This is a genomic window from Streptantibioticus silvisoli (assembly GCF_027947535.2).
GTDB classification, from domain to species: Bacteria; Actinomycetota; Actinomycetes; order Streptomycetales; family Streptomycetaceae; genus Streptantibioticus_C; species Streptantibioticus_C silvisoli.
On record NZ_JAAGKO020000051.1, the window covers coordinates 1 to 57,671 of the forward strand.

Sequence of the window (57,671 nt, forward strand, 5' to 3'; positions counted from 1 at the left end):
GGCGGGACGTGGGCAGGCAGCCGGGGCAAGGGGTAGCGGGCGGGCAGCGGGCGGGGTGGGGGAACGGACGGTGCGGGGCAACGGGCGGGCAGCGGGCCCGGTCGCGGATCGGACGGTGCAGGGGGCAACCGGCGGGCGGCGGGCCCAGTCGCCCACCCGAGAACGGGAAGGGCTCGGACCGGAGGGCGAAGGGGCAGGCGGGGCAGGCGTTACGTACGACGTGGACCCTGCGGCCGAACACACACGCGGGTTAGGCTCGCCTTCGTGAGTACGACTGCGCCGGCCTGTGCCGCCATCTCATGGGAACTGGCCGAATCGCCGGCCGCCACCGCGTCGACCGCCCGCACCTGGCTGCTGCTGGAACAGCCGGGCCCGTGGGGCGCGAAGGCCTTCACCAGCAGCCACCTCGACCCCGCGGTGGGCCGGGCCCTGGAGCAGGCGACCAAGGGCACCGGCATACGGGCGGCCCTCATCCGGCGCCCCGGCCGGCACGCCGACAGCCATGACACCGCCCGGCCGCGCCGCGTCTTCCTCGCCCACACCGTCCCCGGCGCCGGCTGGCTGCGCACCGCCACGGTCGACGACCCCGCGCACCTGCTCGACCTGGACTTCTCCCGGATCGGCGACGGCCACCACGACGGCTTCGGCACCGACCACACCGGCGACCCGCTGGCGCTGGTGTGCACCAACGGCCGCCGCGACCGCTGCTGCGCCCTGCTCGGCCGCCCGCTGGCCGCCGAACTGGCCGAGGCCGGCCACGGCGACGTCTGGGAGACCACCCACCTCGGCGGCCACCGCTTCGCCCCGACCATGCTCGTCCTCCCGCACGGCTACGCCTACGCCCGGCAGGACACCGCCAGCGCCAAGTCGATCCTCCTCGCGGCCGCCGACGGCCGGGTGATCACCCACGACTGCCGCGGCCGCTCCGCCTGGCCCCCCGCCGGCCAGGCCGCCGAACTCGCGGTACGCGCCCTCACCGCCGAGGACCACGCCGACGCCCTCACCGTGCTGTCCGACGACGCCGTGCTCCAAGGCGCCGGCACCGTGCTCTCCGAGGGCCTCGCCGTCCAGGGCGCCCGCACCGTCCGGGTCGCCCACCAGGACGGCCGCCGCTGGACGGTCACCGTCGCCCCGCAATCCCCCGGCGCCGCCCCCGCCCGCCCGCAGAGCTGCGGCGCCACCCCGGTCGAACCGTCCACCCCGCACGTGCTGTCGGTCACGGAGGACGGCGTCGACGGGGGAGGTCCTCAGGGGCGATGACGGGGAGTCGGGCGGGGCGGGTGTCTGGTGTGGGTGAGGCTGCTGGCGTGGGGTGAGGCTGCTGGCGGACGGATGGCGTCCGGCGGGGCGGCGGCGGAAGTCGGGCATATGGCGGAGGTTGAGCGGGGTTGACGGCGAAGGCCTGACCACGGGCGAACGTTGGGTGGAGCCGGCGTCGAAGCCGGGTCCGCGGTGAGTCACCGCCGGGGCCGCAATCGCGCCGCGTGCCCTCACACCGCTCCCGCGCCGGTCAGCGAACGCACCTCCAGCTCCGCGTGACGGCCCGGGTCGGCGGGCTCGCGGGACAGCACCGTGCCCAGCCAGCCGGCCAGGAACCCCAGCGGTATGGAGACGATCCCGGGGTTCTGCAACGGGAACCAGTGGAAGTCCATCCCGGGCAGCAGCGCGTCGGGACTGCCGGAGACCACCGGTGAGAAGGCCACCAGCACCACCGCCGGCAACAGCCCGCCGTAGATCGCCCACACCGTGCCCCTGGTGGTGAACCGGCGCCAGAACAGCGTGTACAGCAACGCCGGTACGTTCGCCGACGCCGCCACCGCGAACGCCACCCCCACCACGACCGCCGTGTTCAACTCCTGGGCCAGCAAGGTCAGCCCGATCGCCACCGCGCCGATCCCCACCGCCGCGAACCGCGCCACCCGCACCTCCCCGGTGTCCTCCCGCGCCGTGCGCCGTTCCGTCGACCGGCGCCGCAGACTCCCGTACAGGTCGTGCGCCACACTCGCCGACGACGACAGCGTCAGCCCCGCCACCACCGCCAGGATCGTGGCGAACGCGATCGATCCGACCACCGCGAACAGCACCGTCCCGCCGGTCGACCCCGCTCCCCCGCCCAGGCGCAGCGCCAGCAACGGCACCGCCGTGTTGCCCGCCGCGTTCGACGCCCGCACCGCCCCCGAACCCACCAGCGCCGCGGCCCCCAGTCCCAGCACCATCGTCATCAGGTAGAACGTCCCGATCAGCCCGACCGCCCACACCGCCGACCGCCGCGCGGCCCGCGCCGTCGGCACGGTGTAGAACCGCGACACGATGTGCGGCAGCCCCGCCGTCCCCAGCACCAGCGCCAGTCCCAGACTGACGAAGTCCAGCCGCGCCGTCCACGAGCCCCCGTACTTCAACCCCGGCCGGAGATACGCCGCCCCGTGCCCGCTGCCGTGCGCCGCCGACCTCAGCAGGTCGTTCACATTGCCGTGGAACCGCGCCAGCACCATCACCGTCAGCGCGACCGTACCGCCCAGCAGCAGCACCGACTTGACGATCTGCACCCACGTCGTCGCCCGCATCCCGCCGAACGCGACGTACACCACCATCAACGCCCCCACCCCCACGACCGCCCACGTCCGCGCGTGCGCACTCGTCCCGCCGGCCAGCAACGACACCAGGCTGCCCGCGCCCACCATCTGCGCCACCAGATACAGCACCGCCACCGTGATCGACGACGTCCCCGCCGCGATCCGCACCGGCCGCTCCCGCATCCTCGCCGACAGTACGTCCGCCAGCGTGAACCGCCCGCAGTTGCGCACCAGTTCGGCCACCAGCAGCAACACCCCCAGCCACGCCACCAGGAACCCGACCAGGTACAGCACGCCGTCGTACCCGTACAGCGCGATCAGCCCCGACACCCCCAGGAACGACCCCGCCGACAGGTAGTCCCCCGAGATCGCCAGCCCGTTCTCCAGCGGGGAGAACAACCGCCCACCGGAGAAGAACTCCTCCGACGACCGCCTCCTGCGCCCGGCCCACACGGTGATCGCCAGCGTCACCGCCACGAACGCCGTGAACAGGCCCAGCGCCAGCCCCCGGTGCTCCGTCGCCGCGACCGCGACCCCGGCCCCCGCGAGCTGCCATGCTCCCGCCATCGCGCCACTCATCGCGTCCGCTCCTGCGTCTCCCAGCGGACATCCAACGCCGCCTGGTCCCGCCGCAACCGCGCGTGCCGGGCATACGCCCAGGTCAGCCCGAACGTCGTCACGAACTGCGCCAGCCCCGCCACCATCGCCACGTTCACCTCCCCCAGCACGGGCCGCCCCATCAGCCCCGGCGCCGTGGTCGCGGCCACCACATACGCCAGGTACCACACGAAGAACACCGCGGACGCCGGGAACGCGAACCGCCGGTACCTGCGCCGCACCGCGCGGAACTCCTCGCCGGCCTGCACCTCCCGGTACACCGCCGCCCGGTCACCGCCCGCTGCGACAGCCCACCCGTCCGACACCGCATGTGGTTCCTCCCACGGACCCACGGCCGGCGCGCCGGTCCAGGGATCCTCCACCCGGAGCTGCCCCACCCGTCCACCGTCGTGATCGTCCACTGTGAATCTCCCTGAGCCGCCCGCCGATTGGCCGTGCGTTCAAGAATGGTCAGAGCCGAATGGTCCGATCCCGAACAATCCGTCACGTTCACTCCATCAGGTGACGTACTCCGGAACTCCCTCACCACATCGACCGAAGTGGACTCACCCCCGCCATCCCGCCCATGCCCGCACGCTCGACTCCGGTTCCCGCCGCCCTGCTTCACCTCACCTCACGATCCGTTCCGCTCCTTGCCGATCCCGCGCCGGTAGGCGTACCGGGCCGCCTGCACCCGATCCCGGACGCCGATCTTCGCGAACAGGTTGTTGATGTGCGTCTTCACCGTGGCCGGGCTGACGTACAGCTCCGCCGCGATCTCACCGTTCGACATGCCTTCCGCCACCAGGGCCAACACCTCCGCCTCACGCGTCGTCAGCCCGTCCGGCGCCTCCGCCTCGCCGGCGTCGACCGACGCTCCGCCCGCCACATTGCCCAAGCGGCCGCCCGACGCACCGTCCGACGTGCCGGCGCCACCCAGCGCCGGCCACCTGCCGCCCGCCCGGTCCCGCGTTCGCGGCGCGGCGGAACGCCGTTCACCCTCCGGGTCTCCCACCGCCGACTCCGCCAGTCTCTCCAGCAACCGCCGCTGCACCTTCGGCGACAGCCCCGCCTCCCCCCGCATCACGTCCTCGACCGCCCGCAGGATCTCCTCGCTGCCGGCATCCTTCGTCAGATATCCCCGCGCCCCGGCCCGCAGCGCCGCGAACAGGGAATCGTCGTCGGCGAACGTCGTCAGGATCACCACCTGTGTGCCCGGGTGGTCCCGCCGGATGATCCGGGTGGCCTCCACCCCATTGCATCTCGGCATCCGCAGGTCCATCAGCACCACGTCCGGCGCCTTGTCCGCCACCAGCCGCACCGCCTCCTCACCGTCCGCCGCCGCACCCACCACGTCCAGCCCCGGCAACAGCCCCAGCAGCATCGCGATCCCCTCACGGACCACGGTCTGATCGTCGGCCACCACCACCCGGACCGCCCGCCCGGCCATCACGCCGGCACCCGCAGTCGCACCACGAACCCCTCCTCCACCGGTCCAGCCTCCAGCGTGCCGCCGAGCAACTCGGCCCGTTCACGCATCCCGAGCAGACCGTAACCCGATCCGGACACCCCCAGCTCGTTGTCCACAGGCTCGCTCCCCGAGTTATCCACAGGGCGACCGCCGAAGTCCCGCACTTCCAATTCCACCTCCTTTGTGTGGTATTGGAGCCGCACCGCGACCTTCGCCCCCCGGGCGTGCTTGCGCACGTTGGTCATCGCCTCCTGCGCGACCCGCCGCACCGCCTGCCCGGCCTCCGCCGGCAGGTGCCGCTGGTCGCCCTCCACCTGCAACCCCGCCCCCTCCGACTCCACCAGTTCGCGCAGGAACTCCTCCGCCGAGGTCATCTCCCCCCGCAGCGCCGACAGTGCCTGCCGGGTCTCCGCGAGCCCCTGTCGCGCCATCCGCCGGGCCGCCACGACCCGTTCGAGGACGTCGTCCCGCTCCCCGCCGCGCTCGATCAGCAACCGCGCGGCCTCCAGGTGCACCAGCTGCGCGGACAGGCTGTGCGCGAGCACGTCGTGGATCTCCCGGGCGATCCGGCCACGTTCGCGCAACGCCGCCGTCTCCGCCTCCGCCACCCGTGCGGCCCGCTCCTGGCGCAGCAACCGCTGCATGCTGCCACGGCTCTCCGCGTCCAGCCGCAGGACGTAGCCGACCAGCCCCAGGCCCAGCGTGGCGAGCAACGTGGCCCAGCCGCCGTGCCGGGTGCCGAACGCCGCGTAGGCGCCCAGGGCGATCCCGTTCAGTGGCACGGCCACGCCCAGCGGGAGCCGTTGCATCCCGATGACGGCGGAACCGCACCACAGCACGGTGGCCGCGAAGTCCATCTGGACCGACCGGGCCGCGAACGCACCGCCCAGGAGCAACAACAGGATCGCCACCGAGTACGCCACGCGGTTCAGCAGTGTGCACCGGACGAGCACCACCACGGATCCGGCCGCCAGCAGACCGCTCGCGATCACCGCCACCGGGTGGCGGGTGGCGAAACCTCCCTGAGCGAAGGTCCCGCCGAACAGGGCGGCCAGGATCAGCAGGCGCATCACCAGGCTCATCCAGCGGTGGGTGCTGCGCCGGTAGCTGCGGGAGAGCGCCTCCTGGGAGGGCCAGGCCGTCCAGAACTCCCGCTCCAGCACGACTCCTTCCGCCGCCGAGGTCATCGCACGGCGCCCGCCCGCAGGGCTCCCGGCGAACCGTTGACCCGCCAGGCGACGACGCCCTTGCGTATGAGCAGGGTGACCGCCAGGGCCAGCATGAGGGCGCCGCGGCCCTCGTGCACCCCCATGACGGACCCCAGCCAGGCGAGAGCGATCCGCAGGGCGATTCCGCCGGCCCAGGCCAGCGCGGTGGTCTTCGTGCCCTTCATCCAGGCGGTGCCTGCCTCGTCACGCCAGATCCGGGTGGTGAGGGCCCACAGCACACCCATGCCGGCGCCTATCACCATCTCCGCCGCGAGCAGCCCCGCCGAGGCCGCCTCGTGATGGGAGTCGAGGACACCGCCCTGCTCGAGTCCGAGGTAGACCAGGACCGCCGGCAGGATCCACCAGCTCCTGCCTTCGGCGACCCGGCGGGCCCGGAGTTGGCGCACGAGGACCAGCGCGACGACGGCGACCGCGATGAGGATGTCGGTGGGGCCGGACAGGGAACCGGACATGGAAAACGCCTCCGAACTGCGACACATGACCGCTTGGTCGATGTCTTCGAAGGTACGGCGGCGCGGACTCGGGGGGATCGGAGCACGGGTGGAGATCAGGGTGGAGATCGGTTCTCCACCCGTGGGTGGAGAACCGATCGGGCCGACGCGGAGGCCGGGCGGGCCGGGGCGTTGGGCCGGCCCGCCAGCCGCGGTCCGCAGCCAGCCAGCCCGCCAGCCCGGGTCGGCAGACCGGAGTCCGCAGTCCGGGGGGCCGGGCTCCGCGGGTCGAGGCCCGCGGATCAACCGGATCAGGGTCCGTCGGAGCGGGTGCGCCGACGTCCGAGGGGCCGGGCGGACCGCCTCGGACGTGCCGCAGGCAAGCGGGTCGGCTCAGACGTCGATCCGCGCCCGGTCCAGCGTGGAGGCAGAGTTGGTGATGAACTCCTTGCGCGGCGCGACCTCGTTGCCCATCAGCAGGTCGAAGGCGCGCTCGGCGGCCTCGAGGTCGCTGATGTTGATCCGGCGCAGGGTCCGGTGGCGGGGGTCCATGGTGGTCTCCGCGAGCTGGTCGGCATCCATTTCGCCGAGGCCCTTGTAGCGCTGGATGCCGTCCTTGTAGCGGACGTTGCGCCGCTGGAGGTCCAGCAGGGTCTGGCGCAGCTCATTGTCGGAATAGGTGTAGATGTACTTGTCCTGCCCCTTCTTGGGGCTGGACAGCTCGATGCGGTGCAGCGGCGGCACGGCGGAGAAGACCCGGCCCTGCTCGACCATGGGGCGCATGTAGCGCTGGAAGAGCGTGAGCAGCAGGCAGCGGATATGGGCGCCGTCGACGTCCGCGTCCGCGAGGAAGATGACCTTGCCGTAGCGCGCCTGGTCGATGTCGAAGGTCCGGCCGGACCCCGCTCCTATGACCTGGATGATGGCTCCGCACTCGGCGTTCTTGAGCATGTCCGAGACCGAGGACTTCTGCACGTTGAGGATCTTGCCGCGGATCGGCAGGAGGGCCTGGAACTCGGAGGTGCGCGCGACCTTGGCGGTGCCGAGCGCGGAGTCGCCCTCGACGATGAACAGTTCGGTGCGGTCGACGTCGTCGCTGCGGCAGTCGGCGAGCTTGGCCGGCAGCGAGGAGGTCTCCAGCGCGGTCTTGCGGCGCTGCGCCTCCTTGTGCTGACGGGCGGCGATGCGGGTGCGGGCCGCGGCGACGATCTTCTCCATCACCGCGCGGGCCTGCTGCTTGTCGTCACGCTTGGTGGAGGTCAGGAACGCCTTCAGTTCCTTGGCGACCACGTTGGCGACGATACGCGATGCCGCGGAGGTGCCGAGGACTTCCTTGGTCTGGCCCTCGAACTGCGGTTCGGCGAGCCGGACGGTGACCACGGCGGTGAGGCCCTCGGTCGCGTCGTCCTTGGTGACGTCGTCCTCGGCGACCCGCAGCAGCTTCGCCGAGCGGAGTACCTCGTTGACCGTCTTGGCGAGCGAGCGTTCGAAACCGGCGACGTGGGTGCCCCCCTTGGGGGTGGCGATGATGTTGACGAAGGAGCGCAGCATGGTGTCGTACCCGGCACCCCAGCGCAGCGCGATGTCGACGCCGAGCTCACGGGTGACCTCGGTGGGGGTCATGTGACCGCGCTCGTCGAGGACGGGCACCGTCTCCTTGAATGTGCCCTCCCCGCACAGCCGCAACACATCGCAGATCGGCTTGTCCGGCGCGAGGTAGTCACAGAACTCGCCGACGCCGCCGTCGTAGTGGAAGGTCTCGTCGCTCGGCGCGCCGTCCTGGCCGTCCTGGCGCCGGTCGCGGACGACGATGGTCAGTCCGGGGACGAGGAACGCGGTCTGGCGGGCCCGCTGGTAGAGCGTGTCCAGGGAGAGCTTGGCGTCCTTGAGGAAGATCTGACGGTCCGACCAGTAGCGAACGCGGGTGCCGGTACGGGCCTTGGGAACCTTCTTGGTCTTGCGCAGCCCGTTGGCGGGATCGAACGGCGCGTCGGGGCCGGATTCGGTGAAGATTCCGGGCACGCCGCGGCGGAAGCTGATGGCGTGGGTGCTGCCGCCGCGGTCGACCTCCACGTCGAGTCGGGCGGAGAGGGCGTTGACCACCGAGGCGCCGACGCCGTGCAGGCCGCCGGAGGCCGCGTAGGAGCCGCCGCCGAACTTGCCGCCGGCGTGCAGCTTGGTCATGACGACCTCGACGCCGGACAGGCCGGTCTTGGGTTCGACGTCGACCGGGATGCCACGGCCGTTGTCGCGCACCTCCACGGAGCCGTCGTCGTGCAGCAGGACGTCGATGTGGTCGCAGTACCCGCCGAGCGCCTCGTCGACGGAGTTGTCGATGATCTCCCAGAGGCAGTGCAGCAGGCCACGGCTGTCGGTTGACCCGATGTACATACCGGGACGCTTGCGGACCGCTTCGAGGCCCTCCAGGACGAGGAGGTGCCGTGCGGTGTAGTTGGAGGCGTCGCGATCCGGGCCGCTCAGCAGGGCGGTGGACGGTGCTGATGTGTCGGCGGTCACGCGGGCAGCTCCTCGCAAATTCTTGCCACCGGTTCCTGGATGGGCAGTTGTCGGATTCGGCGGGTGGCGGGTCGTTCGCCGATGAGAGGGTACCGATGCCGGGGGCGGTGCCCGCGCCGCGACCCGGTTTCGGGCCCCATGCTAGCCCCGCTTCGAGCGTACGTTCGATCCTTCTTTCGAGTGATAGGCACATCACGTTCCCAAAGAGGCATGAACCATTTAGGCTCCGGGCACGTCCTTTGCAACACCGGCGCACTGCCGGGGGACGAAAAACTACATAGTGACCACACGATCACAGAGGACGCATCAAGGCCCATTCGCCGCCAACCGGCAGCATCCGGCCGCCTCGGGCTCGACTTTCGAGAAAAAGCCACGAGCGGGAACGTTTTCGGCCTGGTTGGATGTTGACCCTGGTACGACAGCTCGTCGAGCTAGAGAAGAGGCGACGTGACTACTGTTCTGACCCCCGCAAGCCCGCTGACCGCCGCTGACCGGTGCGACCGCTGCGGCGCGCAGGCATACCTGCGCGTCGTTCTCATCAGCGGTGGCGAGCTTCTCTTCTGCGCTCATCACGGGCGCAAGTTCGAACCGGAACTGAAGAAGATCGCCGCGGAAATACAGGACGAGACCGGTCGACTCACCGCCGCGCCCGCGGCTGTGGCCGAGGACTGAACTCCCACATCGCGCACGACGACGAGCTCGGACCGGCCCGCTGGGTCGGCACGAAGACGGCCACCCCGCTCCATGGGGTGGCCGTTTTCCTTACCAAGCGTCAACATCCGAGCCGAAATTCATCACTCCGAGTGGTAAACGCGTCATGTTCGCGAGGAGTGAACAGATCGACCCTTCGTGATCCATCAATCACTCTCGGCGACTTCGCCGACGCTGTTCTCGCAGAGCGAACAAGGTTTTTGATCATGTAACTGACGGCGCTTCGGCGCGGCGTCCCGCAGCACGATTCACTGGAACCGGGCGATGTCGTCCGCGACCGCCGAGACGCGGGTGTAGACGCCGGGGTGTCCGGCGTCCCCGCAACCGGTCCCCCACGACACCAGGCCGATGAGCCGCCCCTGGGCCACGAGCGGGCCGCCGCTGTCCCCCTGGCAGGCGTCGTGGCCTCCGGCGGAAGTACCGGCGCAGAGCATGGAGGGCGCCAGGTAGGTGCCGGCCACGCTGCCGGGATAGGCGTGGGCGCAGCTTTCGTCCGGCATCACCGTCACCTGGGCGGAACGCAGTTGGGACGAGTAGCTGCCGCGCCCGCTGGTGTCCCCCCAGCCGTAGACCGTCGCGGACGTGCCTTCCTGGAAGGCGGCGGTGTCGCTGGGACCCGCGACCGGGATGGCGGGATGCCCGGGAAGGTCCTGGTCCAATTGGATGACGGCCAGGTCGTTGGCGTTGGTACGCGCGTCGTAGGCGGGGTCGACCCAGACGTCCTTGATGCCGACCTCCTGCCCGGCGTCGGTTCCCAGGTCGGTGCGGCCCGCGACGACCTTCAGGTCGTCCAGCTCGCGCCAGGTGCCGCCGAGGACGTCGTGGCTGAAGCAGTGCGCGGCGGTGACCACGGCACCGGGCGCGACGACCGCGCCGCCGCAGAACTGTCCGGAGCGGTCGGCGCCGAATCGTTCCTTGCTGGCCAGCGCCACGACGAAGGGGTGTACGGCGGACAGGGTGGGGCTGCCGCCCACCACGCTCTCCCCCGCGCTGTCACCCGGTCGTGCCGGGTGCGCGACAGCGGGCGCCGGGGAGGTGGCGAGCGGCAGGGCTATCGAGAGCAGGGCAAGCCCGCCCCACAGGGCGGTCGTCCGACGGCGGGGGCTGGTGCGCATGCCTTCTCCTGACCTTCCGGATCGGGTAGAACACCCAGCGTCATCCACGCCGATCGGCGTCGCATCCGGAAAAACGCCCGGGCTCGGGACCTCCAGAAGAGGTACCCGGGCCCGGGCGTGTCGTTCCCGCGGGGATCAGTCGAGGTAGTCGCGCAGCACCTGCGAGCGCGAGGGGTGACGCAGCTTGGACATGGTCTTCGACTCGATCTGGCGGATCCGCTCGCGGGTGACGCCGTAGACCTTGCCGATCTCGTCCAGGGTCTTGGGCTGGCCGTCGGTGAGGCCGAAGCGCATGGACACCACGCCGGCCTCCCGCTCCGAGAGGGTGTCGAGCACCGAGTGCAGCTGCTCCTGCAACAGGGTGAAGCTGACCGCGTCGGCCGGCACGACCGCCTCGGAGTCCTCGATGAGGTCACCGAACTCGCTGTCGCCGTCCTCGCCCAGCGGCGTGTGCAGCGAGATCGGCTCGCGGCCGTACTTCTGGACCTCGATGACCTTTTCCGGGGTCATGTCGAGTTCCTTGGCCAGCTCCTCCGGGGTGGGCTCGCGGCCCAGGTCCTGGAGCATCTGGCGCTGGACGCGGGCCAGCTTGTTGATGACCTCGACCATGTGCACCGGGATACGGATGGTGCGGGCCTGGTCGGCCATCGCGCGGGTGATCGCCTGCCGGATCCACCAGGTGGCGTACGTGGAGAACTTGTAGCCCTTGGTGTAGTCGAACTTCTCGACCGCGCGGATCAGACCGAGGTTGCCCTCCTGGATCAGGTCCAGGAAGAGCATGCCGCGGCCGGTGTAGCGCTTGGCCAGCGAGACCACGAGGCGGAGGTTGGCCTCCAGCAGGTGGTTCTTGGCCCGGCGCCCGTCCTCGGCGATGATCTCCAGTTCGCGCTGGAGCTTCGGGGCGAGCTTGTCGGCGGCCGAGAGCTTGTCCTCGGCGAACAGGCCGGCCTCGATGCGCTTGGCGAGTTCCACCTCCTGCTCGGCGTTGAGCAGCGGGACCTTGCCGATCTGCTTGAGGTAGTCCTTGACGGGGTCGGCGGTGGCACCGGCCGCGGCGACCTGCTGGGCCGGGGCGTCGTCCTCGTCGTCGTCGGAGAGCACGAAGCCCTCGGACTCCGGCTGGTCGGGTCCGGCCTCACCGGGCTTGCCGGGCGTCGCCGACTCGTCCGTCAGCTCCTCGCCGTCGCCGAGGTCCTCGTCCGACTTCTTCGCCGCGGTCTTCTTGGCGGTGGTCTTCTTGACCGCCGTCTTCTTGGCCGCGGTCTTCTTGGCGGTGGTCTTCTTGGCGGCCGAGCGGCCGAGCGCGGTCTCCTCGGCCCCGTCGGCGTCGAGGGAGATCTCGGCGGTGGCGGAGGGCGCGGAGACGGTCTTGGCGGCCGCGGTCTTCTTGACCGTGGTCGTCGTGACGGTCTTGGCGGTGACGGACTTCGCGACCGGCGCGCGCTTGACCGGGGACTTGGTGGCGACGCTCTTGCGGGTGCGCTTGGGGGCCTCGGCGGCGCTGACCATCAACGTCACGCCCTCTTCGTCGAGGACCTGGTTGAGGCTGCGCAGAACGTTCTTCCACTGGGTTGCCGGAATCTGGTCCGCCTCGAAGGCGCGACGGACGTCGTCGCCTGCGATCTGGCCCTGTGCCTTACCCCGCTCGATGAGCGCCATCAGAGACTCGGATTCGGTGATCTCCGGCGGGAGCGTACGGGATGTGCTGGCCGACACGAACAACCTCTCGGAACGATGGGAACGACTTCCGACCACGCCTGCACGCGGCAGGGCCGTCGGACGCCGGCGGGGATGGTCCGGCGATCGAGGCGGTTCCGGTCAGCAACACGGCGACTGTGATGTCCTCCGTGTTCCAGTCTCGGCACCACCTCTTAGGTCATCGCGCCTCCCCTGAGAGCGTTACGCGGTACTTACGTGGCCCACATCACACCCTTGTCCCCAGCGTAATCCAGACGTGCGACCGCCTCCCCCGTTCCGGCGGCCGCCGCGAGCCCCCGAACGGCGACCGCCGGGCCCGGAGACAGCGGGCCCGGCGGTGGAGAATCCGTCGGCTGGCGGGGTGACAGGGCGGCGCGTGACAGCGTCCTCAGTGCTCACGCGGGGCGGGGACGACGCGATCCACTTCGGGGAGGACCGCCAGCAGCTGACGCATGGCGCTCTCCGCCGCTGCGGCGTCGCCCGCCCCCAGTGCCTCCACGATCGAGGTGTGCAGCCCGGCGGACGTCTCGGTCGGCCGGTCGCAGCCGGTCACCGGGCCACCGGAGACCTGCAGGGCCGAACAGACGATGCCGGACAGGTGCTCCAGCATGCGGTTGCCGGTGACCTGGAGGAGCAGCGCGTGGAACTCGGCGTCGGCGCGCGAGAACGTCAGCGTGTCACCCTGAGCCACGGCGTGGCCCATGATCTCCGCCATGTCGGCGAGGCGCTGCTGCACGTCCTCCCGGCCGTGGCCGGCGGCGAGCCGGGCCGCCAGGGGTTCGATGGTCCAGCGCAGTTCGCTCAGTTCGCGGCGCTGCTCCTCACGCTGGGGGCCGAAGGCGCGCCATTCGATGATGTCGGGATCGAGCAGGTTCCAGTCGCTGACCGGGCGGACCCGGGTACCGACGTTGGGGCGGGCGCTGACGAGGCCCTTGGCCTCCAGCACGCGCAGGGACTCGCGGACGACGGTGCGGGAGACCTCGAACCGCTGGCCGATCTCCTCGGGGACCAGCGGGCGGTCGGCGCCCAGGTCTCCGGAGACGATCATCTGGCCGAGCTGCTGGACGAGCTGGCCGTGCAGGCCGCGGCCGCGACTGCCGCCGGAGCGGCGCCCGACCCGGTTCATCTCACTGTCCACGCCGTCCCAGTTGGGGGTGGCACGTTCGGTTCCGCGGGGGTCCGCGTAGGGGTAGCGGTCGAGTTCGCCGGGCCCGGCCATTCCGCTGTCGGCAGAGCGGGCCGCGGTCATCATGGTGTGCGCAAGGGTACTCACGCATCATTTGTCGGCGATGCCGTCGGCCACCTTGAGGACTTTGCTGAAAAGCACACGAAAGGGTGATCGCCCCCTCCCGCACAATTGACGCTTTATCGTAAAGAAACGTGCGATCCCTGGTTAGTTGCGGACATCCGACGGCACACCGCAGTACGTCGTTCAGACAAACGGCCTGGCCACCGCACCGCTTGTTGCTGACGGGAGGTCAAACGTCTTGCTTGCACACGGACTTGGCCCGGCGAGCGGTACCGGTGGCCCCCGTTCCGGCGGTCAGACCTCCGGGCGCAGCATCGGCGGGTTCAGCAACGTGGCCCCGCCGGCCCGGAACAACTGCGCGGGCCGGCCGCCCTGCCGCGTCGTCGTCCCGCCGGCCGGCACCAGGAACCCGGGCGTGCCGGTGACCTTGCGGTGGAAGTTGCGCGGGTCCAACGCCACGCCCCACACCGCCTCGTAGACCCGGCGCAGTTCCCCGACGGTGAACTCCGGCGGGCAGAAGGCGGTCGCCAGCGACGAGTACTCGATCTTCGACCGGGCCCGCTCCACCCCGTCGGCCAGGATGCGCCCGTGGTCGAAGGCGAGCGGCTCCGGATTGCGGGCGTCCAGCAACTCCCCCACCGGCGCCCAGCGGGCCCCCCGCGCGTCGCCGCCGGCCCGCGGTGTGGGCAGGTCCGGGGCCAGCACCAGATGCGCGACGCTGACCACCCGCATGCGGGGGTCGCGGCCTGGGTCGCCGTAGGTGGCGAGTTGTTCCAGGTGCGCGCCGCTGGTGCCGCCGTACGGTGCCGACGTGCCCGCCGGCGAGGCTCCGGCGCCCTGCTGGGCACGCAGCCCGGTCTCCTCGGCCAGCTCCCGCGCCGCCGCCTGCGCCAGGTTCTCCTCGGTGCGCACGAACCCGCCCGGCAACGCCCACCGGTCCTCATGCGGTGCTTCACCGCGCCGAACCGCGAGCGCGCACAAGGCGTGGCTGCGGACGGTGAGTACGACCAGGTCCACGGTGACAGCGAAGGGGGGGTAGGCCGTCGGGTCGTAGGGAGACATGCCCGTGATCTTAGTCGTCTGCCTGACGATAAACGCCGCCTTCGCCGGTTCACGCCAGTGTTTCGCCCCCGGGGCCCCAGGGATGCCCCTTGCCGTGGCGTGAGGCGGGACAGGGCCGGCGTGGAGGCCCATTCCGGCGTCGAGGGACACCGGGGCGCACGCTGGCTGGCTGGCGGGCCCAGGGGGCCGTCCACTCCGCAGGAGGGCGATGTCGACGGACGGGGTTGTGCGGGGATGGGCGGAGGTGCGCTGCCGCTGGGGACGGGCGGGGCTGCGGCTGAGGACGAACGGGGCTGCGGCTGGGCGTGGAGCGGCGAAGACGGGGAGGCACGGTTCGGGGAGGCACCGTTCGGGGAGGCGCGGTCCGGGGAGGCGCGGTCCGGGGAGGCAGGGGAACGTCGTCCGACGCCAGGGCTGGGACTGCGCCAAGGCGCGGGACGGCGAGGGCGCGGCGCACCAGGGCTTCCCGGGCCCAGGGATCGGGTTGCGCCAAGGGGGCGAGGGCACGGAGAGGCGGTCCGGGGTGGCAAGGGACCGGCCTGATGCCACGGCTGAGGCTGCGCCAAGGCGCGGGACGGCGAGGGCGCGGAGGCGCGGTCCGGGATGGCAGATGGCAAGGGAGCGTCACCTTCTGCCACGGCTGAGGCTGCGCCAAGGCGCAGGGCGGCAACGACCGGAGGGGCGAGGGCGCGGAGGAGCGGAGGGCCGGGGTGGCAGGGAAATCTCCGCCTGAGCCAACGAGCCGCCCGTCCGCGGGAGGACCGGAGCACTCCCGGCCGCCCGCAAGCCGTCACCGGTCGCCGAGGGGCCGGCCGGGGCGCCTGCCGGGGTGGCCGGGAGGCGGGTCTCACGTCTACCGTGCCGACCGGCGGCGACATCGACAGCGCCGCCGTGCGGGCGCCCGCTGTGGCCCGCGTGGCCCGTGAAGGAGATCGATGGCTGTCCACCGGCACCCCGGTACCGTCCTGACCGACCACACGTTCCGTGTTCCGTTGGACCACTCCCGGCCGGACGGCGAGCAGATCGAGGTCTACGCCCGCGAAGCGGTCGCCGCCGGACGTGAACACGACGATCTGCCCTGGTTGTTGTACCTCCAGGGCGGTCCCGGCGGCCGTGCTCCGCGTCCGGTCGGCGCCGAGAGCTGGCTGGGCCGGGCCCTGAAGGACTACCGGGTGCTGCTGCTGGATCAGCGGGGCACCGGGCGCTCGACACCTGCCAACCGCCAGACGTTGCCCGCTCGCGGCGGTGTCCGGGAACAGGCCGACCACCTCGCCCACTTCCGTGCTGACGCGATCGTGGCGGACTGTGAGGCGATCCGCCGCGAACTGCTGGGCGAGCGGGGCCAATGGTCGCTGCTGGGCCAGAGCTTCGGCGGATTCTGCGCGCTCACGTACCTCTCGTTCGCCCCCGAAGGGGTGCGCGAAGCTTTCATCACTGGTGGTTTGGCGGGGTTGCGGTCCTCGGCGCGGGACGTCTACCGGGCGGCCTACCCGCGCGTCGCACGCAAGAACGTCCGGCACTACGAGCGGTACCCGCAGGACGTCTCCGTGGTGCGGGAGATCGCCCGGCACCTGCGGGAACACGACGTCACGCTTCCCGACGGCGCCGCCTTCACGGTGGAGGCGTTCCAGTCGCTGGGCCTGCTGCTGGGCGGCGGGAGCGGATCGCACGCGCTGCACTACCTGTTGGAGGACGCCTTCCTGCCAGCGTCCGCGTCCGGATCTGACGGCCCGGTGCTGTCGGACACCTTCCTGGCGGAGGCACAGCGCCACGTGTCGTTCGCGGGCAATCCGCTCTACGCGATGCTGCACGAGGCGATCTACGGGCAGCGGTCGGTCGATGGCGCGGGTACCGGGTGGGCCGCTCAGGCGGTGCGGGAGGAGTTTCCGGCCTTCGACGCGGACCGGGCGCTGTCGGGGGACGAACCGGTGCTGTTCACCGGCGAGATGATCTACCCGTGGATGTTCACCGCCGATCCGGCGCTGAAGCCGCTGCGTGAGGTGGCGGAAGCGCTCGCCGACCGTGCGGACTGGCCGGACCTGTACGACCTGGAGCGGCTCGCGCGGAACGAGGTGCCGGTCGCAGCGGCGGTCTACCACGATGACATGTACGTCGACGCCGCCGATTCGCTTGCCACCGCCTCCGCGGTGCGCGGCTTGCGGACGTGGGTCACCGACGAGTTCGAGCACGACGGGCTGCGGGTGAGTGACGGCCGCGTCCTGGACCGGCTCATCAAGCTCGTCCGCGGCGAGGCGTAGCGGGCGGCCCCGCAGGTCGTCCAGGGGCAGGCCGCTACGCGCAGGGCAGCGGTGGGCGTCGGTCCGACGGTTCGGGGACCGGCGCTCACCGGAGCGGCAGCCGGGCCCGGGGAAGCCGTCACGGGACTGACGCGGAATCGGGAGCGGAGCCGGGGTCAGCACGGGGTCTCCTCCCCTCCGGTGCGGTCGCTCCGACGGGTCCGCGGACGAACGCCGCCGGGGCGGGTGCTGGCGGTCGGGCGGGGCGACCGGTCGCGGCGGCCCTTGGGAGCGGTCCCCGCGCCGGTGGACCGGGGACGCCGGACGGCCTTGGCGGTGCGGTTGACGCGTTCCTCACGCAGGCAGCTGCGCAGCGGCTCCGGGTCCAGACCGTGGTTGCACGCCTGGTGCAGGAGCCTGGCGAAGGTGTATTCGGAGTCGGCTTCGAGCGCGAGGCCGAAGGCGACCCGGGCGGCCGGCTCGTCCCCGGTGGCCCAGGCCACCCAGCCCGCCAGGGTCAGCGGGGCCGCGGCATGACCGGCGTAGGCGCCGAGACAGCGGCGGGAGAGGGCACGCCACAGGCGTAGCGCGGGCGGGGCTTCGTCGCCTTCCATCCATTCGGCGGCACGGTCACGGGTGTCCCGGTCCTGGAGGCCGAGGATGATCGTCGCCGCTTCGTCATCGCCGAGCAGGGCGTCGTCGTGCCGGTCGCCGGCTCCGGCCTCGTCCGGAGCCGGCGCGGCCCGCAGACGGTCCATCGCGGCCGACGCCAGGGCCAGGGTCTCCTCCTGCACCGTGTGGGTGTCGCCGTGGACGAGCATGCGCGGGACGAGTTCGGCGCTGGCGTCGTCGAATGCCCCCTGTTGGGCGGGAAGGAGTTCGGCTGACAGCGGAATCAGCCGGGACTGCAGATCGCGCAGGGAGCCGCGTACCTGGATTCCGGCGTAGGCGGCGGTGGCGGCCATGACGGAGGTGCCGTCGCAGTTGAGCGGGGCGCCGCCGGGCGGACAGCAGGCGGCGGAGACGCAGGTGTAGGACCACCAGTGCCCTCCGGCGACGCACACCGCCTCGATGACGGGAACGTCCAGCGCTCCGCAGGCCCGGCGCAGGTACTGGGCGAGCGGCCGGAGGCGTTCCATCACCCCGGTCGGGCTCTTGCCGGGCGCGGGGTCCTGGCAGAGGAAGAGTGCGACGGCGTCGGGGCGGCGGGCGGGGCCGGCGCCGTTGACGAGGTTGTCGGCCAGCCCGGTGGCGAACGGCGGCCAGCCGGCCGGGTCGGCGGGGATGTCGACTCGCAGACGGGCGCCGAACCTGCCGCGCGATCCGTGCAGTCCGATCAGGACGACGCTGTCGTCCGGGTGGAATCCGAGGAGGTAGGGCAGCGCGTCCGCGAGGTCGGCCGGGCTGCGGAGGACGACCTGCGGTTCGGTGCCCGCCGTTTCTTCCGCGAGGGCGCCGGCGGAGTCGGTGGGAAGTGCGTCGCGGGACGGGAGGGGCCTGCCCGAAGCCTGGGAGCGACCGCGGGCACGGGGCTCGCGGGGGAGTCCGGAGAGACCGTGGGTTGGGGAATCCGAGGGGTGGAAGGGGTCGGAGGGGAAGGGGGACGCGGAGTCGATGTGTCCAGTCATGACCCGAAGATCCCGCGCGCACCAAGATCGCGCCAGCCCTGTGGATAACTGCGGCGCTTCATCGGATGACCTGCATAAAAAGCCGTCACTCCTGCGAGCGACAAGTTGTCCACAGGGCTGGCGGTGGGGTTGGCGCGATGTCGGTGGCATCAGGTTGCATGGGGGCATGAGCGATTCATTGCGGACCGACGCCGATGCCGTGCTGCGCCGCCTGGTGGGCGACCAGAGCGGCTCCGCCCGGCTGCGCGAGGACCAGTGGCGGGCCATCGAGGCGCTGGTAGCCGACCGGCGCCGGGCGCTGGTCGTGCAGCGGACCGGGTGGGGGAAGTCAGCGGTCTACTTCGTGGCCACCGCTCTGCTGCGGGAGCGGGGCAGCGGTCCCACCGTGATCGTCTCCCCCCTGCTGGCCTTGATGCGCAACCAGATCGAGGCGGCCGGGCGGGCCGGGATCCGCGCGCGCACGATCAACTCGGCCAACCTGGAGGAATGGGACCAGGTGCAGGCCGAGGTCGCCGCGGGACAGGTGGACCTGCTGCTCGTGAGTCCGGAACGGCTGAACAACCCGGACTTCCGCGACGAGGTCCTGCCAAGGCTGGCGGCCACCACGGGTCTGCTGGTGGTCGACGAGGCGCACTGCATCTCCGACTGGGGCCACGACTTCCGCCCGGACTACCGGCGACTGCGGACCATGCTCGCCGAACTCCCCTCCGGAACACCGGTGTTGGCCACGACGGCCACGGCCAACGCACGGGTGACCGCCGATGTGGCCGAGCAGTTGGGGACCGGTGGCCAGGGAGCGGCGGCTGATGGCACCGCCCTGATTCTGCGGGGGGAACTGGACCGCGAGAGCCTCGCGCTGAGCGTGCTGACGCTGCCGGACGCGGCGCACCGGCTGGCCTGGCTCGCCGACCACCTCGGCGAGCTGCCCGGGTCGGGGATCATCTACACCCTGACCGTCGCCGCGGCGGACGAGGTGACGGCGTTCCTGCGGCAACGGGGATATCCGGTGGCCGCCTACTCGGGCCGGACCGAGGACGCGGACCGGCGCGGCGCGGAAGCGGACCTCATGGCGAACCGGGTCAAGGCGCTGGTGGCGACGTCAGCCCTGGGGATGGGGTTCGACAAGCCGGACCTGGGCTTCGTGGTGCACCTGGGCTCCCCCTCCTCCCCCATCGCCTACTACCAGCAGGTGGGGCGTGCCGGACGTGGGGTGGACCACGCGGAGGTCCTGCTGCTGCCGGGGCGGGAGGACGAGGCGATCTGGCGGTATTTCGCTTCGCTGGCCTTCCCCGAGGAGACGTTGGTCCGGCGGACGCTGGAGGTGCTCGCCGCCTCCGACCGCCCGGTGTCGCTGCCCGCGCTGGAGGCGAGGGTGGAACTGCGGCGCTCCCGGCTGGAGACCATGCTGAAGGTGCTGGACGTGGACGGGGCGGTGCGCCGGGTGCGCGGCGGATGGACGTCGACGGGGCAGCCGTGGAACTACGACACGGACCGCTATGCCTGGGTGGCCCGGCAGCGGGCCGCGGAGCAGCAGGCGATGCGGGACTACGCGTCGGGCACCGGATGCCGGATGGAGTTCCTGCGGCGCCAGTTGGACGACGAGGCCGCGAAGCCGTGCGGTCGGTGCGACAGCTGCGCGGGGGCGCGCTTCACCGCTGAGGTCTCCCCGGACGGGATGGACGCCGCGCGATCGGCACTCGGGCGGCCCGGTGTGGAGGTGGAGCCGCGGCGGATGTGGCCGACCGGGATGCCGGCGCTCGGGATCGAACTGAAGGGCCGTATCCCCGCCGGGGAGCAGGCCTCCGGCGGACGGGCCCTCGGCCGGCTCTCGGACATCGGCTGGGGCAACCGGCTGCGGCCGCTGTTCGCCGAGGGCGCACCGGACGTACCGGTGACGGGCGAGATGGTGGACGCGGTGGTGCGGGTGCTGGCCGACTGGGCGAAGGGGCCCGGCGGGTGGGCCAGCGGGGAGGCCGGGGCGACGGCCCGGCCGGTGGGTGTGGTGACGGTGGCCTCGCGGACCCGGCCGGTGCTGGTGGAGAGCCTGGGGGCGCGCATCGCCGAAGTCGGCCGGATGCCGGTACTCGGGCGGATCGAGCCGCTGGAAGGGCCGGACCAGGGGCGGATACCTCGAAGCAACAGCGCGCAGCGGTTGCGTGCCCTGCACGGGACGCTGTCGGTCCCGGCCGGTCTGGCGGCGGAGTTGGGGCAGGCACGGGGTCCTGTGCTGCTGGTGGACGACCTGGTCGACACGGGGTGGACGCTGGCGGTGGCGGCCCGGCTGCTCCTGCGAGCCGGGGCGACGGGGGTACTTCCGCTGGTGCTGGCCACGGAGGGCTGACCTGCGGGGGGATCGGAATCGCGCCGGGATCGCCGCCTTCCGGACGGTCGATCTCCGGTGCTGCCGGGGCGGACGGGTTGCTCGCGCTCCGCGGTGGACGGTGTCACGAGGCCCGCGGTGGACGGGGCACGAGGCAGCGGACTCGGCGTCCCGGCAACCCCGTTGGAAAGAACGGACGCGGCGACGTTTCAACCGCAGCCGGCGCGGGTTCGATCCGTCGAACCCGCGGAAGGGGCGCAGGGCGGAACGGCGTCCGTTGCGTAAGAGGAAGTTGAGAACTCGTCGAGGACGGCGATTGGACATTGCCGCCCGCTCCGAGGGGAGGAAGAATTGAGTACGAACCCTGTCCGGCTCGTTGGGCCAAGCCAGCGGTGTGCCGTGTCCGGACGCCGGGCGCCCGCGCGAAGGGAGGACCGTGGCATTCGGCTTCGCCGCGCTTGCCCGTACCGAGACCGCCGCCCCTTTGAGCAGAACGCTGGGCCCCGACGACTGGACACGCCGTTCTGTCCCGTTGCTGGGGAACCCGCGCGAATTGGTGAAGGACCTCTGTGCCCGGCACCTGCCGTCGACGGGCACGGCGGTGGTGGCCGTGCTGGGGCTGGACGGTCGGCTGGTGGCGAGCGCGTCCTTCGCGTCCGTGTCGTCCCGTGGGGACGGCTGGGAGCGGCGCAACGCGGTGCTCGACCATCTGCGCCGGGTGACCACGCACGACTTGCGGTTGCGGGCGCCCGTGCGGACCGGAGTGCTGATGGTCTGCCGGGAGGGAGGGCCGAACTGGATGCCGGCCGACGGGGCGTGGATGTGGGGCCTCAGCGACGCGTGCACGCTGCACGGGCTGCGGTGCGGCGCCTATGTGACGCTGTCCGACGGCGGTTGGCAGGTACTGGGCGAAGGGCGGTCCGGCCGGACTCCGCACGCGGGGTCGTGGACAGCGCGGCCGGTGCCGAACGCCTGGTCCGGCGGTCCGACGGCGATGCCGGACGCGCCGAGGCGGCATGTGGCGCGCTGACCGCGGGCCGAGAGCGCGCGCCGGCGCTCGTCGCCCCGCGGAAGGCGGGCGTCACATCAGGGTGTTCACACGCTCCGGGTCACCGCAGACGACCAGGATCTCCCCGGCCAGGGCCAGGGCGGCGGGCAGGGCGGCGGAAGTCGCCTCGTCGGTGCCATCGTTCATGGCGAGCACCACCACGGGACGCTTGACGGCCTGCGCGGCGGTCGCGGCGGCGTAGAAGACGTCGCCCGCCTCGTCCTGCTGGCGCCAGTAGGACTCGGCACCGAAGGACAGCTCGTGCTGGGCCCACGGGTGCTGGTCACCGCTGGTGAGCACCAGGATGTCGGTCGGGGCACGGCCGGAGTCCAGCAGATTGTCGACCGCGTCGTCAGCGGCGGAGACCGCCGTGGCGACGGTGGCGGACACCAGCTGGATCTGCGGCGAGCCGCCGGTCTGCTGGGGCTGCGGATTGGCCTGGGCGGGCCGGACCGGGCCGGGGCGGCCGGGCGACGAGTGGGTACGAGTCGCGCGGGGCGGCGCCGGGCGGGGGCCGGGTCGGGGACCGGGAACCGGAACGGGTCGGGGTGCCTGCGGGGTACGGGTACCCCCCGCTGCGGCAAGCGGGCCCGTGACGCTCTCGTGAATCTGTGGCTCCTCGGGGATGAGAGGCATGGTGTGTTCTCAATCGAACGCGCCGCGCGATGCGGGCGGCGGGTGGTCAGAAGTCGAAGCCCAACTGCTCGGCTCCATCGGCCGCGTCCAGCGCACCGGCGAGGATACGGACCTTCTTGAGGTGACTCCAGCGCGGCAGATTGTCGAGGTAGGCCCACGACAACCGGTGGTGTGGGGTCGGCCCCAACTCCTCCAACGCGGAACGGTGCACCGGCGAAGGGTACCCCGCGTTGTCGCCGAAGCAGAAGGCGGAGTGCTCGGCGCCGAGTTCGGCCATGTGCGCGTCGCGGTGCACCTTGGCGATGACCGAGGCGGCGGCGACCGAGACGCAGGACTGGTCGCCCTTGATCACGGTACGGACGCGCCACGGACCACCGAGGTAGTCGTGCTTGCCGTCCAGGATGATCGCGTCGGGCCGCACGGACAGTCCGTCCAGCGCGCGCACGGCGGCCAGCCGCAGGGCGGCCGTCATGCCGACCTCGTCGATCTCCTCCGGGGAGGCGTGCCCCAGGGCGTGGTCGGCGACCCAGCCGAGGAGTTGGGCCGACAGCGCGTCGCGGCGTTTGACGGTGAGGAGCTTGGAGTCGGTCAGGCCGTCCGGCGGGCGGCGCAGGCCGGTGACGGCGGCGCACACGGTGACGGGACCCGCCCAGGCACCGCGGCCGACCTCGTCGATTCCGGCGACGACCTTGACGCCGAGTGTGGCGCGCATCGAGCGTTCGACGGTGTGGGTGGGCGGTTCGTATGCCATGACGGTGCCCAGCCTACGCCTGGCCCCGGCCACCGCAGCGGGGGGTGGGCAACGGCGTTGACGCGGAGACCGCTTTCGCCGCGCCGACCACCGCACGCGTCCCGTCAACCACGGCACCCCGCGTCAGCCGCCGCACCGTGAACCCCGGACCGGTCAACCACCGCATCGCGAACACCCGGCCACGCCCGTCAACCACCGCACGGCCGGCACGCGGCCACGCCCGTCAACCACGGCGCCCCGCGCCGACCCCACCCGGTCGGCCACCGCACCGGCCGCCCCCATAACCCCAACCGGTCGGGCCGGGCCACCGCACCGCCTGCCCCCGTACCCCATCACCCCGCACCCCCACCCGATCGGGCCAGGCCACCGCACCGCCCGCACCCCGCAACCCCGCAACCCGGCAGCCCCACAACCCCACAACCCTCATCCGCCGCTCCGCTCCCGTGTCAGCCGTTGTCGGACCGCGCTTCGGGGGTCCAGGCCGGGAGGGGTTCCGTGCGGTGGAGCCAGGTGTCGGGGGGCGTGCCGGTGGGGCGGGAGGACAAGACGCCGCCGACGATGGCGCAGGTGGTGTCGACGTCGCCGCCCGCGCCGGCAGTGGCCCAGAAGGCGCCTTCGAAGTCGTCGAGGTGGCGGGCGGCGGCCCACAGGGCGAAGGGGACGGTGTCGTGGGCGGTGGTGCGACGGCCGCAGCCGAGGACGGCGGCGACGGTGGAGACGTCGGCGTAGTCGAGGATGCCGCGGGCCCGCAGGAGTCCGGCGCGGACCGAGGAGGGCGGGACGAGTTCGAGCACGGCGGTGAGCAGGGAAACCGGCGAGCACGGGCCGTCGGGCCCGGCGACCAGGGCGGCAGCGGCGGCGACCGCCATCGCACCGGCAACGCCCTCGGGGTGGGTGTGCGTGGTGAGCGCTGACAACTCACCCTGGCGGGCGGCGCGTTGGGGATCGTCGGCGTACCAGGCGCCGAGCGGGGCGACGCGCATGGCGGCGCCGTTGCCCCAGGAGCCCTGGCCGTTGAACAGCGCGGCCGCCAGGGTTCGCCAGTCCGCGCCTTCCTGGCGGACGAGCCGGAGCATGCGGTTGACGGCCGGGCCGTAGCCGCGGTCGAAGTCGTGGTGCTCGGCGAAGGCGTGGGCCAGGGCGTCCTGGTCGAGGTCGCCGCCCCCGTCGGACGCGGCGAGGACGGCGAGGACGGAGCAGGCCATCTCGGTGTCGTCGGTCCACTGCCAGGGGCCGGGCGGCAGCTCACGGCGTTGCAGGGCCGGATAGTTGGCGGGAACGAAGAACTGCGAGCCGAGGGCGTCGCCCACGGAGAGTCCGCGGAGGCTGGCAAGAGCCCGGCGGAATCGTTCGGGCGAAGGAGAGGCAGCGGTCATGGCGTCGAAACTCTGACATCGCCACCCATCCGGGTCAATCACCTTGTGCGGAAACTCACCGGTGGCGGCGCGCGCGACGTCCGTCGGCGATGAGCCGGCCCAGGCGACCGGACCCCGCGCAGGCCGCATCACTCAAGTACTGCCAGCCGTTCCCGACCATCCGCGTCGCCCGTCCGTCCGCGGCGGCATCCGTGATCGTCAACGCCACGTCGATCAGGCGTCAACACAACGTCACCGGTCACTGTCGCAGTCGCCGCGAGGGCCGACAGCATGGGGAGCTGATGCCACGGGCCACGGCCTCGGGAGGCGGATGTCACGGGCAGGGGGGAAGCGGGCGGGAGAGTGCGCGACGGCGGCGGAGGCGCACGGGACGGCGCGTACGGGTCCGGCGAACCCCGGCGGACGCGGACCACCCCGGTCGGGGACTCGTGCGGCCGGGTGGCCGGGAACGGGGTCGGCCGGGAAATCGGCCGCCTCGCTGACGCTGGCAAGCCGGGCGGCACCCCCGGTCGGCGCCGGTGCCGCTGACGGCCGAACCGTTTGCTGGCGGACGGTGGCGAGCGCGAGGTCACGTAATGCGGCGGCGGGCGGCTTCGTAAGGACTGTCCTCCAGCGGGCATTCGACGGGCAGATCGGCTTGGCGCGAACCGAGCGGCACGTTGTCGATGCCGACGGCCGGAAGGTGAACAGGGTCGGGCGAGCCGGCTGCGCGTACTGCGTCGGGCATGAGGCGGGCGGCTATGACGCCGTCGACCTCGTTCGCCGGCGGCTCGCTGCGCCTCGTCCGGCGCCGTGCGCATGGGCGGTCCGGTCGTCGGCCCGACCGCGTTCCCGGCCTCGCGCGGTCGGGACGTCTGCCCCGCACCGCAGCCGGAGCGTCATCGTGGCGGGAGTTCACACCGTCCACTCGGGTACCAGGTCGACCACGTCGCCGGCGACGGAGAGGACGTCGTCGTCGAGGCCGGCGCGGGCTTCGAGGCGGTCGACGGCGGCGTCGCGGTATTTGCCGCGTTCGGTCGCGGAATCCCACATGGACAGGACCAGGAATTCGCTGCCGGCCCCCTCGGCGAAGATGCCGCGGAGCATGCCGGGCGATCCGGCCATGGCGGGGTTCCAGACCTTCTCCTGCATGCGCATGAAGTGCTCGATCTGCGCGGGGCGGACCCGGCAGTGGGCGGCGCGCAGCAGGTCCGCGTCGGCGAAATGCACCTGGAAGCCGACCTTGACCTCCTGGCGTTCTTCGAAAAGTCGCACGTCGGCGCGGTCGTAGGTGCTGTTCTGCTCAGCGGCGAGGCCGTCGTGCGGACCTGCCATGAACATGTCGTAGTGCAGCCGGCTCTCCCAAAAGCAGAAAATGTGGGCCTCGTCCGGACGCCCGCGCCCCCAGCCGCCGCCTTGACCCCGGAATCCGGGTTCGCCGAGCAGTCCCGCCCACTCACGCTGACCGCGCTCGAACCCCGTTCGGTCCTCGACACGGCAGCGAATCCACTTCACCAGCACCGCGCCATCCTAAGTCCGCGTTCCGCAGCCGATGTGACCTCACCTCTTCATCGTCAATTCCCCCTGGGCAGAGGGAAAACGCATCCATACGATCATCCGCATGGATGCTCTGTCATCGGCGGCCTCCGGGTGACGGCCTCGGCACGACGGCCCGCCTTCCGGGCGGCGGCAGGGAGGACGGGTAGAGCGGAGCAACGCGATGCCGGTCCGGCGGTCGACGAACCGGGCGACCCGGCGGACGCAGCGCGGATCAGGGCTCCCACATCGCCGAGCCGCTCACAACCCGCACAAAACCCGCCCTTCCTGGGTCCCGGTCCGTCCATCGCGCACCTGCACGATCCGAACAGTCGACGGTCGTCCGATCGAACTTCAGTCGTACTGGACGACCACCGCCGACCATCCCACCCCCACCCCGGGCCCGGCCACACCGGCCCCAGCCCCAGCGACCCTGCACCCAGCTCCCCCCGCTGCGAACCCGCCCCTACTTACTGGCCGACTTCGTCCGGTACAGCTTCACGCCCACGTGGTCGACGATCCACCGGTGTGCCGTCTTGTCTATCGCGAAGTAGATCCGCCCGACCCGGTCTGGGGTGGTGTGGTCGTCGAGTTTGATGTGCGGCTGACGGTCCCATTTCGCGTTCTCGAACGTGAAATGGCTCAGGCCCTTCCGGCGCAGCGGTTCGTCGGAATTCGCGTAGTCGAGGGGGGTCTGGTCGCCGATCCAGGAGACGAGGGAGGTGCCGAGTTCACCGTCGCGCCGGCGCCATTCGCCGGCGAGTTCGGCGAGGGTGTCGAGGGCCTCGCGCATGCGTTCCGGATAGGGGTAGGAACTGCGCTGCCATTCCTCCTTGGCGTTCGCGGTGAACACCAGGGCGCCTTCGGAATCCCTGGTCCACGCGTCCCAGGCGGTGGAGAAATCGTGCGGCTCGGCGATCGGGGGCTCCGGGGAGACGGCGGGTTCGACTCCGCCGCCGGCCAGGGCCGCGTGCAGTTGGGCCTCCAGGTTGACCTTGTCGATTTCCAGCCGGGCGATCTTGGCTTCGAGTTCGATGTTGAGTTCCAGGAGTTCGACCTGGAGGGCGCGTTCCTCCTCCAGGCGTTCGCGCAGTACCGCCAGGTGCGCGCTGTCGTTGCCGGAAGCCCGTTTGACCAGGGCGTCCGCGCGCGCGACGGCCTCCGCGGCCCGGACCGCGTCCCAGAGGCGGTCCCGCCCGCGGGCCACCACGCTCAGCGGGGCCAGCAGCCGGCCGAGTTGCCGCATCAGCGCCTCGTGGTCGCCGGCCACCTCGGCCGGCCCCCACCACGGCGAACGGCCGGCCGTTCCCGGCCAGTACAGCCGGGCGCCGTCCCGCGGCAGCACGAGCGCGTCCGCCGCCTCGTGCGCCGCGTTGAACGAGTCGAGGGCCAGCCAGCTCGACATGAGGACCACGTGGGCCAGTCCGGCCAGCCGGTGGGCCGCTTTGCGGGCGAAACGCGCGGCGGGGCCCATCGTGCGCGGCGAGCAGACCACGAGCACCGGCAGCCGCCGGTCCGGAGCCGCCAGCAGCCGGCGCACCGCTTCCACATGGGCGGCGTGCGCGGGGGCGGCCAGCGCCGTGACGATGTCGTTGCCGTCGGTGCACCGCAGCGCGGGGTCGCGCAGGATGGCGGACAGCGAGCGCGGCGGGAAGAGCTGCTCGACCCGCGCGGGGGCGAGTGATCCGTCGCTCTGCCGCCCCATCGAGACGCGGAAGCCGGTGGACCCGGCCGCCTCGCTCGCCGTCAGCCGGCAGGAGAACCGGCCACCGGGCGGCAGTTCGTGTTCGATCATCATGCGCAACGCGCGGGTCCCGGCGTCGACCACCACCGGCGTCCAGGACACCAGTTGTTCCGGCCGCCCTTCCGCGTGGCGCGGCAGCATCACCTGCCCGGGCGCGGACATCAGCACGTCGGCGGTCAGGCCGGTGGTGGTGGCCGAAACGTGCTGCTCCATATGGGCGAGCAGACGTTCGAAGACGGGCACACGAACCGGCGACGACGGATACTGCGGCGACTGTTCGGCCGCCTGACCTGCGGGGTTCCGCGCCGGCTGCCGCGCAAGGGCTCGCTCCGACTGCCCCGCAGGGTGCCACGCCGACCGCCCTGCGAGGTCCCGCGCCGGCTGCCCCGCGGGGGTTGCGGGCGAGCCCGCGGCGTTGCCCGCCTCCTCATCCGTTACCTGCGCGAGATCCGTTACGTGCGCGGGCCGGTCACCGCCCGTGACGTCCGCCGGGTTCCGGGCTCCCGCATGGGCCACGGCGTTCGTATGACTGTCGGCGTACGAGGCGTCGGAGACCTCGAATCCGACCACGTAGAGCTGCTGCACGTCATTCCTCCCCCGTCGGCGCCCCCTCGGAGGGCCATGCGCCAGCACCCGTCGCACGCCTGACGTCATGTCATCATCCGACGATCTGCTCGCCAGGACCATGCGCAGGCGGATACCGCGAAGTCCGGCGCCCCGGGCCGACCCCGCGCGTTCGCCACCCACCGCGCGGCGGCTCACCGCTCACGTCGCGCCGGCCCACCGCTCGCCGACCCCGAATCGCCACGCCCCCGCATCCGCCCACCCCGTGCCCGCGCCCCGCGCCCCGCGCCCGGATACGCCCGAGGGGGCCGACCAGTGGTCGGCCCCCTCGGGGTGCGTGCGCGCGGCCGGCCGGAGCCGACCGTACGACGCGGGTGTCAGCTGCAGCCGCTGGTGGAGCCGCAGCCCTCGCAGACGTAGCAGCTACCGGCGCGGCGCATCTTGGTGCCGCAGGAGAAGCACAGCGGGGCGTCGGCGTTCAGGCCGAGCTGGATCTCCATCAGCTCGGTGCTGTTGTGCGCCTCCTTGGGCGCCGGTGCGGCGGCCGCGACGGGCGGGGCGCCGACCGGGGCGGCCGGCAGCGGGGCCTGCGGCTGGAGCGGCGCGGACTGGGCCAGGCCCTCCACGTCGACGTCCTCACCCTCCGGCTCGTAGGAACCGGTGTCGAGGTGGCGCTGGCGTTCCTCGGCGGAGTGGATGCCGAGGGCGGAGCGGGTCTCGAAGGGCAGGAAGTCCAGCGCCAGGCGGCGGAAGATGTAGTCGACGATCGACTGGGCCATCCGCACGTCCGGGTCGTCGGTCAGACCGGCCGGCTCGAAGCGCATGTTGGTGAACTTCGAGACGTACGTCTCGAGCGGAACGCCGTACTGCATGCCGACCGAGACCGCGATGGAGAAGGCGTCCATCATGCCCGCGAGGGTGGACCCCTGCTTGGACATCTTGAGGAAGACCTCGCCGAGACCGTCGTCCGGGTAGGAGTTGGCGGTCATGTAGCCCTCGGCGCCGCCGACCGTGAAGGAGGTGGTGATGCCGGGACGGCCCTTCGGAAGGCGCTTGCGGACCGGCCGGTACTCGACGACCTTCTGCACCGGGGCCTCGACGGCGGCCGGCGCCGCGGCGGGCTCGGCCTCCTTCTTCTTCGCGGACAGCGGCTGGCCGACCTTGCAGTTGTCGCGGTAGATCGCCAGCGCCTTGATGCCCAGCTTCCAGCCCTGGTGGTAGATCTCCTCGATCTCCTCCACCGAGGCGGTCTCCGGCATGTTGACGGTCTTGCTGATCGCGCCGGACAGGAACGGCTGGGCGGCCGCCATCATCCGCACATGGCCCATCGGGGAGATGGCCCGCTCGCCCATGGCGCAGTCGAACACCTCGTAGTGCTCGGGCCGCAGCCCGGGGGCGTCGATGACGTTGCCGTGCTCGGCGATGTGGGCGACGATCGCCTCGACCTGCTCGACCTGGTACCCGAGGCGCTTGAGCGCCTTGGGCACGGTGTTGTTGACGATCTGCATCGAGCCGCCGCCGACGAGCTTCTTGAACTTGACCAGGGCGAGGTCGGGTTCGACGCCGGTGGTGTCGCAGTCCATCATCAGGCCGATGGTGCCGGTCGGCGCGAGCACGCTGGCCTGCGCGTTGCGGAACCCGCTCGTCCCGCCGAACCGCAGTACGTCCTGCCACGCCTCGCTGGCAGCGGCCCACACCGGAGTGTCGAGGTCGTCGACGCGGTGGGCGGCCTCGTTGGCCTCGGCGTGCTGCCGCATGACGCGCTGGTGGGCGTCGGCGTTGCGGGCGTAGCCGTCGTACGGGCCGACGACGCCGGCCAGCTCGGCGGAACGGCGGTAGGAGGTGCCGGTCATCAGGGAGGTGATGGCGCCGGCGAGCGCGCGGCCGCCGTCGGAGTCGTAGGCGTGACCGGTGGCCATCAGCAGGGCGCCGAGGTTGGCGTAGCCGATGCCGAGCTGGCGGAAGGCGCGGGTGGTCTCGCCGATCTTCTGGGTGGGGAAGTCGGCGAAGCAGATGGAGATGTCCATCGCGGTGATGACCAGCTCGACGACCTTGGCGAACCGGCCGGCGTCGAAGTGCTGGTGCCCCTGGCCGTCATCACGCAGGAACTTCATCAGGTTCAGCGAGGCGAGGTTGCACGAGGAGTTGTCCAGGTGCATGTACTCCGAGCACGGGTTGGACGCGGTGATGCGGCCGGACTCGGGCGAGGTGTGCCAGTGGTTGATCGTGTCGTCGTACTGGATGCCCGGGTCGGCGCAGGCCCAGGCGGCCTCGGCCAGCTTCCGGAACAGCCCTCTGGCCTCGACCTCTTCGATGACCTCGCCGGTCATCCGGGAGCGCAGGCCGTACTTCTCGCCCTTCTCGTACGCCGTCATGAACTCGTCGTTGACGCGGATCGAGTTGTTGGCGTTCTGGTACTGGACCGAGGTGATGTCGTCGCCACCGAGGTCCATGTCGAAGCCCGCGTCACGCAGGGCGCGGATCTTCTCCTCCTCCTTCACCTTGGTCTCGATGAAGGCCTCGACGTCGGGGTGGTCGACGTCGAGCACGACCATCTTGGCGGCGCGGCGGGTGGCACCACCGGACTTGATGGTGCCGGCCGAGGCGTCGGCGCCGCGCATGAAGGAGACCGGGCCGGAGGCGTTGCCGCCGGAGGAGAGCAGTTCCTTGGAGGAACGGATGCGGGAGAGGTTCAGGCCGGCGCCGGAGCCGCCCTTGAAGATCATGCCCTCTTCCTTGTACCAGTCGAGGATCGACTCCATGGAGTCGTCGACGGACAGGATGAAGCAGGCGCTGACCTGCTGCGGCTGGGTCGTGCCGACGTTGAACCAGACCGGGGAGTTGAAGCTGAAGATCTGGTGGAGCAGGGCGTGGGCCAGCTCGTGCTCGAAGATCTCGGCATCGGCCGGGGAGGCGAAGTACTCGTGCTTCTCGCCGGCCGCACGGTAGGTCTTCACCACCCGGTCGATGAGCTGCCGCAGGCTGTTCTCGCGCTGCGGGCTGCCGACCGCGCCGCGGAAGTACTTGCTGGTGACGATGTTGACCGCGTTCACCGACCAGGAGTCGGGGAACTCGACGCCGCGCTGCTCGAAGTTGATCGAGCCGTCGCGCCAGTTGGTCATGACGACATCGCGACGTTCCCAGACCACCTCGTCGTACGGGTGGACACCGGGCGTCGTGTGGATGCGCTCGATCCGCAGGCCCTTCACCGCCTCGGTCGCCTCCGGCTTGTCAGCCTTGGCGGCCGCGTCGGCCTTGGCGCCCTTGGCGCGTGAGCCACGTGCTGAGCCGCTCGTCGTCTCTGTCATGCCGCCTCCCTATATGGGCGAAACGCCCGGATGTACGGCGGTTGTTCCCGCCGCACGATGGTGTCTGCCGCCTCGGCGCGCTCGGCGCCTCGGCAAGTTCATGGGTCGCTGGGTACGACGCGGCGGGCGCCCCGGTCGATCGGGGCGCGCGGGGCCTCGTCGGCCGCTCAGCCGGCCGCGGGCCCGGCCGGCACGGGGGCGGCGTCGGCCCCGTCGGCGGCACGGTCCGCGGGTGGTCGCCCGGGGTCGGGGTCCGCCTGTCCGGCGGCCACCGCCCCGGCGCGTTCGCGCAGTTCGACGATGGCCGACTCGAAGTCCTCAAGGGAGTCGAAGGCCCGGTATACGGAGGCGAAGCGCAGGTAGGCGACCAGGTCCAGGTCGCGCAGGGGGCCGAGTATCGCCAGTCCGACGTCGTGGGCGGACAGTTCGGCGCTTCCGGTGGCCCGGACGGCCTCCTCGACCCGCTGGCCCAGCTGGGCGAGGGCGTCCTCGGTCACCGGGCGCCCCTGGCACGCCTTGCGCACTCCGGCGATGACCTTGTCGCGGCTGAACGGCTCGGTGACGCCGCTGCGCTTGATGATCATCAGGGAGGCGGTCTCGACGGTGGTGAACCGCCGACCGCAGTCGGGACACTGGCGGCGCCGCCGGATCGACGTACCGTCGTCGGTGGTGCGACTGTCGACCACGCGGCTGTCGGGGTGCCTGCAGAAGGGGCAGTGCATCTGTCTCCTCCTTCACCCTGTGTGGAACCGCGGTACGCGCGAGTCACCGCCGTACGGCATACGAAACAACGCTTCGCCCGGCCCGTGAGGGCGCCGCGCGACTGGCTCAAGCATAGGCGATCCCGGGATCAGGGGGCCCATCGGGACCACTACCCATAGGACGCCGGTCCATATGTAACCACTACATGTGGTGGCAGTGGAGGAACCCGAGCCATCGCGTGTCGCGCGTTCTCCCGGCGACCGAGAGCCTACGCGAGAGTCCGGGCGCCGCGCGAACGACCCCGGGGCCGAACGGGCCGGTCACGTACGGTGACGATCGGAAACGCCGAAATGGCAGCGGGCGCGGGTACGCCGGGCGAACGCCTTACCCGCCGGGACGGACGTTATAGCGCCGGATAAGCGGGCGGGAAAGACTCCGGCCGCCACCGCGGGGGCGGTCGGCCGGCGGCACGCGGAAACCCGGGCGCCACCCCGGCACCGGGGAGCGGAAACCCCGCCGGGGGCGCTCCCGCACCGGCGCGGGGAAACCCCGGGGGCGCCCGGCGAGGGTGTACGCAAACCCCGGGGCGTGCGGCGGATGAGTGGGAACTACGCTGGGTTTACGAAGTTTCACCGAAGGCGCTTCCCGGCCGTCAATACACCCAATATCTTGATCACGTCAGGCCATTCCTAAAACATCACTCGAACGTGTGTTTGGCGCAACCTTTCGAAAGCAACTACCGTTGTCCTACTAGGGAGAACAGCCAGAGAGGGGCCGCCGTGACCACGACCGCAGACAGCGCCATCATCACTTCCCAGGACCGCTCCCAGGGCCGGCTCGATGACATGAACAAGATGAACGACGAGACACTCAAGCCAGGACGCTCGTTGCCCGGACGACCGCCAGGAATCCGTGCGGACAGTTCGGGACTGACGGACCGCCAGCGGCGAGTCATCGAGGTGATCCGGGATTCCGTGCAGCGACGCGGATATCCCCCCTCCATGCGGGAGATCGGTCAGGCGGTCGGCCTGTCGAGCACGTCGTCGGTCGCGCATCAGCTGATGGCCCTGGAGCGCAAGGGATTCCTGCGCCGCGACCCGCACCGGCCGCGCGCCTACGAGGTCCGCGGCTCGGACGCACCGCTGAGCCAGACCACCGACACCACCGGAAAGCCGTCGGCGTCCTACGTGCCGCTGGTGGGCCGGATCGCGGCCGGCGGGCCGATCCTCGCCGAGGAGTCGGTGGAGGACGTCTTCCCGCTGCCACGCCAACTGGTGGGCGACGGCGAGCTGTTCGTGCTCAAGGTGGTCGGCGACTCGATGATCGAGGCCGCCATCTGCGACGGCGACTGGGTGACGGTACGCCGTCAGCCCGTGGCGGAGAACGGCGACATAGTGGCGGCCATGCTGGACGGCGAGGCCACCGTCAAGCGCTTCAAGCGCGAGGACGGTCACGTCTGGCTGCTGCCGCACAACGCGGCGTACCAGCCGATCCCCGGTGACGAGGCGACCATCCTGGGCAAGGTCGTGGCGGTACTGCGCCGGCTCTGACCCGCCGGCGGCCCTGACGCCACCCCGTAATCCCGGCCGCGCTGGCCGGGGTTACAGGGTGGCGTCGTTTCAGCCGCCTGACGCGGCGTCCGGCGACCGCGTCAGCTCTGCCCGTCCGCCTTCGCGGCGATGGCGGACAGGGAGCGGCGCACCTGGGCGCCGTCGACGGTGTACCAGAACTCCGGCATGGAGGCCCGCAGGAAGCTGCCGTAGCGGGCGTTGGCCAGCCGCGGGTCCAGGACGGCGACGACACCGCGGTCGTCGGTCGCGCGGACCAGGCGGCCGGCGCCCTGGGCCATCAGCAGCGCGGCGTGGGTGGCGGCGACCGCCATGAAGCCGTTGCCGCCGCGCTCCTCCACGGCCTTCTGCCGGGCGCTCATCAGCGGGTCGTCGGGGCGGGGGAACGGGATACGGTCCATGACCACCAACTGGCAGTTGGGGCCCGGCACATCGACGCCCTGCCAGAGCGACAGGGTGCCGAACAGACAGGTCCCGGCGTCGTTGGCGAACGTCTTGATCAGTTCGCCCAGCGTCTCCTCGCCCTGAAGCAGGATGGGGAAGTCCAGCCGGCCGCGCAGCGCGTCGGCGGCGGCCTGCGCGCCACGCATGGAGGAGAACAGGCCGAGGGTGCGGCCGCCGGCGGCGGTGATCAGGTCGGCCAGCTCGTCGAGCATGTCGGCGCGGTTGCTGTCCCGGCCGGGCTGGGCGAGGCCGCGCGCGACGTAGAGGATGCCCTGCTTGGGGTAGTCGAAGGGCGAGCCGACGTCGATGCCCTGCCAGGGCGGGGGAGCCTCGTCGGCGGAGCCGTCCGCCGGCTCGTCGCGGGCGCCCTGCGGGCCCAGGCCCAGGGAGGCGGCCACCCCGTTGAAGTCGCCGCCGAGCTTGAGGGTGGCCGACGTCAGCACGACCGAACGGTCGGTGAACAGCTTCTCGCGCAGCAGCCCGGAGACCGACAGCGGCGCCACCCGCAGCGAGGCGCCGAAGCGGTCGTGGCGCTCGCACCAGACGACGTCGAACTCCGACTCCTCCAGCAGGCGTTCGGCGACCGAGTGGACGTGCTCGATGGCGGCCCTGGCCTGCTTGCGGACCGCGTCCTCGTCCTGGTCGGACTTCTCGCGGCTGTCGCCGAGAGCGGTGATCACCAGGCGGGAGGCGTCGCGCAGCGCGGCGAGCACGAAGGCCAGATCCTCCGGGATCTCCTCCAGGCGGCCGGGCAGCGCCAGCTCCATCACCCGCTCGAAACCCTCGCCGGCACTCATCAGGGCGTCGGCGGCCTTCTCGTTGACCAGCTTGGCCGACCGCTTGACGGCGCGGCTGACGGCGCCCGGGGTCAGCTCGCCGGTGGCGACACCGGTGACGCGGGAGACGAGTTCGTGGGCCTCGTCGACGATCAGCACCTCGTGGCTGGGCAGCACCGGGGCGCCCTGGATGGCGTCGATGGCCAGCAGGGCGTGGTTGGTGACGACGACGTCGGCCAGCTTGGCGCGTTCCCGGGCGGCCTCGGCGAAGCACTCGGCGCCGTAGGCGCACTTGGAGGCGCCGACGCATTCGCGCGAGGTGACCGACACCTGGGACCACGCCTTGTCGGACACGCCGGGCGTGAGGCCGTCGCGGTCACCGGTGTCGGTCTCGCCGGCCCACTCCCGCAACCGCATCAGGTCCTTGCCGAGCTTGCTGCTCGGGCCGCCCATCTGCTCCAGGGGGTCGAAGAGGCCGTCCTCCTCGTCGCTGGGCACCCCCTCGTGCAGGCGGTGCAGGCACAGGTAGTTGGACCGGCCCTTGAGCATCGCGTAGAGCGGATGGCGGCGCAGCAGCGGGGCGAGGGACTCGACGGTGCGGGGCAGGTCGCGTTCGACCAGCTGGCGCTGGAGGGCGAGGGTGGCGGTGGCGACCACCACCCGCTCGCCGTGCGCGAGGGCGGGCACCAGGTAGCCGAGGGACTTGCCGGTGCCGGTGCCGGCTTGGACCAGCAGGTGCGAACCGTCGTCGACGGCGGTCCTGACGGCTTCGGCCATGGCCACCTGACCAGGCCGTTCCACGCCACCGACGGCGGTGACGGCGGCATGGAGGAGATCGGGGAGGGCGGGCTTTTCCATAGGACCTCCACCCTAAGGGGCGCCACCGACACCGGTGCGACGACGGCCGCCGGTGCGGGCCGCTCCGCGGGGGTACGGCAAGGGGCACGGCGGTGCGGACGGCTCCGCGGGTACGGCGGACGAAGCGGCACGTACGGGCTGCTCCGCAGGTGGGGCAGGCGGTGCGGGCTGCTCCGCAGGGGCGACAGGCTGTGCGGACGGTGCGGGCTGCTCCGCGGGTACGGCAAGGGGCGCGGACGGTGCGGACGGCTCCGCGGGTACGACACCCACTGCCGACCGCGTCCACCGCTCCGCGACCACGGCGGCACGTCGGCCACGTCGACCACGTCAGCCAGCGCCGACGGCACCCACGCCCCGCGACACGACGAATCCGCGCAGACAAGCCATCCGTCGGATGAACGTGCCCGTGAACCGCCCGTCGGATGAACGTGCCGGCGGTCCGCAGAAGAACCCGGCCGTCACATGAAATGACTGGTGCGGCGGTCGCGGACCATGAGGGCGGCACGTTTGTCCGGCAGGTCCAGCTCGGCGGCGAAGCGGAAGCCGGCGGTGAGGAACGCGGCGACCGAGGGGGTGTTGCGCAGATCGGGCTCGGCGACCACCCGGGCGCAGGCCGGGCGGCGGAGCAGGATCAGGTCGGCGACCGCCCGCAGCAGCGCGCCGCCGAGGCCGCGGCCGCGATCGGCGACCGTGCCGAGCAGCAGGTGGAGGCCGGTGTCGTGCGGGCGGGCCGGGTAGAAGCGGGCCAGCGGGTCGAGGTCGGCGCGGTAGACCTCCCAGTAGCTCATGGGGGTGCCGTCGAGCACGCCGAGGCAGGGCGCGCTACGGCCGTCGCCGCCGAGCTGGCCGTCCAGATGGCGCCGGGTGGCCTCCTCCGGGCCGGCCAGCGCCCAGAACTCGGCGACGGACGGGTCGTTCATCCACCGGGTGATCAGCCGCAGATCGCGGCCCGGCTCGACGGGCAGCAGCTGGAACGTGCCGCGTTCGGTGTCCACCGGGCCCCAGCCGGGCAGGCCGTCGAGCAGGTCGCCGTAACGGCCGCCGCCGGGTTCGGCGGGCCAGGCGGTCCCCGTCGTGTCGAGCGGTCCGGCCAGGTCGGCGAGGTCGTCCGGCAGGGCCAGGTCCAGCGTGTCGTCCTCCGCGTCGAGCGCGAGGGCGCCGCCGCTGTCGCCGGGGGCGGAGCACTGCCGGTCGGCGGCCGGTGTGCCGGGTCCGTGGCGGGCGCCGGGGTCACCGTCGGAGGTGGTCGCGCTGAAGTCGGTGGGTGGCATCGGCGGCACACCCTCCTTGCCGTGGTTCACGCCGCTGGCGCGGCGAGGGGGTTGGTGAGGGTGACGTAGACGGACTGCGTGTCGACCGGGCCGACGAGCTCGTCCAGGCCGTTGAGGCGGGTGAGCAGGTTGGCCTTGCAGCGCAGGGTGGGGCTGTCGAGCAGCGTCCCGGGCAGCCCCGAGGCGTCCGGCACCGCGGCCTCGCGGGCCAGGAAGCGGCGGAACGCGGCCAGCAGGACGCGTTCGTCGGCGAGCCGCTGGGCACCGAACGCGCCGATCAGGCCGAGGACGTTGTTGATGCCCAGGTAGTACGCGAACCGCTCGTCGGCGACCGCGTCGTCGACGAAGGTCTCGCTGGCGGTGCCGATGCCGGGCAGCGCGCGGTCGAGCGCGGCGCGGCGGGAGGCGCGGAAGTAGTAGCCCTGGTTGTCGCGGAACCAGCCGCCGCGCGGCCAGCCGAGCGGGTCGAGGGCGACCAGGGTGTTCTGCTGGTGTGCCTCCAGAGCGATGCCCGCCTGGCCGTCGAGCCGCAGGATCGGGCGTACGACGGTGTCCAGGTAGCGCAGGAACCACTCGGTGCCGACCGCGCCGACCGGCCGCCCGGTGCGTTCGGCCAGTCGCAGCGTCAGCTCGGCCAGCCCGGAGCGCCACTCGCCGTGCGGTCCCGCGGCGGTCAGGCCGGCCAGGCAGACGACGGCGTCGCGCGGACCGAACGGGACGTGCCGCAGCACGACGTCCAGGCCGGTGACCGGTTCGCCGGACGGGCCGTCGACGGCGATCCAGGCGGGGTCGCGGACGATGTCGAAACCGGGGCACCCGGCCCGCCAGCGCCGGCCGACCGGACCGCGCAGCAGCCGGTTGACCTCGGCGCCGCGCAGGAGTTCCTTGCGCAGGTTCTCCCGGCGTGAGTTGGTGATGCGCAGCGCCAGCGACAGCTTCAGCATGGTGTCGGCGCCGGCCCGGTAGAGGGTGCGGACCGACGAGGTGGGGCGCCATGCCTCGCCCAGCGGGCCCAGGTCGCGCAGCAGTCCGGCGTTGAGCAGCGCGCGTACCCGTGGCCGTTCGCCCAGTTCCCGGGCCTGCCACGGGTGGACCGGCAGCGCGGCGGTGCCTTCGGGCAGCCGCAGACCGGGGCCGGCCAGCCGGGCGGTGAGAACGTCGGCGGGCACCGGGCGGCCGCCCTCCCGCCAGCCGGAGTCCATCGCCAGGACCGAGCGGTCGACCGCCCACCAGTGCACCTGGAAGGCGCCGCGCGTCTCCGGGGAGTACGCGGACGTCTCGGCGTCGGACAGGCCCACGCGGCTCTTGGGCGACGGGTGCGCGGGGTGGCCGAGCACCAGCGCCTGCTCGGCGGCGAGGAACGGCGGGGTGCCCGGCGGCGCGGCCGGGCGGGCACGCCGGTCGGCGACGAACAGCGCGGTCCTGCGCACCGAGTCGGCGACCCGGGCCACCAGATCCGTCCGGTCCGCCACCGCTCCCCCGGCCGCTCCGGCCTCCCGGGCCAGCAGGGCGGCCAGCGTCACGGCGTCCACGGGGGCGCGCGGCGGAGCGGCATCGGGGGCGGGGGCGGAACCGGTGGCGCGCGGCGGCTCGGCGTCGGGGGCGGGGGCGGCGCCCGGGGAGCTGTCGGTCACCGGGGAGTCGGCGGCCACCGGCGGACCGTCGATCAGCGGTGGGCCGAACCGGTGGGTGCCGGCCGGCGACCAGTAGCGCACCGGTACCCGCAGGACGCACCCGGTGGCGGTCAGCGAAAGGCGCAGTACACCGTCGGCTCCGGGAACGGCGCCGGTCTCCCGGACCCAGCAGCGCAGCAGGTTTTCGGTGCCGACGGCGTCCGCGGTGGTGTAGGCGGCGGACAGGGCACCGCTGGCGCCGCCGGTGGGCACCGCCGCGGAAAGCCCGTTACCGGTACCGGCAGCGGCACCGCGCGTCGCGTCAGCGGTCGTCCGGGGCCGCCCGACCGCCCGCGCGGGCGACGTCGGCAGGCTCGTCGCGTCGGCCGCCCGGCTCGCCCCGATGTCGCCGGGTACCCGGCCCGTACCGGTGTCCCCCGTCGGTGCCGGTGACGAACGGGGCTGAGGAACGGCGGGGGACGCAGCGAGCGTGTCGGGGGTGGTCATGTCGTGCTCCGGTGGGTGGTGCGTTCCGCGGCGGCGATGGCGTCGGAGAGGCGGTCGAGGACGGCCTCGGCCTGCTCGTCGGTGATGGTCAGCGGCGGCAGCAGGCGAACGACGGCACTGTGGCGGCCGCCGAGTTCGACGATGAGGCCGCGGCGCAGGGCCTCGGCGCGGACGGCGGCGGCCAGTCGGGGGGCGGCGGGCAGGGCGCCGTATTCGTCACGATCGGCCTCGGCGTCGACCAGTTCGACGCCGATCATCAGACCGCGGCCGCGGACGTCGCCGATGCCGGGGTAGTGCGCGGCCAGTCCCCGCAGCCGGGTGGTCATGCGGGCGCCGAGCACGTCGGCGCGGTGGGCGAGGTTGTTCGCGGCGACGTACCGCAGGGTGGCGGTGCCGGCGGCCATGGCCAGCTGGTTGCCGCGGAAGGTGCCGGCGTGGGCGCCCGGCCGCCAGACATCGAGTTCCTCGCGGTAGACGATGACGGCCAGCGGGAGGCTGCCGCCGATGGCCTTGGACAGCACCATCACGTCGGGCACGACACCGGCGTGGTCCACCCCCCAGAACGTGCCGGTACGGCCGACGCCGGTCTGCACCTCGTCGGCGATGAGCGGGATGCCGCGTTCGGCGGTGACGCGGCGCATGTCGCGCAGCCAGGCGTCCGGGGCGGGGATGACGCCGCCTTCGCCCTGCACCGGTTCGACGATCATCCCGGCGGGGGGCTGGATGCCGCCCTTGGGGTCGTCGAGCAGGCTGGTCGTCCAGCGGGTGGCCAGCCGGGCGCCCTGGGTGCCGCCGACGCCGAACGGGCAGCGGTAGTCGTAGGGGTAGGGCAGCCGGGTCACCCCGGAGTCGGCCCCGCCGGCCGCGCTCCGCGCCTCGGTGTCCGCCGTGACGGCCAGCGCGGCGGACGTCATGCCGTGGTAGGCACCGGTGAACGCCAGCAGTCCGCCGCGGCCGGTGGCGGTGCGGACCAGCTTGACGGCGGCCTCGACCGCGTCGGTGCCGGCCGGGCCGCAGAACTGCACGCGGGCGTGGTCGGCGAGTTCGGGCGGGAGCGTCTCGAACAGGGCGGTGGTGAAGGCGTCCTTGACCGGGGTGGCGAGGTCGAGCGTGTGCAGGGGGGCGCCGGAGTCGAGGACGGCGCGGATGGCCTCCAGGACGACGGGGTGGTTGTGGCCCAGGGCCAGGGAGCCGGCGCCGGTCAGGCAGTCGAGGTACCGGCGGCCGTCGGCGCCCTCGATCATCATGCCGCGGGCCCGTACCGGGACGATCGGCAGCGACGTGGCGTAGGTGCGGGCGGCGGACTCGCGGGCGGCCTGCCGGCCCAGGATGGCGGCCGGCCCGGTGTCCCCGGCCGGTTCCGGTGCGCCGGGCGCCGCGGCTTCCGGCACGCCGGGCGCCGCCGGGGTCGGGCCGCGACGCGGTGGCGGTGCGAGTGACGGCGATCCGGTCACGGTGCGCTACCTCCCGGGAGGTTGACGGAGTGGGGTCTCCCTCAGGTATCAACGCCCGGCCGCGCGACGGGCAACGGTCTGGCGGGCGTGACGTTGACCGCCGGTGACCCCCATGGCGTCGAGCCTTCACAGGGGAACCACCGGCCCGCCCCGAACCGTCCCCGATCACGAAGGCATCATGGGGGCGGCCCCGGCATGCCGGGGTGATGTCAAAGACACAACAGGGGGGCACAACTCCATGTCACGCATTCGCCGTTCCGGTGTGGCGGCGGTCGCCGTCGCCGCGGCGCTCGCCATGTCGGCCACGGCGTGCGGCGCCAAGGACACCAGCGCCGGCGCCGCACCGAGCGTCACCGCGTCACCGTCGACCGCCGCGCCGACAGCGCACCTTCCGCACCTGCCGCTGCCCAGCGGTCTGCCGACCAGCCTGAAGGACCTGCGCAAGTGGCAGGACGGCGACTGGAAGAACTGGAAGGACTGGGGCCAGCTCGCGCACGCGGCGGCGGCGTTCGCCAACCCGATCATCAAGGACCTGTGGAAGCCGGCGCGGATGAGCCAGGCCCGGCCGGAGACGCCGGACCAGGTGCCGGCCAGTGTCGGGCGGGACAAGGGCGTGACGGACCCCGAGCCGGCGCCGGTGACCGCGCAGGCCGTGGCCACGCCCTACCACCAGTACCAGGCGGCGGTGGGCAAGGTCTTCTTCGACAGCCCGCAGGGGCCGATGGTGTGCTCCGGCACGGTGGTCCAGGACCCGGCGCACCCGGGCAAGTCCGACCTGGTGTGGACCGCGGGCCACTGCGTGCACCGCGGTGCGAAGGGCGGCTGGTACCGCAACATCGCGTTCGTGCCGTCGTACAACGATCACGCGCTGCCGTCCTCGCAGGTCAGTACCGCACCCGAGTCGCAGGTCGCGCCGTACGGCGTGTGGTGGGCGGACTGGGCGCAGACCTCGAACCAGTGGATATCCACCGGTGAGGAGACCGGCGGGACCGGTTCACCCTACGACTACGCGATCCTGCACGTGAAGCCGGAGAAGGGCACGGGCAAGTCGTTGCAGGAGACCGTCGGCGCGGCGATGCCGGTGTGGTTCGACGCGCCCTCCGCGTCGGCGCTCCCGTCACTGACCGCGTTCGGGTACCCGGCGGCCCCGCCGTTCGACGGCCAGCGGATGTACGACTGCCCGGCCAGGCCCGGACGTCTGTCGCTGGACACCTCCGCGCCCACCGAGTACCGCATCGGCTGCACGATGACCGGCGGTTCGTCCGGCGGCGGCTGGTTCGCCAAGAAGCCCGACGGCACGGTGGCGCTGGTGTCGAACACCTCGATAGGCCCGCAGGCCAACACCTGGCTGGCCGGCCCGTACCTGGGCCCGGTCGCACAGGGCGTATTCGACGCGATGGAGAAGAAGATCGGCTAGTCGCACCGCAGCACCTCGGGCGTTCGGGGGCCCGGCCCGCACGAGGCCGTCCCCGGACGTCACCGGGACCCGGCGCGATGCCAGGGCCCGGCGCGACGACGAGGGCCCGTACCCCCGGTGACCGGGGGTACGGGCCCTCGTGGTGTGCGGGCCGGGTCAGCCCTGGGCGGCGGTGAGCGCGTAGGGGCTGAGCTCGGCCGCGAGGTCGTCGTGGACCAGGGCGGTCAGCAGCGTGCCCTCCGCGGTGTGCTCCTCGCTCAGTACCTCGCCGGCGGCGTGCACCCGGGAGACCAGGCCGCCGTGGGTGTACGGCACGAGGGCCTCGACGCGGGCCGCCGGGCGCGGGAGGCGCTCGTCGATGATCGCCAGGAGTTCCTCGATGCCGAGGCCGGAGCGGGCCGAGACGGCGATCGCGTTCCGCTCCTCGCGCAGCAGGCGCTGCAGGACGAGCGGGTCGGCGGCGTCGGCCTTGTTGACGATGACGATCTCCGGCACGTCGATGGCGCCCACCTCGCGCAGCACCTCGCGGACGGCGGCCAGTTGCTCCTCCGGAACCGCGTGGGAACCGTCGACGACGTGCAGCACCAGGTCGGCGTCGCCGACCTCCTCCATGGTGGAGCGGAACGCCTCCACCAGGTGGTGCGGCAGATGCCGGACGAATCCGACGGTGTCGGCCAGGGTGTACAGCCGCCCGCTGGGGGTCTCGGCGCGGCGCACGGTCGGGTCCAGGGTGGCGAACAGCGCGTTCTCCACCAGGACGCCGGCGCCGGTGAGCCGGTTGAGCAGCGAGGACTTGCCGGCGTTGGTGTAGCCGGCGATGGCGACCGACGGCACCTGGTGGCGCTTGCGTTCCTGGCGCTTGAGGTCGCGGCTGGTCTTCATCTCCGCGATCTCCCGGCGCATCTTCGCCATCTTCTCGCGGATACGGCGCCGGTCGGTCTCGATCTTCGTCTCACCGGGACCACGGGTGGCCATGCCGCCACCGGAGGAGCCGGAGCCACCGCCACCCATCTGCCGGGACAGCGACGCGCCCCAGCCGCGCAGCCGCGGCAGCATGTACTGCATCTGGGCGAGCGAGACCTGCGCCTTGCCCTCCCGGGACTTGGCGTGCTGGGCGAAGATGTCCAGGATCAGGGCGGTGCGGTCGACCACCTTGACCTTGACGACGTCCTCCAGGTGGATGAGCTGACCGGGGCTCAGCTCGCCGTCGCAGACCACCGTGTCCGCGCCGGTCTCCAGGACGATGTCGCGCAGCTCCTGGGCCTTGCCGGAGCCGATGTACGTGGCGGCGTCGGGCTTGTCGCGGCGCTGGATGACGCCGTCGAGCACCATGGCGCCGGCGGTCTCGGCCAGGGCGGCGAGTTCCGCGAGGGAACCCTCGGCCTCCTGGGCGGTGCCGTCGGTCCACACGCCGACCAGCACCACGCGTTCCAGGCGCAGCTGCCGGTACTCGACCTCGGTGACGTCCTCGAGTTCGGTGGACAGGCCCGCCACCCGGCGCAGTGACGCGCGGTCGGAGCGGTCGAGCTGGTCACCGTCACGGTCACCGTCGGTGAGCCGGCTCCACTGTGCGTCCTCCTCCATCAAGGCCTTGGCCCGCAGGCCCTCCGGAAGACGCCGGCCCGGGGCCGGGTTGGATGCGGAAGAGGAAGAGGAAGAGGAGGAGAAGGTCATCGGGTCCCATCGTCGAGGAAGGTCGGCGGGCGGGTGCCGCCGCTCAGAGGCAGTGTGCCCCGTTGTCAGCCGTACGGAACAACGCGTCAGGCTCCAGGGGGATTCCCGCGGCCGCCACCGGGGCGGCCCGGCGTCGATGGTCGCACGGCCGCCCCCGCCCGGTCACGCGGGTTTCGGCGACGGAGGCGCCGGTGGTTCTCGTGACGTGATACGTCCGGTTCGCGCACGCCGCCCCACGTGATGTCCCGTCCGTCGAGACCGCTTCTCCGACGCCATACGTCATGATTCCGCCGGTCCCCGGGCCAGGAGTCTCCGCCGTGTACGTCACGATCCCACCGGACCCGAGGCCGGATCTCCCCCACGTATACGTCACGATTCCCGGGGCGCCGGCCCCGGCTTTCCCCACGTGTACGTCACGATCCCGCCGGAGCCCGAGCCGGGCCTCCGCACGTGTACGTCACGATTCCCGGGGCACTGGCGGCGCATTCCGCACGTGTACGTCACGATCCCGCCGCGCCCCCAGGACGTTTCCGCCGGCCCGCCGCGCCGCGGGCGTCAGCGGGACGCGGCGGCGAGCGGGTGACGGGTGCGGTAGACGTCGTAGACGCCGTCGACGCCGCGCATGGCGCGCATGAGGGCGCCGAGCGCGCCGGGTTCGGCCAGCTCGACGGTGTAGGTGTGCCGGACGCGGTGCTCCTGGGGGGGTTCGACCTCGGCGGCGACGATGCCGACGCCTTCGGCCGAGATGGCCTCGGTGAGGTCGGCCAGCAGCCGGGGGCGGCCCAGCGCCTCGGCGCGCAGCGTGACGCGGAACGCGGCGGCGGGCGATCGGCCGCCCCAGCGCACCGCCCGCTGGTCCCGGCCGTCCTGCGTCATCCGGTCCGCCGTCGCGCATTCGTCACGGTGGACGGTGACGGTGTTGCCGCGGGTGACGAAGCCGGTGACGGTGTCCGGCGGTACCGGGGTGCAGCAGCCGGCGAGGCGGACCGCGGCGCCGGGCAGGTCGGTGACCGCGACCGGTTCGGCGGCCTCCGCCGGCTGCGGGGCCCGCGCGGGCCGGACCGGCACCGGTGCCGTCGGCTCGCCGCCCGGCCCGTCCGCCGCCGAGACCGCCGGGTGGGCGGCGAGCCAGCGGCTGATGGCGATGCGGGCGGCCGGGGTGCGGGCGTGGTCGAGCCATTCCGGGGAGGGCGCGGAGCCGGCGGCCATCAGCAGGTCGAGGCTGTCGCCGTCGCCGAGCGTGGTGCCCAGTGAGGCGAGGCGGCCGTTGATCATGGCGCCGACGCAGGCGTGGGCGCCCTCGCCGTGCAGCGCGTACGCGGCGTCGACGCAGGTGGCCGCCTCGGGCAGGCCGAGGGTGGTGCCGTCGGCGGTGACGACGGTGATCTCGTGGTCCTGGGCGAGTTCGTCGCGCAGCGCGGTCCAGAACGTCTCGGGGTCGGAGGCGTCGCCCTGCCAGCGCAGCAGCCGGGAGAGCCAGCCGGGGCGGGTGGGGTCGCTGCGCTCGCCCTCCGGGACGGCGGCGGTCTGCTCGTCGGGTCCGGCGACGGCGGTGAGGTTGCCGAGGGCGATGACGCCGGCCTCGGCGACCAGGTGCATGCGACGGGTGCGCACCAGTACTTCGGTGATGGCGCCGCCACGGTCGGCGACCGCGGTGTGCAGCGACTGGTAGAGGTTGAACTTCGGCGCGGCGATGAAGTCCTTGAACTCGGAGATCACCGGAGTGAAACAGGTGTGCAATTCCCCCAGAACGGCGTAGCAGTCGGCGTCCTCGGCGACCAGTACCAGCAGTCGGCCGAAGTCGCTGCCGCCGAGGTCGCGGCCGCGTTTGAGCCGGGCGCGGTGCACCGACAGCACGTGCCGGGCACGTACGGCGACCTCGGCGGCGATGCCGGCGTCGCGCAGTACGGCCCGCACCTCGCGGGCGCAGCGTTCCAGCGGGTCGGGGAGCTTGGCGTGCCGGGCCATCAGCTCCCGCGCCGCGGCGTACTCGCCGGGGTGGAGGATGGCGAAGACCAGGTCCTCCAGCTCGGTCTTGAGGGCCTGGACGCCGAGGCGTTCGGCGAGCGGGATGAGCACGTCGCGGGTGACCTTGGCGATGCGGGCCTGCTTTTCGGGGCGCATCACACCGAGGGTGCGCATGTTGTGCAGCCGGTCGGCCAGCTTGATCGACATGACCCTGACATCGTTGCCGGTCGCGACGAGCATCTTGCGGAACGTCTCGGGCTCGGCGGCCGCGCCGTAGTCGACCTTCTCCAGCTTGGTGACGCCGTCGACGAGGTAGCGGACCTCCTCGCCGAACGCGGCACCGACCTGGTCGAGCGTCACGTCGGTGTCCTCGACGGTGTCGTGCAGCAGGGAGGCGGTCAAGGTGGTGGTCTCCGCGCCGAGTTCGGCGAGGATGAGGGTGACCGCCAGCGGGTGCGTGATGTACGGCTCGCCGCTCTTGCGGGTCTGCCCGCGGTGCGAGGACTCGGCGAGCACATAGGCGCGGCGCAGGATGTCGAGGTCCGCGCGGGGGTGGTGGGCGCGGTGCGTCTTGGCGACGTGTTCGATCGCGTCCGGCAGCCGGTCGCGGCCGCCGGCGGCGCCCACCGCGGCGCGGCCGAGCCTGCGCAGGTCGAGACGGGTCAGTCCGCGCCGCGGGCGCGCGGCGGGAAACGCCGCCGACGTGGCCGGGGCCGCCTCGGAAGACGGCAGGGGGGTGGCGGGGACCGCGTCCATCGCGTTGTCTGCGCTCATCGGGGCACCTCCGGCAGCCTCCACCGACTGCGGAGCGGGACACCGCGCCGGTGCTTGATGCTATCGACCCCACCACGCCCGTTCTCCGGCGTCCCGGTCGGTGAGACCTGGTTCACCTGTTGGAGGGAACCTCGGCCCGAACCGGCATCCGACGGCCGTTCGGCTGCCTGCGGCCCGTCAACCGCGCTTCGCGGCGGGCGGATGACGTCCCACCGGCGCGGATGACGCCGCGTCACCGGAGCCCACCCGGCGCCGGGTGGCGGAGGACCGGGGCGCCTTGCGCTGCCGCAGGCCGGACCGGGCGTCGCGTCAGCCCCCGGATCGTCAGCCCGGTTCGCCCTCGAACCGTCAACCTCGCCGGCCCTCGAACCGTCAGTCCGCCGGCTCCGGTCAGCCCCGAACCGTCAACCTCCGACAGCCCTGGACCGTCAACCCGCCGACCCCGGCCACCCCTCGAACCGTCAACCTCCGACAGCCCTGGACTGTCGACTTGCCGACTCCGGTCAGCCCCCGAAACCGTCAACCCGCTGACCCCCGACAGCCTCCGAATCGTCAACCCACCGCTCCCTGAAAGCCTCCGAGCCGCCAACCCCGAATCCCCTCGGCCCGTCGCCCCCGAAACCCCTCCACCGTCAACCGGCCGACATCGACAGCCCTCAACCCCTCAACCCCACCCCTCAACCCCACCCCTCAGCCCCTCAGCCAGGCGGGGTCGATGAAGCCTTCGGCGACGATGACGGCGGGGCCGGTCATCTCCACGGTGCCGTCGGGGTGTTCGGTGATGACGAGCCGGCCGCCGGGCACGTCGACGGTGTACGTGGCCGGTTCACCGGTGACCGACGGGTCGACGCCGTCGCGGCGGGCCGCGGCGACCATGACGGCGCAGGCGCCCGTACCGCAGGAGCGGGTCTCGCCGGAACCGCGTTCGTGCACCCGCAGGGCGACGTGCCTCGGGCCGCGCCGGACGACGAACTCGACGTTGACGCCGTCGGGGTAGGCGTCGCCGGCGTCGACGGCCGGGGCGTCGAGCAGCGGGCCGGCGTGGCTGAGGTCGTCCACGAAGGTCACGGCGTGCGGGTTGCCCATGTTGACGTGGTGGGAGGGCCAGGTGCGGGCGCCCACGGTGACGTTGACCTCGCCGCCCGGCAGGGTCGCGCGGCCCATGCCGACGGTCACCTCGCCCGGGGCGCCGCCGGCGGCGGGCGGTGCGACCCGTACCCGGCGGATGCCGGCCCGGGTGGCGACGGCCACCTCACCGGGGCCCGCCGCGCCGATACGTTCCAGGTAGCGGGCGAAGACCCGGACGCCGTTGCCACACATCTCGGCGACGCTGCCGTCACCGTTGCGGTAGTCCATGAACCACGCGGCCTCGCCGGCCAGGGCGGCGGCCTCGGGGTGGGCGGCGGAGCGGACCACGCGCAGGACGCCGTCGCCGCCGATGCCGGCCCGCCGGTCGCACAGCCGGGCGACGGCCGCGGCGGACAGGTCGAGCAGGCCGTCCGGGTCGGGAAGGATGACGAAGTCGTTCTCGGTCCCGTGGCCCTTGAGGAAGGCGATGCCGTCCGCGTCGGGGGCGGCGGGACCGGACCATGCGCTGTTCACGGGTCCGATCGTACGGGGAGCGGCCGGGTCGGCGCAGTGCGGGCGACCGGCGCCGCGGACCTCGGGACCACGGGACCTCGGCACCGCGGGGACCACGGAACCCGGCCACCGGGCGTACCCGGGTGGGGGCGGGGTCCGGGCCGGTCAGCGCAGTCGGGCGACCCGCCACACGGCGAGCAGGGCGAGCAGCGCGGCGAAACAGGTGTATCCAGCGATGAAGCGCCAGTCCGGGCGGCCGCCGGAGCCGCGCGGCGGCAGTCCCGGCCAGCTGTAGCCGACCCGCCGGGCCGCCATCAGGGCCCAGCCGGCCGCGCAGCAGCTGAGCAGCAGGCCGAGCATGGCGACCACCGGGCCGCCGTCGCCGAACTCGAAGGCGAGCGGGAAGGCGAACATCAGCGAGCCGAGCGCGCCGATGGCGATGATGGGGATGAGCTGCCAGATCCGCATCCGCAGCGGGGGCCGCAGGTCGCGGAAGTCGTTCTCCGCGGGCGGGTCGGCGGACAACAGGTCCGGGTCGAGGCCGTCGGCGCGGATGCCGGGGTCGGTGCGGCTGCCGTCGTCGTCCAGCCCGTTGTCCGCACCACCTGGTTCCTCGTCCAGTCCGGCCAGTTCGGCGGCGTCGGAGTCCGGTCCCAACTCGCTGTCGAGCGGCTCCCGTTGGTCGTGACGCGGATCGCTGCGAGGGCCGGCTTCCATCGCCACACGCCCTCCCACCTTGTCCGACACGGTAGCTCGATGCTCGATGATGGCACGGGCGGAGCGTGAGCACGCCCCTACGAGGCGTCCCGTGGCCAGGACGTGATCAGGCTGTGACCGCCCGTTCGAGCAAGGTGATCGCCCGCTCCGCGAGTTCCGTTCCGGAGGCCGTCAGCCAGTGCACACGGGGGTCGCGGCGGAACCAGGAGTCCTGGCGGCGGGCGAAGCGCTTGGTGGCGCGGACGGTCTCGGCGCGGGCCTCGTCCTCGGTGCGCTCCCCCGCGAAGTGGGACAGCACCTGCTGGTACCCCAGCGCCCGGGACGCGGTGAGCCCGTCGCGCAGGCCGACCGCCTCCAGGGCGCGGACCTCGTCGAGCAGACCGGCCTCCCACATGCGGTCCACCCGGGTCGCGATGCGTTCGTCCAGCTCCGGCCGGGGCACCTCGACGCCGATCTGCACGGCGTCGTAGTGCGCCTGATGACCGGGAAGGTTCGCGGTGAACGGGCGGCCGGTGATCTCGATGACCTCCAGCGCGCGCACGATGCGCCGGCCGTTGCCCGGGAGGATGGCGGTGGCGGCGGCCGGGTCGAGGGCGGCCAGCCGTTCGTGCAGCGGGCCGCTGCCGTGTTCGGCCAGTTCCGTCTCCAGCCGGGCGCGGACCGCCGGGTCGGTGCCGGGGAACTCCAGCGCGTCGATGGTGGCGCGCACGTAGAGCCCGCTGCCGCCGACCAGCACCGGCAGGCGGCCGGCGGCGAGCAGCCGGTCGATCTCGGCGCGAGCCATGCGCTGGTACTCCGCGACGCTGGCCGCCTCGGTGACCTCCCAGACGTCCAGCAGGTGGTGCGGGACGCCGCCGCGCTCGGCCGGGGCGAGCTTGGCGGTGCCGATGTCCATGCCCCGGTACAGCTGCATCGAGTCGCTGTTGATCACCTCGCCGCCGAAGGCCCGCGCCAGCGCGATGCCCAGGTCCGACTTGCCCGCCGCGGTGGGGCCGACGACGGTGATGACCTTGGGGGCTCCGGCGCCCCGCACCTCGTTGTTCACCGGCCCAGTCTCCCAAACGCGGAATGCGGCGCGCGCGAGTATGGTTTCCATTGATAACGGGATGTTTTCGGGCATTCGGACCCCGGAAGCCGAGACCAGACTCGACACTCCACACTCGTCACGTCAAGGACGGTGACTCCATGGGTTTCATGGACTCGATCAAGGAACGCTTCGGCAACAAGAGCAAGGCGCAGGACCTGGCACGCCAGCACTCGGACAAGATCGACGACGGTATCGACCGCGGCGGGCACATGGCCGACGAGCGCACCGGCGGCAAACACTCGGACCAGATCGGCAAGGGCACCGACCGGGCCAAGGACTCCATGGGCAAGTACACCAGCGAAGGCGGCGACGACACGCGCTGAGCACCGGTAGGTCGGGCGGTGGCCCCGGGGCGTGAAGCTCCGGAGCCGCCGTGTGATCGTGTGACGGTGACGAGCGTGCCGCACGACAACGCCCCCTACGCGCAGGCCCCGCCGCCGGAACGGGAGTCGGCCTGGCTGGCGGACCCCGCCCGCCGCTACCGGCACGGCCCCCGGCTGCGCGGCGCCGGCCACGACTCCGACGCCCGCGAGTACGCGCTGCGCCGTGCGGCGGCCGCCGACCGCGCCGCCCTCGCCGACCCCGCGCCGGCCGCCCTGCGCGCCGCGGAGGCCGCCGCCGACGCGCTGTGGTTCGAGGACGGCTGGGACGAGAACTGGGAGGGCCGCTCCCGCCGTGGCTACGTGCGCTGGGCGTACGGGCACTGGCTGACGGCGACGAGTGCTCCGCGGGGCGGCGTCGGGGGCGGGGGCGCGGCTGCTGCCGAGGAGGGCGGCTCCGCCGGGGAGGCCGACCGGGACGGAGGGGCCAGCTCTGCCGGAGAACACGGCCGGCACGGGGAGGCCGGCCAGGACGGGGAGGCCGGCTCCGCCGGAGAAGCCGAGGACCGGGACGGCTAGACCGACCGGGGCACCGTCGAGGACGCGGCCCCCGCCGGGCACGCCGACTCACCGGAGCAAGCCGGCCCGTCCCCCGTCCCCCGTCATCGGCCCCCGTCAGCGATGACGTCAGCGGTCCGAACGGGCCGCCGCGCCGGGGAACTTGAGCGCCCGCACCTCGTCGAGGACCGCGCGGGCCTCGGCGACCTGGTGGACGCGGAAGATGCGGGCGCCCTCCCAGGCGCAGACCGCGAGGGTGGCGAGCGTGCCGGCCAGCCGGCGTTCCACCGGCAGGTCGAGGGTCTCGCCGATGAAGTCCTTGTTGCTGACCGCGACCAGTACCGGCCAGCCGGTGCCGGTCATCTCCCGCAGCCGGCGGGTGACTTCGAGGGAGTGGACGGTGACCTTGCCGAAGTCGTGGGCGGGGTCGATGATGACGCATTCGCGCGGCACGCCGAGGGCGACGGCGCGTTCGGCCAGCGCCAGCGTGCGGTCCAGGACGTCGGCCATCACGTCGTCGTAGACGACCCGTTTGGGGTCGGTGCGCACCGCCTGGCCGCCGACGTGCGCGCACAGCAGTCCGGCGCCCCACTCGGCGGCGACCACCGCGGTCAGCGGGTCGGCGCCGCCCCAGGAGTCGTTGATGAGGTCGGCGCCGGCCGAGCAGACCGCCTCGGCGACCTCGTGCCGCCAGGTGTCGACGCTGACGGCGGTGCCGGGGTGGCGCCGTTTGACCTCGCGGGCGAATGCGGCGACGCGGGCGATCTCCTCCTCGACACCGACGTACTCCTTCAGCTCGCCGGCGCTGATCCCGCCGATGTCGATGATGTCGGCGCCGTCGGCGACCGCCTGGTCCACGGCGGCCAGCGCCGCCTCCTCGGAGAAGGTCGCGCCCTGGTCGAAGAAGGAGTCACGGGTACGGTTCACCACCGCCATGACCAGGAACTCCTCGTCCCCGTAGTGGCGTCCGCCCAGTCGCAGCCCCATCGTCACCCACCCCAAGACTCACCCGAAAACCGGCAACTCGCGCGATCCTAGACCGCGACCGGGCGGCCCTCCACGGGGACGGGCCGCCACCCGCCGGACGGATCAGTCGCAGCCGCAGCCGCCCGCCGGGGCCGGAACGGGTGCCGGGGCGCCGACGGACGGCAGGCCGAGCATGACGCCGGCGGACTTGGCGGCCGTCGCGGCGGTGCGGCGCTCCCACGCGTCGCCGGCCCGGGTGCGGCGCACGGCGAGGGCGGGGCGCTCGGCCAGCAGGTGGTGCGGGGCGGCGTAGGTGATCTCGGCGGTGACGACGTCGCCGGGGCGCGGGGCCGGCCCCGCGGGGCGCTCGAAGTGCACCAGGCGGTTGTCGGGGGCGCGGCCGGACAGCCGGGCGGTGCGCTCGTCCTTGCGGCCCTCGCCCTCGGCGACCAGCACCTCGAGGGTGCGGCCGACCTGCTTCTTGTTCTCCTCCCAGGAGATCTGCTCCTGCACGGCGACCAGCCGCTCGTAGCGCTCCTGGACGACCGCCTTGGGGATCTGGCCGTCCATGGTGGCGGCCGGGGTGCCGGGGCGCTTGGAGTACTGGAAGGTGAAGGCCTGGGCGAAGCGCGCCTGCCGGACCACGTGCAGGGTCTGCTCGAAGTCCTCGTCGGTCTCGCCGGGGAAGCCCACGATGATGTCGGTGGAGATGGCCGCGTCCGGCATGGCGGCCCGGACCTTCTCGATGATGCCCAGGTAGCGGTCCTGGCGGTACGAGCGGCGCATCGCCTTCAGCAGGCTGTCGGAGCCGGACTGGAGCGGCATGTGCAGCTGGTGCATGACGTTGGGGGTGGCGGCCATCGCGTCGATGACGTCGTCGGTGAAGTCGCGCGGGTGCGGGGAGGTGAACCGCACGCGTTCCAGTCCCTCGACGGCGCCGCAGGCCCGCAGCAGCTTGCTGAACGCCTGGGGGTCGCCGATGTCGGAGCCGTAGGCGTTGACGTTCTGCCCGAGCAGCGTGACCTCGATGACGCCTTCGGCGACCAGCGCCTCGACCTCGGCGAGGACGTCGCCGGGGCGGCGGTCCTTCTCCTTGCCGCGCAGGGCGGGCACGATGCAGAAGGTGCAGGTGTTGTTGCAGCCGACCGAGACGGCCACCCAGGCCGCGTAGGCCGACTCGCGCCGGGTCGGCAGCGTGGAGGGGAAGGCCTCCAGCGACTCGGCGATCTCCACCTGCGCCTCGTCGGCGATCCGGGCGCGCTCCAGCAGCACCGGCAACTGTCCGATGTTGTGGGTGCCGAAGACGACGTCGACCCAGGGGGCCTTCTTGACGATGGTCTCGCGGTCCTTCTGCGCCAGGCAGCCGCCGACGGCGATCTGCATGCCGGGCCGGGCGGCCTTCTTCGGCACGAGCTGGCCGAGGTTGCCGTAGAGCCGGTTGTCGGCGTTCTCCCGCACGGCGCAGGTGTTGAAGACGACGACGTCCGCGCCGTCCGCGCCCTTGGGCGCCGCGACGTATCCGGCGGCCTCCATCAGCCCCGCCAGACGTTCGGAGTCGTGGACGTTCATCTGGCACCCGTAGGTGCGGATCTCATAGCTTCGCTCAACGTCCACTGACTGACTCCGGTCGCCGCTGTTCACGCGTCCAGGGTAGGTGCTTCCGACGGCACCGCGATCCCACGACCCCCTCGATCCGCGCGCGGGGCCTTCCTGGGTGATCGCCTGGAGACTTCCGCCGGTCGCCGCCGGTCCGCCCGCGGGGGCACCGGCCGGGGCGGGGGGTGTGGTTGGCTGCGGGGAGCCCGGGCATCCCGGCCGGGACACGACGGGTCGGCCCCGGGCCGGTCGAAGAGAGGAAACCGTCAGGTGGATAGCGCGGAGGCCGGCAGTGGTCGGCTGTTGGCCATCAGTGACCTGCATGTGGCGTACCAGGAGAACCGGGACATCGTCAGCGGCCTGCGGCCGACGGCGCCCGGTGACTGGCTGATCCTCGCCGGTGACGTGGCCGAGCGGGTCGAGGACATCGCGTGGGCGCTGGGTGTGCTGGCCGAACGTTTCGAACGGGTCATCTGGACGCCGGGCAACCACGAGCTGTGGACGCCGCGGGAGGACACCCTTCAGCTGCGCGGGGTGGAACGCTACGAGCACCTGGTCAAACTGTGCCGTGAGCTCGGGGTGACGACGCCGGAGGATCCGTATCCGGTGTGGAACGGCACGGGCGGCCCGGTGCGGATCGCCCCGCTCTTCCTGTTGTACGACTACACGTTCCGCCCGGAGGGCAAGGACACCGAGCGCGCGGCGATGGAGTACGCGTACGAGACCGGCGTGGTGTGCAACGACGAGTTCATGCTGCACCCGGACCCCCACCCGGACCGGGCCACCTGGTGCCGCGAGCGGGTGGCGCTGACCGAGCGCCGGCTGGCGCAGTGCGACCCGGCGGTGCCGTTGCTGCTGGTCAACCACTATCCGCTGGTGCGTGAACCGACCCGGATCCTGCGGTACCCGGAGTTCGCGCTGTGGTGCGGGACCGAGGCCACCGCGGACTGGCACAAGCGGTTCAACGTGCGGGCGATGGTCTACGGGCACCTGCACATCCCGCGCACCACCTGGTACGACGGGGTGCGGTTCGACGAGGTCTCGCTCGGCTACCCGCGCGAGTGGCGACGACGGCAGGCGGGCCCGGCCCAGCCGCGCGACGTGCTGCGGGCGGGGGAGCCGGCGTGATCGAGGAACTGCTGCCCGGGAAGATCAGCGTCGCGGAGGTCTTCGGCGAACTGCCGGACGCGGTGCTCTTCCCGGAGGAGGAGGCGTTCATCGCCCGGGCCGTGGAGAGCCGGCGCCGCGAGTTCGCCACCGTGCGGGCCTGCGCGCGGCGGGCACTGGCCGGCCTCGGCGTGGCACCGGCGCCGATCCTGCCGGACGGCCGCGGCGCCCCGGGCTGGCCGGCCGGGGTGGTGGGCAGCATGACGCACTGCCGCGGCTACCGCGCCAGCGCGGTCTCCACCGCCGACGACCTCGTGTCGCTCGGCATCGACGCGGAACCGGCCGGCCCGCTGCCGGACGGCGTGCTGGAGGCGGTGTCGCTGCCCTCGGAACGACGGCGGATGGCCGAACTCCAGCAGTGGGAGAGGGAGTCGGGAGGCGGAACCGGGCTCGGGACGGGAGCCGGGGCCGGGGCCGGGACGACGGGCGGAACGGGAGCCGGCCCCGGAGCCGGGACGGCGGGCGTTCCGGCGGGCGGGACGGCGGGCGGGACGGCGGCGCGCGGGGGCCCGGCGCAGGGGCAGGTCACGCACTGGGACCGGCTGCTGTTCTCCGCCAAGGAGTCGATGTTCAAGACCTGGTATCCGCTGATGAAGCGGCAACTGGACTTCTCCGAGGCCGAGTTCGTCTTCCGGACCGACGGCACGTTCGACGCGCGGCTGCTGGTGCCCGGCCCCGTGGTCGACGGCCAACGCCGGGAGCACTACACCGGCGCCTGGCTGTCCCGTGACGGCTTCGTCCTGACCGCGCTCACGCTGCGGCGCTGAGCCGGGCGGCGGGACCGGGCGGCGGGGCCGGGAGGGGGAGGGCCGTCCGCCGCGGGCTTGCGCTGCGGGCTTGCGCTGCGGCGCTGAAGCCGGGCGGCGGCGGGACGGCCTTCCCCGGCGCGCTCACCCGCCGGCGCTGAACGCGGGCGCCGGCGGGAGGCCGTTCCCCGGGACGGGCGACGCCAGGAGGGCCGTTCCCCGTGCGGGCGGCGGCGGGAGGGCCGTCGCCCGTCCTGCCTTCCGCCGGGTCGCGATCTGCTGGCAGGATCGCGGGCGATGGACCTTCCGCCGACCCGTCCGCTTGCGGGCGGCCACCGACCGGCGCGGCGCCGTGCCGCGTGGGCGCTGGCCGCCGTGGTCGTGGCGCTCGCGACGCTGGTGTGGTGGCTGTCGCCGATGGGCCGCGGCTCCTTGCGGCACGGCACCGTGACGGTGGCCACCGGCGTGCCCACCGGGGTCTACGACCTCTACGGCAAGCTGCTGGCGCCGGTGCTGCGCGCGGACCTGCCGGGCGACCGGGTGCGGCTGCTGTCGTCGCAGGGGTCGGTGCAGAACATCGACTACGTGGCGTCGGGCCGGGCGGACTTCACCTTCGCCCAGGCCGACGCGGTCGCCGACTACCACGGCCCGGCGCGCTCCCGGCTGCGCGCGGTGGCCCGGCTGTACGACGACTACGCGCAGCTCATCGTGCCGGCCGGCTCCGGCGTCACCTCGGCGCGCGGCCTGCGGGGGCTGCGGGTGGGCCTGGGCCAGTCCGGTTCCGGGGTCAACCTGATCGCGCGGCGGATACTGACCGCCGCGGGGCTCGACCCGGACCGCGACATCACCGCGGTCCCGGCCGGCATCGACACCGCGCCGGGCATGCTGCGGTCCGGCCGGCTCGACGCGTTCTTCTGGTCCGGCGGCCTGCCGACCGGGGCCGTCCAGACGCTCTCCGAGCACTTCCCCGTCAAGCTGGTCCAGCTCGGCGACCTCATCGGCCCGCTGAACGCACTGGGCGCCGCCGCCCGGTACTACCGCTCCGCGGTCATGCCGTCCGACGCCTACCCCGACTTGCGCGACTCCCGTGCGGTGCCCACGATCGCGGTGGCCAACCTGCTCATCACCACCGACCACGAGGACCCCGCCGTCGTCCAGCGCGTCACCCAGGCGGTCATCGACAGCCGCGACCGCATCGGCGCGGTCGTCCACCCCGCCCAGCAGGTCGACCTGCGCACCGCGATCTACACCGACCCCCTCCCCCTCGACGAAGGCGCCCGCCGCTATTACCTGTCGGTCAAGCCGTAGTCGGGGGGAGCCGGACGGGGTCGAGGGCGCCGGGGCGAAGCCGGACGGGGTCGGGGGCGCCGGGGCAGGGCGTGACGGTTCGCAGCGGGAAACGCCGGGGCAGAGCGTGACGTTCGCAGCGGGAAGCGCCGGGGCGGGGCCGACGTACCCCGGTCAGTCCTCCGGTTCGGAACGCGGCACGGTGACGGTGACCCGCAGGCCGTGCGGGGTGTGCGGGGCGAAGGCGAGGGAGCCGCCGGCCTGGCGCAGCAGGATGCGGGCGATGGACAGGCCCAGGCCGGAGCCGCTGACGTTCTGGTGGCGGGGGGAGCGCCAGAAGCGGTCGCCGACGCGGGTGAGTTCGTCCTCCGTCAGCCCGGGGCCGCTGTCGGTCACCGTGACGGTGACCGCCTCGCCCCGGGCCGCGACCGCGACGGTGACCGGCGCGCCGGGCGGGGTGAACTTCACCGCGTTGTCGACGACCGCGTCCAGCGCGCTGGAGAGCGTCACCGGGTCGGCCCAGCCGGTGACCGCGACCGCGCCGGTCCGGGTCAGCGCCACGTCGCGCTGGGCGGCGGCCGGGCTCCAGGCGGCGACCCGTTCGGCGGCGAGCGCGGCGACGTCCGTCAACTGCGGCAGCGCGACGGTGTGTTCGGCCAGGGCGAGGCCGAGCAGGTCGTCCAGGACGGTGGCCAGCCGCTTGCCCTCCTCGCGCACCGAGCCCATCTCCTCGTGCCCCTCCGGCAGTTCGAGGCCGAGCAGTTCGATGCGCAGCAGCAGCGCGGACAGCGGATTGCGCAACTGGTGCGAGGCGTCCGCCACGAACGCCCGCTGCTGCTC

42 protein-coding genes (1 of these 42 running past the window's edge) are annotated in these 57,671 nt (G+C 72.7%); 12 read left to right on the forward strand and 30 right to left on the reverse strand.

Annotated elements, in window-relative coordinates; translation table 11 throughout:
- The first annotated feature begins 264 nt into the window (after nt 1-264).
- Nucleotides 265-1,260 (forward strand): ferredoxin family protein, encoded by a 996-nt coding sequence (locus POF43_RS27260; RefSeq protein WP_282704806.1) that lies wholly within the window; start codon nt 265-267, stop codon nt 1,258-1,260.
- Between the two features lie 230 nt (nt 1,261-1,490).
- On the opposite strand, the gene POF43_RS27265 is transcribed toward POF43_RS27260, so the two are convergent.
- The 6 genes from POF43_RS27265 to POF43_RS27290 all read right to left on the reverse strand — a co-directional run bounded on the left by POF43_RS27265 (nt 1,491) and on the right by POF43_RS27290 (nt 8,818).
- Complete coding sequence (locus POF43_RS27265) at nt 1,491-3,140, reverse strand: monocarboxylic acid transporter (protein ID WP_282704813.1); 1,650 nt, start codon at nt 3,138-3,140, stop codon at nt 1,491-1,493.
- A gap of 8 nt (nt 3,141-3,148) precedes the next feature.
- The gene (locus POF43_RS27270) at nt 3,149-3,496 is read right to left on the reverse strand and encodes a DUF485 domain-containing protein (protein WP_308217326.1); all 348 of its coding nucleotides are present in this window, start codon (nt 3,494-3,496) and stop codon (nt 3,149-3,151) included.
- Between the two features lie 308 nt (nt 3,497-3,804).
- On the reverse strand, nt 3,805-4,620 hold the full coding sequence (locus POF43_RS27275; protein ID WP_271323376.1) for a response regulator transcription factor: 816 nt from the start codon (nt 4,618-4,620) through the stop codon (nt 3,805-3,807).
- Entirely contained in the window at nt 4,620-5,801 is a 1,182-nt protein-coding gene (locus POF43_RS27280) for a sensor histidine kinase (RefSeq protein WP_372516139.1), read from the reverse strand. The genes POF43_RS27275 and POF43_RS27280 overlap by 1 nt, the downstream gene beginning before the upstream one ends.
- Before the next feature lie 23 nt (nt 5,802-5,824).
- Entirely contained in the window at nt 5,825-6,322 is a 498-nt protein-coding gene (locus tag POF43_RS27285; protein ID WP_271323378.1) for a CcdC protein domain-containing protein, read from the reverse strand.
- Nucleotides 6,323-6,694: 372 nt separating this feature from the next.
- Nucleotides 6,695-8,818 carry a DNA gyrase/topoisomerase IV subunit B gene (locus POF43_RS27290; protein ID WP_271323379.1) on the reverse strand — a complete coding sequence of 708 codons (2,124 nt, stop codon included), beginning with the start codon at nt 8,816-8,818 and terminating at the stop codon, nt 6,695-6,697.
- A gap of 447 nt (nt 8,819-9,265) precedes the next feature.
- Between POF43_RS27290 and POF43_RS27295 the strand changes: the two genes are divergently transcribed.
- On the forward strand, nt 9,266-9,490 hold the full coding sequence (locus POF43_RS27295; protein WP_271314671.1) for a DUF7455 domain-containing protein: 225 nt from the start codon (nt 9,266-9,268) through the stop codon (nt 9,488-9,490).
- A gap of 287 nt (nt 9,491-9,777) precedes the next feature.
- Here the strand turns inward: POF43_RS27295 and POF43_RS27300 are convergent, their stop codons facing one another.
- The 4 genes from POF43_RS27300 to POF43_RS27315 all read right to left on the reverse strand — a co-directional run bounded on the left by POF43_RS27300 (nt 9,778) and on the right by POF43_RS27315 (nt 14,653).
- Nucleotides 9,778-10,644 (reverse strand): S1 family peptidase, encoded by an 867-nt coding sequence (locus POF43_RS27300; RefSeq protein WP_271323380.1) that lies wholly within the window; start codon nt 10,642-10,644, stop codon nt 9,778-9,780.
- Between the two features lie 135 nt (nt 10,645-10,779).
- A complete protein-coding gene (locus POF43_RS27305; RefSeq protein WP_271314669.1) occupies nt 10,780-12,366 on the reverse strand; it encodes an RNA polymerase sigma factor in 1,587 nt (528 codons plus the stop codon).
- 364 nt (nt 12,367-12,730) lie between these two features.
- Nucleotides 12,731-13,615: a FadR/GntR family transcriptional regulator gene (locus POF43_RS27310; RefSeq protein ID WP_271314668.1), complete on the reverse strand. Its 885-nt coding sequence runs from the start codon at nt 13,613-13,615 to the stop codon at nt 12,731-12,733.
- A gap of 270 nt (nt 13,616-13,885) precedes the next feature.
- Complete coding sequence (locus tag POF43_RS27315; protein ID WP_271314667.1) at nt 13,886-14,653, reverse strand: NUDIX hydrolase; 768 nt, start codon at nt 14,651-14,653, stop codon at nt 13,886-13,888.
- Between the two features lie 935 nt (nt 14,654-15,588).
- On the opposite strand from POF43_RS27315, the gene POF43_RS27320 reads away from it, so the two are divergent.
- Nucleotides 15,589-16,911: an alpha/beta fold hydrolase gene (locus tag POF43_RS27320; RefSeq protein WP_271325432.1), complete on the forward strand. Its 1,323-nt coding sequence runs from the start codon at nt 15,589-15,591 to the stop codon at nt 16,909-16,911.
- Between the two features lie 155 nt (nt 16,912-17,066).
- Here the strand turns inward: POF43_RS27320 and POF43_RS27325 are convergent, their stop codons facing one another.
- The gene (locus tag POF43_RS27325; protein WP_282704807.1) at nt 17,067-18,518 is read right to left on the reverse strand and encodes a DUF4192 domain-containing protein; all 1,452 of its coding nucleotides are present in this window, start codon (nt 18,516-18,518) and stop codon (nt 17,067-17,069) included.
- A 166-nt stretch (nt 18,519-18,684) separates the two neighbouring features.
- Between POF43_RS27325 and POF43_RS27330 the strand changes: the two genes are divergently transcribed.
- Complete coding sequence (locus POF43_RS27330) at nt 18,685-20,859, forward strand: RecQ family ATP-dependent DNA helicase (protein WP_271325323.1); 2,175 nt, start codon at nt 18,685-18,687, stop codon at nt 20,857-20,859.
- A 415-nt stretch (nt 20,860-21,274) separates the two neighbouring features.
- Nucleotides 21,275-21,868 (forward strand): hypothetical protein, encoded by a 594-nt coding sequence (locus tag POF43_RS27335; protein ID WP_271317806.1) that lies wholly within the window; start codon nt 21,275-21,277, stop codon nt 21,866-21,868.
- A 51-nt stretch (nt 21,869-21,919) separates the two neighbouring features.
- On the opposite strand, the gene POF43_RS35020 is transcribed toward POF43_RS27335, so the two are convergent.
- From POF43_RS35020 to nrdR, 7 genes are all read right to left on the reverse strand, one after another.
- Complete coding sequence (locus POF43_RS35020) at nt 21,920-22,276, reverse strand: hypothetical protein (RefSeq protein WP_308217772.1); 357 nt, start codon at nt 22,274-22,276, stop codon at nt 21,920-21,922.
- 292 nt (nt 22,277-22,568) lie between these two features.
- Nucleotides 22,569-23,273 (reverse strand): ribonuclease HII, encoded by a 705-nt coding sequence (rnhB, locus tag POF43_RS27345; protein ID WP_271318774.1) that lies wholly within the window; start codon nt 23,271-23,273, stop codon nt 22,569-22,571.
- A 446-nt stretch (nt 23,274-23,719) separates the two neighbouring features.
- A complete protein-coding gene (locus POF43_RS27350) occupies nt 23,720-24,649 on the reverse strand; it encodes an ADP-ribosylglycohydrolase family protein (protein WP_282704809.1) in 930 nt (309 codons plus the stop codon).
- 894 nt (nt 24,650-25,543) lie between these two features.
- On the reverse strand, nt 25,544-26,149 hold the full coding sequence (locus POF43_RS27355; protein ID WP_271318245.1) for a DUF4937 domain-containing protein: 606 nt from the start codon (nt 26,147-26,149) through the stop codon (nt 25,544-25,546).
- A gap of 481 nt (nt 26,150-26,630) precedes the next feature.
- Complete coding sequence (locus tag POF43_RS27360) at nt 26,631-28,121, reverse strand: hypothetical protein (protein ID WP_271325854.1); 1,491 nt, start codon at nt 28,119-28,121, stop codon at nt 26,631-26,633.
- A 728-nt stretch (nt 28,122-28,849) separates the two neighbouring features.
- On the reverse strand, nt 28,850-31,780 hold the full coding sequence (locus tag POF43_RS27365) for a vitamin B12-dependent ribonucleotide reductase (protein WP_271323913.1): 2,931 nt from the start codon (nt 31,778-31,780) through the stop codon (nt 28,850-28,852).
- A gap of 167 nt (nt 31,781-31,947) precedes the next feature.
- Entirely contained in the window at nt 31,948-32,502 is a 555-nt protein-coding gene (gene nrdR, locus POF43_RS27370) for a transcriptional regulator NrdR (protein WP_271323914.1), read from the reverse strand.
- Between the two features lie 759 nt (nt 32,503-33,261).
- Between nrdR and lexA the strand changes: the two genes are divergently transcribed.
- On the forward strand, nt 33,262-34,032 hold the full coding sequence (lexA, locus tag POF43_RS27375) for a transcriptional repressor LexA (RefSeq protein ID WP_271313710.1): 771 nt from the start codon (nt 33,262-33,264) through the stop codon (nt 34,030-34,032).
- A gap of 101 nt (nt 34,033-34,133) precedes the next feature.
- Here lexA and POF43_RS27380 read toward each other — a convergent pair whose 3' ends face one another.
- The 4 genes from POF43_RS27380 to POF43_RS27395 all read right to left on the reverse strand — a co-directional run bounded on the left by POF43_RS27380 (nt 34,134) and on the right by POF43_RS27395 (nt 40,910).
- Nucleotides 34,134-36,128, reverse strand: a complete 1,995-nt coding sequence (locus POF43_RS27380) for an ATP-dependent DNA helicase (protein WP_271313711.1) — start codon at nt 36,126-36,128, stop codon at nt 34,134-34,136.
- A 458-nt stretch (nt 36,129-36,586) separates the two neighbouring features.
- The gene (locus POF43_RS27385) at nt 36,587-37,399 is read right to left on the reverse strand and encodes a GNAT family N-acetyltransferase (protein WP_271313712.1); all 813 of its coding nucleotides are present in this window, start codon (nt 37,397-37,399) and stop codon (nt 36,587-36,589) included.
- Between the two features lie 26 nt (nt 37,400-37,425).
- Nucleotides 37,426-39,519 (reverse strand): IucA/IucC family protein, encoded by a 2,094-nt coding sequence (locus POF43_RS27390; protein WP_372516137.1) that lies wholly within the window; start codon nt 39,517-39,519, stop codon nt 37,426-37,428.
- Complete coding sequence (locus tag POF43_RS27395) at nt 39,516-40,910, reverse strand: diaminobutyrate--2-oxoglutarate transaminase family protein (RefSeq protein ID WP_271324267.1); 1,395 nt, start codon at nt 40,908-40,910, stop codon at nt 39,516-39,518. The genes POF43_RS27390 and POF43_RS27395 overlap by 4 nt, the downstream gene beginning before the upstream one ends.
- Nucleotides 40,911-41,211: 301 nt before the next feature.
- Between POF43_RS27395 and POF43_RS27400 the strand changes: the two genes are divergently transcribed.
- Entirely contained in the window at nt 41,212-42,390 is a 1,179-nt protein-coding gene (locus tag POF43_RS27400) for a trypsin-like serine peptidase (protein WP_271324268.1), read from the forward strand.
- Between the two features lie 156 nt (nt 42,391-42,546).
- Here the strand turns inward: POF43_RS27400 and hflX are convergent, their stop codons facing one another.
- The 5 genes from hflX to miaA form a co-directional block, all read right to left on the reverse strand.
- A complete protein-coding gene (gene hflX / locus POF43_RS27405) occupies nt 42,547-44,064 on the reverse strand; it encodes a GTPase HflX (protein WP_372516138.1) in 1,518 nt (505 codons plus the stop codon).
- A gap of 555 nt (nt 44,065-44,619) precedes the next feature.
- A complete protein-coding gene (locus POF43_RS27410; protein ID WP_271313717.1) occupies nt 44,620-46,806 on the reverse strand; it encodes a RelA/SpoT family protein in 2,187 nt (728 codons plus the stop codon).
- A gap of 690 nt (nt 46,807-47,496) precedes the next feature.
- Complete coding sequence (dapF, locus tag POF43_RS27415; protein ID WP_271316183.1) at nt 47,497-48,408, reverse strand: diaminopimelate epimerase; 912 nt, start codon at nt 48,406-48,408, stop codon at nt 47,497-47,499.
- Nucleotides 48,409-48,552: 144 nt separating this feature from the next.
- Nucleotides 48,553-49,104: a hypothetical protein gene (locus tag POF43_RS27420; protein ID WP_271316184.1), complete on the reverse strand. Its 552-nt coding sequence runs from the start codon at nt 49,102-49,104 to the stop codon at nt 48,553-48,555.
- 106 nt (nt 49,105-49,210) lie between these two features.
- A complete protein-coding gene (gene miaA / locus POF43_RS27425; protein WP_271316191.1) occupies nt 49,211-50,137 on the reverse strand; it encodes a tRNA (adenosine(37)-N6)-dimethylallyltransferase MiaA in 927 nt (308 codons plus the stop codon).
- A gap of 152 nt (nt 50,138-50,289) precedes the next feature.
- Here miaA and POF43_RS27430 point away from each other — a divergent pair, with 152 nt between their 5' ends.
- Nucleotides 50,290-50,514, forward strand: a complete 225-nt coding sequence (locus tag POF43_RS27430; RefSeq protein WP_271324433.1) for an antitoxin — start codon at nt 50,290-50,292, stop codon at nt 50,512-50,514.
- A gap of 66 nt (nt 50,515-50,580) precedes the next feature.
- Nucleotides 50,581-51,090: a hypothetical protein gene (locus POF43_RS27435; protein WP_271324434.1), complete on the forward strand. Its 510-nt coding sequence runs from the start codon at nt 50,581-50,583 to the stop codon at nt 51,088-51,090.
- 108 nt (nt 51,091-51,198) lie between these two features.
- Here the strand turns inward: POF43_RS27435 and folP are convergent, their stop codons facing one another.
- Both folP and miaB read right to left on the reverse strand, forming a co-directional pair.
- Entirely contained in the window at nt 51,199-52,056 is an 858-nt protein-coding gene (gene folP, locus POF43_RS27440; protein WP_271324435.1) for a dihydropteroate synthase, read from the reverse strand.
- A 102-nt stretch (nt 52,057-52,158) separates the two neighbouring features.
- A complete protein-coding gene (gene miaB, locus POF43_RS27445; protein ID WP_271316188.1) occupies nt 52,159-53,676 on the reverse strand; it encodes a tRNA (N6-isopentenyl adenosine(37)-C2)-methylthiotransferase MiaB in 1,518 nt (505 codons plus the stop codon).
- Between the two features lie 225 nt (nt 53,677-53,901).
- Between miaB and POF43_RS27450 the strand changes: the two genes are divergently transcribed.
- The 3 genes from POF43_RS27450 (at nt 53,902) to POF43_RS27460 (ending at nt 56,852) form a co-directional block, all read left to right on the forward strand.
- Nucleotides 53,902-54,759, forward strand: a complete 858-nt coding sequence (locus POF43_RS27450) for a metallophosphoesterase family protein (protein ID WP_271316189.1) — start codon at nt 53,902-53,904, stop codon at nt 54,757-54,759.
- The gene (locus POF43_RS27455) at nt 54,756-55,565 is read left to right on the forward strand and encodes a 4'-phosphopantetheinyl transferase family protein (RefSeq protein ID WP_282704811.1); all 810 of its coding nucleotides are present in this window, start codon (nt 54,756-54,758) and stop codon (nt 55,563-55,565) included. The genes POF43_RS27450 and POF43_RS27455 overlap by 4 nt, the downstream gene beginning before the upstream one ends.
- Before the next feature lie 276 nt (nt 55,566-55,841).
- The gene (locus tag POF43_RS27460; RefSeq protein WP_271325404.1) at nt 55,842-56,852 is read left to right on the forward strand and encodes a TAXI family TRAP transporter solute-binding subunit; all 1,011 of its coding nucleotides are present in this window, start codon (nt 55,842-55,844) and stop codon (nt 56,850-56,852) included.
- A gap of 153 nt (nt 56,853-57,005) precedes the next feature.
- Here POF43_RS27460 and POF43_RS27465 read toward each other — a convergent pair whose 3' ends face one another.
- A protein-coding gene (locus POF43_RS27465) for a sensor histidine kinase (protein ID WP_271325405.1) crosses the window boundary here: on the reverse strand, nt 57,006-57,671 show its final stretch. The gene runs 750 nt beyond the window's last position; 666 of the gene's 1,416 nt are visible here — the last part of the coding sequence; its start codon lies off the right edge, out of view; it ends in the stop codon at nt 57,006-57,008.

What these genes read in the sequence shown, in the direction of transcription:
- folP (WP_271324435.1), bottom strand. Translation starts at nt 52,056, where the DNA reads ATGGGGCTGCGACTGGGCGGACGCCACTACGGGGACGAGGAGTTCCTG.
- rnhB (WP_271318774.1), bottom strand. Translation starts at nt 23,273, where the DNA reads ATGGCATACGAACCGCCCACCCACACCGTCGAACGCTCGATGCGCGCC.
- POF43_RS27365 (WP_271323913.1), bottom strand. Translation starts at nt 31,780, where the DNA reads ATGACAGAGACGACGAGCGGCTCAGCACGTGGCTCACGCGCCAAGGGC.
- POF43_RS27360 (WP_271325854.1), bottom strand. Translation starts at nt 28,121, where the DNA reads ATGGAGCAGCACGTTTCGGCCACCACCACCGGCCTGACCGCCGACGTG.
- POF43_RS27350 (WP_282704809.1), bottom strand. Translation starts at nt 24,649, where the DNA reads ATGACCGCTGCCTCTCCTTCGCCCGAACGATTCCGCCGGGCTCTTGCC.
- POF43_RS27285 (WP_271323378.1), bottom strand. Translation starts at nt 6,322, where the DNA reads ATGTCCGGTTCCCTGTCCGGCCCCACCGACATCCTCATCGCGGTCGCC.
- POF43_RS27300 (WP_271323380.1), bottom strand. Translation starts at nt 10,644, where the DNA reads ATGCGCACCAGCCCCCGCCGTCGGACGACCGCCCTGTGGGGCGGGCTT.
- POF43_RS27390 (WP_372516137.1), bottom strand. Translation starts at nt 39,519, where the DNA reads ATGACCACCCCCGACACGCTCGCTGCGTCCCCCGCCGTTCCTCAGCCC.
- nrdR (WP_271323914.1), bottom strand. Translation starts at nt 32,502, where the DNA reads ATGCACTGCCCCTTCTGCAGGCACCCCGACAGCCGCGTGGTCGACAGT.
- POF43_RS27400 (WP_271324268.1), top strand. Translation starts at nt 41,212, where the DNA reads ATGTCACGCATTCGCCGTTCCGGTGTGGCGGCGGTCGCCGTCGCCGCG.
- POF43_RS27420 (WP_271316184.1), bottom strand. Translation starts at nt 49,104, where the DNA reads ATGGAAGCCGGCCCTCGCAGCGATCCGCGTCACGACCAACGGGAGCCG.
- POF43_RS27385 (WP_271313712.1), bottom strand. Translation starts at nt 37,399, where the DNA reads ATGCCACCCACCGACTTCAGCGCGACCACCTCCGACGGTGACCCCGGC.
- POF43_RS27410 (WP_271313717.1), bottom strand. Translation starts at nt 46,806, where the DNA reads ATGAGCGCAGACAACGCGATGGACGCGGTCCCCGCCACCCCCCTGCCG.
- POF43_RS27325 (WP_282704807.1), bottom strand. Translation starts at nt 18,518, where the DNA reads ATGACTGGACACATCGACTCCGCGTCCCCCTTCCCCTCCGACCCCTTC.
- POF43_RS27430 (WP_271324433.1), top strand. Translation starts at nt 50,290, where the DNA reads ATGGGTTTCATGGACTCGATCAAGGAACGCTTCGGCAACAAGAGCAAG.
- POF43_RS27460 (WP_271325404.1), top strand. Translation starts at nt 55,842, where the DNA reads ATGGACCTTCCGCCGACCCGTCCGCTTGCGGGCGGCCACCGACCGGCG.
- POF43_RS27330 (WP_271325323.1), top strand. Translation starts at nt 18,685, where the DNA reads ATGAGCGATTCATTGCGGACCGACGCCGATGCCGTGCTGCGCCGCCTG.
- POF43_RS27320 (WP_271325432.1), top strand. Translation starts at nt 15,589, where the DNA reads ATGGCTGTCCACCGGCACCCCGGTACCGTCCTGACCGACCACACGTTC.
- hflX (WP_372516138.1), bottom strand. Translation starts at nt 44,064, where the DNA reads ATGACCTTCTCCTCCTCTTCCTCTTCCTCTTCCGCATCCAACCCGGCC.
- POF43_RS27265 (WP_282704813.1), bottom strand. Translation starts at nt 3,140, where the DNA reads ATGGCGGGAGCATGGCAGCTCGCGGGGGCCGGGGTCGCGGTCGCGGCG.
- POF43_RS27380 (WP_271313711.1), bottom strand. Translation starts at nt 36,128, where the DNA reads ATGGAAAAGCCCGCCCTCCCCGATCTCCTCCATGCCGCCGTCACCGCC.
- POF43_RS27315 (WP_271314667.1), bottom strand. Translation starts at nt 14,653, where the DNA reads ATGTCTCCCTACGACCCGACGGCCTACCCCCCCTTCGCTGTCACCGTG.
- POF43_RS27275 (WP_271323376.1), bottom strand. Translation starts at nt 4,620, where the DNA reads ATGGCCGGGCGGGCGGTCCGGGTGGTGGTGGCCGACGATCAGACCGTG.